40 protein-coding genes and 1 pseudogene are annotated in these 43,156 nt (G+C 44.7%); 25 read left to right on the top strand and 16 right to left on the bottom strand.

Annotated features, from left to right (window positions below):
• Window positions 1-258 (top strand): RNA-guided endonuclease TnpB family protein (locus KNP00_RS03405; RefSeq protein WP_215142233.1); only part of this gene is annotated, 258 nt, incomplete at its 5' end.
• A gap of 85 nt (window positions 259-343) precedes the next feature.
• Here the strand turns inward: KNP00_RS03405 and KNP00_RS03400 are convergent.
• Window positions 344-919, bottom strand: a complete 576-nt coding sequence (locus KNP00_RS03400) for a hypothetical protein (protein ID WP_215142231.1) — start codon at window positions 917-919, stop codon at window positions 344-346.
• 320 nt (window positions 920-1,239) lie between these two features.
• Here KNP00_RS03400 and KNP00_RS03395 point away from each other — a divergent pair, with 320 nt between their 5' ends.
• The gene (locus KNP00_RS03395; RefSeq protein WP_215142229.1) at window positions 1,240-2,334 is read left to right on the top strand and encodes an MBL fold metallo-hydrolase; all 1,095 of its coding nucleotides are present in this window, start codon (window positions 1,240-1,242) and stop codon (window positions 2,332-2,334) included.
• Between the two features lie 168 nt (window positions 2,335-2,502).
• Here KNP00_RS03395 and KNP00_RS03390 read toward each other — a convergent pair whose 3' ends face one another.
• The 3 genes from KNP00_RS03390 to tnpA form a co-directional block, all read right to left on the bottom strand.
• The gene (locus KNP00_RS03390) at window positions 2,503-2,775 is read right to left on the bottom strand and encodes a helix-turn-helix domain-containing protein (RefSeq protein ID WP_235189258.1); all 273 of its coding nucleotides are present in this window, start codon (window positions 2,773-2,775) and stop codon (window positions 2,503-2,505) included.
• 360 nt (window positions 2,776-3,135) lie between these two features.
• Entirely contained in the window at window positions 3,136-4,212 is a 1,077-nt protein-coding gene (locus KNP00_RS03385; RefSeq protein WP_215142227.1) for an RNA-guided endonuclease InsQ/TnpB family protein, read from the bottom strand.
• Between the two features lie 4 nt (window positions 4,213-4,216).
• Entirely contained in the window at window positions 4,217-4,618 is a 402-nt protein-coding gene (tnpA, locus tag KNP00_RS03380) for an IS200/IS605 family transposase (protein WP_215142225.1), read from the bottom strand.
• 379 nt (window positions 4,619-4,997) lie between these two features.
• Between tnpA and KNP00_RS03375 the strand changes: the two are divergent.
• Window positions 4,998-5,105 (top strand): annotated as a pseudogene (locus KNP00_RS03375) (IS30 family transposase); the annotation flags it as partial.
• Window positions 5,106-5,154: 49 nt separating this feature from the next.
• On the opposite strand, the gene KNP00_RS03370 reads toward KNP00_RS03375, so the two are convergent.
• The 3 genes from KNP00_RS03370 to trhA form a co-directional block, all read right to left on the bottom strand.
• Window positions 5,155-6,372, bottom strand: coding sequence for an MFS transporter (locus KNP00_RS03370; RefSeq protein ID WP_215142223.1), 1,218 nt, complete (start codon window positions 6,370-6,372; stop codon window positions 5,155-5,157).
• Window positions 6,373-6,469: 97 nt separating this feature from the next.
• Complete coding sequence (locus KNP00_RS03365) at window positions 6,470-7,165, bottom strand: DsbA family oxidoreductase (RefSeq protein WP_215142221.1); 696 nt, start codon at window positions 7,163-7,165, stop codon at window positions 6,470-6,472.
• Window positions 7,166-7,251: 86 nt separating this feature from the next.
• Window positions 7,252-7,896 (bottom strand): PAQR family membrane homeostasis protein TrhA, encoded by a 645-nt coding sequence (trhA, locus tag KNP00_RS03360; RefSeq protein ID WP_215142219.1) that lies wholly within the window; start codon window positions 7,894-7,896, stop codon window positions 7,252-7,254.
• A gap of 126 nt (window positions 7,897-8,022) precedes the next feature.
• Here trhA and KNP00_RS03355 point away from each other — a divergent pair, with 126 nt between their 5' ends.
• Window positions 8,023-8,532 (top strand): DUF1836 domain-containing protein, encoded by a 510-nt coding sequence (locus tag KNP00_RS03355; protein WP_215142217.1) that lies wholly within the window; start codon window positions 8,023-8,025, stop codon window positions 8,530-8,532.
• 41 nt (window positions 8,533-8,573) lie between these two features.
• Here KNP00_RS03355 and KNP00_RS03350 read toward each other — a convergent pair whose 3' ends face one another.
• The 3 genes from KNP00_RS03350 to KNP00_RS03340 are packed head-to-tail and all read right to left on the bottom strand — an operon-like array spanning window position 8,574 to window position 11,000.
• Entirely contained in the window at window positions 8,574-9,188 is a 615-nt protein-coding gene (locus tag KNP00_RS03350) for a PH domain-containing protein (protein ID WP_215142215.1), read from the bottom strand.
• Between the two features lie 12 nt (window positions 9,189-9,200).
• Window positions 9,201-10,034 carry an aldo/keto reductase gene (locus tag KNP00_RS03345; protein ID WP_215142213.1) on the bottom strand — a complete coding sequence of 278 codons (834 nt, stop codon included), beginning with the start codon at window positions 10,032-10,034 and terminating at the stop codon, window positions 9,201-9,203.
• Window positions 10,035-10,094: 60 nt separating this feature from the next.
• Window positions 10,095-11,000, bottom strand: a complete 906-nt coding sequence (locus tag KNP00_RS03340; RefSeq protein WP_240542664.1) for an MBL fold metallo-hydrolase — start codon at window positions 10,998-11,000, stop codon at window positions 10,095-10,097.
• A 369-nt stretch (window positions 11,001-11,369) separates the two neighbouring features.
• On the opposite strand from KNP00_RS03340, the gene abc-f reads away from it, so the two are divergent.
• The 3 genes from abc-f (at window position 11,370) to KNP00_RS03325 (ending at window position 14,849) form a co-directional block, all read left to right on the top strand.
• A complete protein-coding gene (gene abc-f, locus KNP00_RS03335; RefSeq protein WP_215142209.1) occupies window positions 11,370-13,067 on the top strand; it encodes a ribosomal protection-like ABC-F family protein in 1,698 nt (565 codons plus the stop codon).
• 11 nt (window positions 13,068-13,078) lie between these two features.
• On the top strand, window positions 13,079-13,837 hold the full coding sequence (locus KNP00_RS03330; RefSeq protein ID WP_215142207.1) for a hypothetical protein: 759 nt from the start codon (window positions 13,079-13,081) through the stop codon (window positions 13,835-13,837).
• Window positions 13,838-13,946: 109 nt separating this feature from the next.
• The gene (locus KNP00_RS03325; protein ID WP_215142205.1) at window positions 13,947-14,849 is read left to right on the top strand and encodes a cation diffusion facilitator family transporter; all 903 of its coding nucleotides are present in this window, start codon (window positions 13,947-13,949) and stop codon (window positions 14,847-14,849) included.
• Window positions 14,850-14,878: 29 nt separating this feature from the next.
• On the opposite strand, the gene KNP00_RS03320 is transcribed toward KNP00_RS03325, so the two are convergent.
• Window positions 14,879-15,721: a metallophosphoesterase gene (locus KNP00_RS03320; RefSeq protein ID WP_215142202.1), complete on the bottom strand. Its 843-nt coding sequence runs from the start codon at window positions 15,719-15,721 to the stop codon at window positions 14,879-14,881.
• Between the two features lie 95 nt (window positions 15,722-15,816).
• Window positions 15,817-16,230, bottom strand: a complete 414-nt coding sequence (locus KNP00_RS03315) for an organic hydroperoxide resistance protein (protein ID WP_215142200.1) — start codon at window positions 16,228-16,230, stop codon at window positions 15,817-15,819.
• A 117-nt stretch (window positions 16,231-16,347) separates the two neighbouring features.
• Between KNP00_RS03315 and KNP00_RS03310 the strand changes: the two genes are divergently transcribed.
• Both KNP00_RS03310 and KNP00_RS03305 read left to right on the top strand, forming a co-directional pair.
• A complete protein-coding gene (locus tag KNP00_RS03310; RefSeq protein ID WP_215142198.1) occupies window positions 16,348-16,800 on the top strand; it encodes a MarR family winged helix-turn-helix transcriptional regulator in 453 nt (150 codons plus the stop codon).
• 13 nt (window positions 16,801-16,813) lie between these two features.
• On the top strand, window positions 16,814-17,728 hold the full coding sequence (locus KNP00_RS03305) for a CAP domain-containing protein (RefSeq protein ID WP_215142196.1): 915 nt from the start codon (window positions 16,814-16,816) through the stop codon (window positions 17,726-17,728).
• A 32-nt stretch (window positions 17,729-17,760) separates the two neighbouring features.
• On the opposite strand, the gene KNP00_RS03300 is transcribed toward KNP00_RS03305, so the two are convergent.
• Window positions 17,761-18,234 carry a glutathione peroxidase gene (locus KNP00_RS03300; protein WP_215142194.1) on the bottom strand — a complete coding sequence of 158 codons (474 nt, stop codon included), beginning with the start codon at window positions 18,232-18,234 and terminating at the stop codon, window positions 17,761-17,763.
• Between the two features lie 159 nt (window positions 18,235-18,393).
• Here KNP00_RS03300 and KNP00_RS03295 point away from each other — a divergent pair, with 159 nt between their 5' ends.
• A complete protein-coding gene (locus KNP00_RS03295; protein WP_215142192.1) occupies window positions 18,394-18,912 on the top strand; it encodes a VanZ family protein in 519 nt (172 codons plus the stop codon).
• 294 nt (window positions 18,913-19,206) lie between these two features.
• Window positions 19,207-20,508 carry a murein hydrolase activator EnvC family protein gene (locus KNP00_RS03290; protein ID WP_215142190.1) on the top strand — a complete coding sequence of 434 codons (1,302 nt, stop codon included), beginning with the start codon at window positions 19,207-19,209 and terminating at the stop codon, window positions 20,506-20,508.
• Between the two features lie 31 nt (window positions 20,509-20,539).
• Here KNP00_RS03290 and KNP00_RS03285 read toward each other — a convergent pair whose 3' ends face one another.
• From KNP00_RS03285 to KNP00_RS03275, 3 genes are all read right to left on the bottom strand, one after another.
• On the bottom strand, window positions 20,540-20,710 hold the full coding sequence (locus tag KNP00_RS03285; RefSeq protein WP_215142188.1) for a hypothetical protein: 171 nt from the start codon (window positions 20,708-20,710) through the stop codon (window positions 20,540-20,542).
• Between the two features lie 43 nt (window positions 20,711-20,753).
• Window positions 20,754-21,599, bottom strand: coding sequence for a GNAT family N-acetyltransferase (locus KNP00_RS03280; protein ID WP_215142186.1), 846 nt, complete (start codon window positions 21,597-21,599; stop codon window positions 20,754-20,756).
• A 72-nt stretch (window positions 21,600-21,671) separates the two neighbouring features.
• A complete protein-coding gene (locus KNP00_RS03275) occupies window positions 21,672-22,880 on the bottom strand; it encodes a dicarboxylate/amino acid:cation symporter (protein WP_240542663.1) in 1,209 nt (402 codons plus the stop codon).
• Between the two features lie 217 nt (window positions 22,881-23,097).
• On the opposite strand from KNP00_RS03275, the gene zapA reads away from it, so the two are divergent.
• The 14 genes from zapA to KNP00_RS03205 all read left to right on the top strand — a co-directional run bounded on the left by zapA (window position 23,098) and on the right by KNP00_RS03205 (window position 42,440).
• The gene (gene zapA, locus KNP00_RS03270) at window positions 23,098-23,319 is read left to right on the top strand and encodes a cell division protein ZapA (RefSeq protein WP_215142182.1); all 222 of its coding nucleotides are present in this window, start codon (window positions 23,098-23,100) and stop codon (window positions 23,317-23,319) included.
• An 8-nt stretch (window positions 23,320-23,327) separates the two neighbouring features.
• The gene (locus tag KNP00_RS03265; protein WP_215142180.1) at window positions 23,328-23,864 is read left to right on the top strand and encodes a CvpA family protein; all 537 of its coding nucleotides are present in this window, start codon (window positions 23,328-23,330) and stop codon (window positions 23,862-23,864) included.
• 67 nt (window positions 23,865-23,931) lie between these two features.
• Window positions 23,932-25,626, top strand: a complete 1,695-nt coding sequence (gene polX / locus KNP00_RS03260; protein WP_215142178.1) for a DNA polymerase/3'-5' exonuclease PolX — start codon at window positions 23,932-23,934, stop codon at window positions 25,624-25,626.
• A gap of 15 nt (window positions 25,627-25,641) precedes the next feature.
• On the top strand, window positions 25,642-27,996 hold the full coding sequence (locus KNP00_RS03255) for an endonuclease MutS2 (protein WP_215142176.1): 2,355 nt from the start codon (window positions 25,642-25,644) through the stop codon (window positions 27,994-27,996).
• A gap of 12 nt (window positions 27,997-28,008) precedes the next feature.
• The gene (locus KNP00_RS03250) at window positions 28,009-28,419 is read left to right on the top strand and encodes a DUF350 domain-containing protein (RefSeq protein ID WP_215142174.1); all 411 of its coding nucleotides are present in this window, start codon (window positions 28,009-28,011) and stop codon (window positions 28,417-28,419) included.
• Window positions 28,420-28,675: 256 nt separating this feature from the next.
• Window positions 28,676-29,509, top strand: coding sequence for an EcsC family protein (locus KNP00_RS03245; protein WP_215142172.1), 834 nt, complete (start codon window positions 28,676-28,678; stop codon window positions 29,507-29,509).
• 33 nt (window positions 29,510-29,542) lie between these two features.
• A complete protein-coding gene (locus KNP00_RS03240; protein ID WP_215142170.1) occupies window positions 29,543-30,013 on the top strand; it encodes a hypothetical protein in 471 nt (156 codons plus the stop codon).
• 30 nt (window positions 30,014-30,043) lie between these two features.
• Complete coding sequence (locus KNP00_RS03235) at window positions 30,044-30,247, top strand: hypothetical protein (RefSeq protein WP_215142168.1); 204 nt, start codon at window positions 30,044-30,046, stop codon at window positions 30,245-30,247.
• A gap of 230 nt (window positions 30,248-30,477) precedes the next feature.
• Window positions 30,478-33,720 (top strand): helicase-related protein, encoded by a 3,243-nt coding sequence (locus tag KNP00_RS03230; protein WP_215142166.1) that lies wholly within the window; start codon window positions 30,478-30,480, stop codon window positions 33,718-33,720.
• A gap of 8 nt (window positions 33,721-33,728) precedes the next feature.
• Window positions 33,729-34,511 (top strand): DUF4391 domain-containing protein, encoded by a 783-nt coding sequence (locus KNP00_RS03225; RefSeq protein WP_215142164.1) that lies wholly within the window; start codon window positions 33,729-33,731, stop codon window positions 34,509-34,511.
• A gap of 23 nt (window positions 34,512-34,534) precedes the next feature.
• Entirely contained in the window at window positions 34,535-35,383 is an 849-nt protein-coding gene (locus KNP00_RS03220) for a hypothetical protein (protein ID WP_215142162.1), read from the top strand.
• Window positions 35,384-35,385: 2 nt separating this feature from the next.
• Window positions 35,386-37,230, top strand: coding sequence for a site-specific DNA-methyltransferase (locus KNP00_RS03215; protein WP_215142160.1), 1,845 nt, complete (start codon window positions 35,386-35,388; stop codon window positions 37,228-37,230).
• Window positions 37,231-37,242: 12 nt separating this feature from the next.
• Window positions 37,243-40,230: a type III restriction-modification system endonuclease gene (locus KNP00_RS03210; RefSeq protein WP_215142158.1), complete on the top strand. Its 2,988-nt coding sequence runs from the start codon at window positions 37,243-37,245 to the stop codon at window positions 40,228-40,230.
• Between the two features lie 503 nt (window positions 40,231-40,733).
• A complete protein-coding gene (locus tag KNP00_RS03205; protein WP_215142156.1) occupies window positions 40,734-42,440 on the top strand; it encodes a DUF6119 family protein in 1,707 nt (568 codons plus the stop codon).
• The last annotated feature ends 716 nt before the right edge of the window (window positions 42,441-43,156 follow it).

The following is a 43,156-nucleotide window of genomic DNA, read 5'->3' as shown; positions in this document are numbered from 1 at the left end:
CAAAACCATAAGCTCGCCAAGTCCATCGGGGATGTCAGTTGGTACGAGTTCGTCCGGCAACTCGAATACAAATCAAACTTCTACGGACGAACACTCATCAAGGCAGACCCTTGGTACGCATCCACGCAGATCTGTTCCACTTGCGGCATAAAAGGCGAGAAGAAGGCGATGGATGTCCGTGAATGGACGTGTGCCTGTGGCGCGCATCATGACCGTGACATCAACGCGAGCATCAACCTGTTGAGGTTGGCCGACTGACAATTCTTCAGGGCAGGGACTGCCCGACGAGCTTGGTCCATAACCGTGGCTGGTAGGAGCACGGTCTTCCCAAGAAGCTTCCACTTCAATTTGCGAAGCAAGTAAGTGGCAAGTAGTTCACTGTGTTTTGTTGAACTGAAATAATTAAGTTTTTATAGCTAATAATCATTAGGTCAGACTTATTTGAAATTTTTTGATTGAGTTCATTATAGCCTGAGTTTATTTGATATTGGACCATGTCGTTGCCTATATAGTTTTCTGTATACGCGAAATGGATAGACAACTGAGTTGTTTGATCCTTGTCTTCGAAGTATAGTGTTTCTTGCGTTGATTTTAGGTTTGTACCATCCATGGTCCCATCTACTGTTAACCACTCTCTTTTATTAAAGCTTAACTTTTTATCAATTGCTGTAACATCATCTCCTAAGGTACTTGCTTTCAATTTAAAATTTTGAATCTTCAGGTTTGAATTCATATGATTGAATAGGTTTTCAAATTGTCGGTGATTCAAAACAGGCCGATCTTGAGTCTCGGTTGTTTCTTGCTCACTACTAGTAGTTTCTACAATTTTTAAATTTTGTTTAGGTGTTATGGAGTTATCGCTACAACCTCCGATAAAAAAAGTACACAAAAAAACAACTAATATGTTTTTCAACTTCATCTAATTTCCCCCTACTATTAAATGATGAATGAATTATAAAATGAAGTGCAACACCAAAACGTGAATAAAAAAGCTCATGACGCTTTCCTTGTGTAGAATGAAGTCACCACAACGCACCTTCATCTTATCACAGCGAAACGCGTGAAAATAGAAACCTATCTGGAACTCGGAGCGTGCAAAGTGGCGCTACGAGAGGGCGAAGACCCACGCCTGAACTGGAAAATCACACAGGAGGTCTTCACCGCAGAAGTGTTGCACTTTATTTGATAAACCATCTATTGAAAAAAATGAATAAAACAGATTGTAAAGGAGATTTGATGATGAAAAAGATGTTCCTAGTCTCATTTGTCGGAATGGCAGCCATTGCGGGGACGATTCTGACACAGTACAAACCGCTCGGACGAAAGCCGAAATCGCTTCAATCCCCGAACCAGATCAATGGAAAGTTTCGTAATCAGTATGAGACACCGATGAACTTTTCCGCGGAGGACATGGTATCGATGGCGCGCGACTATCGTGACGTGACGTCATTGCGTAAGCCGACTGAGCGTTTACCGATCGTGCCCATCGATTTCGAAGAGAAGACGGGTTCAAGTTTCACGAGAATCTATTGGCTCGGCCATTCTGCCCTCATGGTGCAAATGGACGGGAAGACGATGCTCGTCGACCCGATGTTCGGCCGCAGCCCATCGCCACTTCCGTTCGCAAAAAACGAACGCTTCAGTGAGGACTTGCCGTTCGACCTTAAGGATTTGCCTGAAATCGATGTCGTCTTACTGACGCATGACCATTACGACCATCTCGATTATGGAACGATTCTTGCCATCAAAGACAAGGTCGCCATGTTCATCGTACCGCTCGGGGTAGGGAGTCATTTGAAACGATGGGGTGTCGGGGCAGAACGAATCGTAGAACGGGATTGGGGCGAGTCGTATGCGTTCGGGTCGTGGACATTCGTCTGTACGCCGGCGCGTCACTTCTCCGGTCGCTCGTTGACGGACCGCAACAGCACACTCTGGGCATCATGGGTCGTCCTCGGTGAGACGGACCGACTCTTCTTCAGTGGGGATAGTGGCTACGCTCCGCATTTCAAGATGATTGGCGAACAGTACGGGCCGTTTGATTTTGCCGCACTTGAATGCGGGCAATATGACGTGCGCTGGCCAGACGTCCATATGCAACCGGAAGAGACCGCGCAAGCGTTTCACGATTTACGGGCCGACCAAATGATGCCGATCCATTGGGGGGCGTTCACGCTGTCGTTCCACGATTGGTTCGACCCAGCGGAACAGATGTCGTCTCTCTTACCAAAAGAAGTCGTCCTCACTCCGAAGATCGGGGAGCGCATCACGCTCGATGGTCGGAATAATACGACAACGTGGTGGCGAGAGCTCGAAGATGCAAACAAGCGATGACCGATGTCACCGCTTCAGACTGTTGATGAACCAGGTTGCAAAATGAGATCCGGTGTGTTTTTTATGAGATGAATTATAATGTTAAGTGTAACACCTAAATGTGAATACAAAAAAACCAAATGAGAACGTATCAGTGCATTCTCATTTGGCTTTTTTTATTATAAGAAGTCATACTTTCGAATAGTTTTGATTGGTTCCATCAATGATAAGTGGGATATTTAAAGCTTTCGATAGTGAATACAGTGTATCAGCGCGAGGAATGGTAAGACCAGCTTCAATTCGACCTATAGTTGATTTAGGCTTTCCAATTCGATTAGCTAATTCTTGTTGTGAAATATTTAGTTGGCGACGTTGTTTTTTAATTTGAGCAGCGATGTATCCTTGTTGCTGAAGCTTTTCTACGTGATCATTACCAACTATTTCAGCGTATTTTTTAAACATATCACTCAATGTACTCAGTCCTTTCTTGGAAAGAATCAGTAGGGTGGATCGGAAACACAATAATCTTCGTAGTGTGCTTCTGCTGGTTGAATGTCTTTAAGTTTTATAACGCCATTGTATTGTTTATCAAAGTGGTGCAGAAGGACAACTTTATGATAATTATGAATCGCAAATATAATTCTATGATTCCCAGTCCTAGTTCTAGGTACTCTTGACACTCCCACGACTAAAGCCGCAAGCTCACCCTTCGGGATGAGTGGGATTCTGAAGTGCTTGTGCGAGCGCAGTCCATTTCTGTTTTGCCCAAACCTCCAGATGAGGGTGTGCCATCACCCCTCCTGAGACAGATCATATAGATTCTCAGGCTGATTGACTTTTACCATCAACCACAGGTGCGTATCGGATATTCATCGCACCGACTACATCTCGATGTTTATTAAATCCGCAAGAACACGAATAGGTACGGTCTTTCGCTTTATTCCGACTCCCGCAAGAAGGGCATGTTTGAGATGTGTGTGCCGGGTCGACATGCTCGACCTTGATCCCTTCTAGTTTCGCCTTGTACTCGATGAATGTTCCCAAGCGATAGAACGACCATGTATGCAGATTCTTATTGTGTTTACGGCTTGTTCTTGCCGTCTGCCGGATGTTCGCTAGCTTCTCTAGGCGAATGACAGAAATGTTGTTCTCTTTTGCGAAGTCGACGATCTCACGGCTCACCTTGTGATCCTTGTCTTTCATCCAACGCTGTTCCTTGTTGTCCAGTTTCTTGATCGCGTTCAGCTTCTTCTTTTGACCGAGTTCTTTCCGTTTCGCCCGGAACTTGCGTTTCATGTACTTGTTTTCACGACCGTTCCCAAAGAACCTCACCTTATCGCAATCAGTCGATGCGACCGCCGGGACTTTCAAGCCTAAATCCACACCAAGAATCCTTGAGCCCGTCTTTTCGATTGTGAGGATTGTAACGGCGATTTGGGCAATCCATTTATTAGACTTTTTCGTAATGCGCACCGCACCCAACTTGTTATTAAGAAGCGAGAAGTTGCGATTGTGTTTGTCGACCATTTCTGCTCTAATTGGTGTTTTCTTTGCTTTTCCATCTACCATGATAGGAAGAGAGATTGACTCAAAGTCAAACGAATAGTTCTGATTGTTCCATGTGCAGTAAGGTTTCTTTAGAATTGGGACTATTTCATATTTCGATTTCTTCGCTTTTTTAAATACGCTTTGGGCGTCTTTAATTATCTGATTCTTGACGGCACTAGGCAAATGAGCGCAAACACTTTTACTTGTCAATTTGAGCATCGCTTTAGCATCCACCATATCAGAGATAAGTTGATTGACCGTCTCGATATATGTTTCTGCCATGCTTTTTAAAACAACTTCCTGTTCTTTTGTCGGCTTCAGTTTAATGTTGACTGTCAGCGTCTGAGACACGGTGTCACCCTCTTGTTTTTTGTTGTTCAACATAACGTTTAATCGTTTCGCTCGATACATTTCCAGCGGTGGAGACGAAATAGGATCGTGTCCAGAGACTCGGCAAATGTTGAAGATGAGGAAATTCCTCTCTTAACTTTTTAGATGTTACTCCCTTTATTTTTGCCATGATGTCAGCAGGACTCAGTGTTGGAGGGGCGTTGAGGAACATATGCGTATAATTTTTATCACATTCCAAGGCTATCATTTTGATATTCAGTCCTTCGCATATTTCGGACATCAAACCTTTGAAACGTATTTCTACATCGTTACGAAGGAATATCTTTCTTCTGTATCGAGGACAGAAGACGAAGTGATAATGGATTAGAGAAACAGTAGTATGAGTTCTTCTATAGTTGGTTTCCATATCAATATCGTGTCAGTTTAACCAACAAACTGCAACAAGAAAATTTCCAGATACTTGAAGCGCCAAAACCTTCGGATTCTTTACTGACACTCCGCATCCTGCCGAGCTTTCATCCCACCCCTAAAGGAGTGGGATGAAAGCTCGGAAATTCTGTAAATAATGTCATAGGACATAAACTTCAACCTTTACTCAATATGATTACCTTTATGATAGCATGAATGCCATCGATATGAAAGATTTGTATAGGGTGAATTATAAAATTAAGTGCAACACCCAAAAGTGAACACAAAAAAGCCCATGAACCCGGCTACGAGTAGGGACGTGCACAGATGCGCTATATGAGAAGGCGAAATCCTGTTGTGGCGCTAAGACGAAACTCGCCGACACATACTCTTCTTGGCAACGGGGGAACAAAGAGAATGCCAACGGACTCCTCCGTAAGTTCTTCCCGAAAAGAACAGACTTCGCAAAGGTCAACGTACGGTCGAGGAATTGTTGTGCTTAATTTGATAAACAATCATCGCTTGTTTTTTTTATTAAGAGGATATCTTCTCAGCAGCGTCTTCTTCGATATGCAGTTTATGTTTACGCGTATAGACGAGGAACGAAGCCGTCATCGCAATCGAACTGATTCCGAACAAGACGACCATGAGCTGAAGTCCAATCAAATCGAGGAAGAACCCTGTCACGAGAAGGACGATTTGGAAAATGATCCGGTCGAGCATGTTACGAAACGAGAAGAAGCGGCCGTGATAATCTTTTGGCATCCGTGTCTGGAAAATCGTGACCGCCGTTGGGAAGAAACATCCGACCGAGAAGCCGAACAACACGAATGCGGCAATGGACATGAACGGGATGTCCGCGAAATAAAGCATGAGTTGTGCGACCCCAATCAAGAAGGAGAAAGCGAACAAGATCGAGAACGCCGAGAACTTTTCACCGATCCGTTTGATCATGAACGCGCCCGTCATGAAGGCGACTCCTTCCGCCGTATAGATCCATCCTTTGATTGCGGTCGAGTCCTGCAGTTCACTGATGTTGATGACGAGCAAGTTGAAGCCCCCGATAAAAAGGAGCGGGATGAGCGTCATGACAAGGGTCATGAAGATGACCGGAATCGATTTGATGATTGGGAAGACGTCTTTGAAACCGCTCGATACGTTCGCATCGACTTTTTTCGCGGACGGCGTCTTCGTTTCATCTAACTTCAAGAAGAGCGTCGCGACCGCAAGCAACAAGTAGGCGACGAGTGAGAGGGCATAGACGTTACGTAGCGAGATGAGTGTCAATAGGACACCGGCAATCGCCGTCCCGATGACGCGCGATAATGTCGAGACGTTCATATGGACACCGTTCAAGGCGAGTAGCTCCCGTTCCTTTACGATGAGCGGGATCGCTGCTTGTAGGGCAGGGAAGTAAAAAGCAGCCGACCCTTGCAAGATGATCAAGAAAACGACCATCCACACGACCGAGTTCGTCTCGATGGCGACGAACATGAAGAGGACGCTAAGCGCCCGAACGATGCTCGAGATGAGCATGATGTTTTTCTTTGAACCTTGATCGGTCAAACGACCCGCGAGCGGACCGATGGCGACCCCGGCGAGTAGGCCGATGGCGAGAATGACGGCTTTCACGAAGTCAGACGGGACCCGGTCCTGCATGAACTCCAAGTTCCCGATGATGCCGAGCCATAGACCGAGACCGGCGACGAACTCGCCCGTCAAGATGATCCAGACGTTCCGATTTTTCCACATAGTTGTAGTCCTCGATTCTTATATGTTAATCACTATTATCAAGTAGTGAGATGAAGAATACCACAAAAAAGAAGCCGAGCGTCGGCTTCTTCATGAATCAAACATCACAGTTGTCATCCGTGCACGTCGCACCGTTCGACAGGACTTGAATCGTCGGATTGTTCTCTGACCAGACTTTTTCGAGCACTTGCGTGAACGCTTCCGTCGGTTGCGCACCGGATACCCCGTATTTGTTGTCGAATACGAAGAACGGGACGCCCGTGATGCCGAGGTCGCTGGCGCGTTTTTCTTCGGCACGGACGTCTTCCGTATACACGTCAGTCGTCAAGACGTCACGTACCGCGTCTTGGTCGAGACCGACGCTCGTCGCGATTTCAAGAAGGACATCGTGGTTCCCGATATGTTTCGCGTCCACAAAGTAAGCCTGTAGCAACGCCTCAGACAGTTCTTTTTCTTTCCCGACCGTCTTCGCATAGTGCGTCAAACGGTGCGAGTCGAGCGTTCCTGTGACGACCATGTTCTCAAAATCATAGTCGAGACCGACTTCACGGGCTTGAGCGGCAACTTGTGCCGTCGTGCCTTTTGCTTGCTCGATCGGCATACGATATTTTGTCGCGAGTGCCTCATAGATAGTACGTGAATCGTTCGTCGGCGCGTTCGGGTCGAGTTCGAAACTCTTGAATTCGACTTCCACTTGGTCCGCCTGTGGGAACTGTTCGAGCGCCTCTTCTAAGCGACGCTTCCCGATATAACAAAACGGGCAGACATAATCTGACCATACTTCAATTTTCATAGTGAATCCCTCCTATCCTTAGTGTAGGAAATCTTGAAATCAAAGTACAGGAAACGGCTCACAAAAAAGCCCTCCACGAGGAGGACTTAAAAGACGTACCAGAACACACAAACGAAGTGGGCAAAGCTTCCGAACAAGATGAACAAATGGAACACTTCATGGAATCCCCAACCTCGCCAGTTGACGAACTTCGGCTTGAACCCGTAAATAAGACCACCGATCGTATACATGACGCCCCCGAGGACGAGCCAAAAGATGCCGGCATTGCCGATCACGTCATGGAGCGGTCCGATAAAGAAGACGGACAACCAGCCCATCCCGATGTAGAGCGCGGTCGATAAGAAACGCGGGGCATGGAACCAGACGAGTTTGAAGACGATGCCGAACAAGGCGAGTGCATGTACCGTACCGAAGAGAACCCAACGTGTCGGTCCCTCGAGCGCGAGTAGCGTGAGCGGCGCGTATGTACCCGCGATCAACGCATAAATCATCGCATGGTCGATTCTCCGGAAGAAAGCGATGACGTTCGGCGAGGCGATGATGCTATGGTATAGACCTGACGACAAATAGAGAAAGACGAGACTAATCCCAAATAGAATCGCAGCCATGATCGCGAGCGGCGAGCCGAGAAGAGACGCCTTGACGACCATCGCGATGAGTGCGATGAAAGCGAGAAGCGCACCGGCGAGATGCGTCAGCGCGTTGATTGGTTCACGGAAAATCGAATGCATGAAAAACACTCCTTATCACATCATGTAGTATTGATAACTACATGATATACTGAAGAGGAAAAAACAGCAAGGTATACCTTTCGACAAATGGAAGTTATCTTTATACTTAAAGACGAGGTGAGGCGGATGAAAGCGAAGAACATTACTGAAACGGAAGGAACGCTCCCGCGGGACGTGTTGCCGACGATTGATTTATACATGGACCAGGTCATCCAGTTGTTCGAGCAACATTATGGGAAGATGAAGCGGGACGAGGATGAGACGATTTTGACGAAGACGATGATTAACAATTACGCCAAAGGCAAGCTGTTCCATCCCGTCAAAAATAAAAAGTATACGAACGAACATCTGATGTTACTTAGTTTGATTTATGAGATGAAAGGTCTGTTGTCGATAAACGATATTAAGGAGACGCTCCGGCCGTTAAACGAGTCGGATGAGACGTTCTCGCTTGAGGACTTTTATGAGGCGTACCAAGTGCAGAAAGTGAAAAACTTAGAAGCGTTCGAAGTTCAGGCGGAGACGCTTTTGAATAAGGAAACGAACGACGTACAACGTGCGCTCGCTATCGCATCTGCCGTTCATATGAGCCACTTGTATCAGCGGTTGGCCCAAAAGTTGATTGACGAAACGTAAAAGAGCTCCTCATCAGGAAATCTTCCTGAGAGGAGCTCTTTTCAATTATTGATGTATTTCTCGTACACCGAACCGAAGTCTTTTCGATTCGACTCACGGTAGTGTCGTTGTAGCCAATCGAACGATTGCTCGTTCAATTCTTTGAACGTGTTCGGCACGTTCATGTCACCTTCACGGAGTCCGCTCAAGATGGAGACCGAGTGCGTGAGCGACGTGTTCGCATACTCCATCATGCGACGTCCGTCTCGTTGAATCTCTTCGATAGCAAGTAGTGCCTTGTACAAGTCTTTCACGTGTTCGATTTGCTTCTTGTTAATATCGATTGAATACGCTTTGTCGCCAATCGAGAATTTGACTTCAACATCGAGGTCGACCGTACCCGCCGTCTCGAACATGACGTGCTTAATCGGATAATGGGCATACGGATAACGATAGAGGACGCGCTTCGAACTGATGGCGCTCGTTCCATCGAGGTGGATCATCGACAAGTTGGTGAAACAATACTCATCTGATTTTGACTTGATCAAGAAATAAATTTTCTCATCGTCCTCGTGAAGGACGTAATCATCCGCATCCGCCTTATCGAAGTCGGACGGGTCAATCACCTCACCGATATCACTGAAGCCGGTCAAATCAGAAGCTAGTTTTTTGAACATGTCATTCACTCCTCAATAGTGGATTTTATGCATCTCTTTCGGATCGGAGCCGGTCCGCTCATCACGGTTGAGCGCATCGATGGCTGCCATCTCTTCATTCGTCAACGTGAAGTCGAATACCTGTATATTCTCTTGAATTCGACTCGGCGTCACCGATTTTGGAATGACCCCGACACCGTTCTGTAAGTGCCAGCGCAAGATGACTTGGGCCGGTGACTTGCCGTGAGCATTCGCGATCTCGACAATCGTGTCATCTTCGAGCGCTTCACGACCTTTCATGAGTGGGCTCCACGCCTGAATTTGGATGTCATATCGTTTGCAGAAAGCAATCAGTTCCTTCTGAGACAAATATGGATGGATCTCTACCTGGTTCACCGCCGGGACGATTGAGCATGATTGGATGATTTGTTCCAAATGTTCGACTTCAAAATTTGAGACACCAATCGCCCGGACGCGTCCTTCCTCGTACAGCTGTTCGAGCGCCTTGTACGTTTCGACGAACTTGCCGAAACGTGGCATCGGCCAGTGGATGAGGAATAAGTCGACGTACTCGAGACCGAGTCGGTCAAGACTATCTTGAAACGCTTGGAGCGCTTCATCAAATCCGTGAAACTCATTCCAAAGTTTCGTCGTGACAAACACGTCCTCTCGTCGGACGTCTGCTTCACGTAGCGCCTGTCCGACACTTTCTTCGTTTTGATAAATGGCGGCCGTATCGATCAAGCGATAGTCCGCAGCGAGCGCGGCTTTGACCGTATCGACCGTCACCGCACCGTCTTCGACCTTATAGACACCGAGTCCGAGCATCGGCATCTTGACGTCATTATTCAACGTCGTCCATTCCATAATAATCCCTCCCTCTCGTCTCTAACGTTACCGAAATTTTGGATGAAGGGAAAGTAAAAACTATAGACGGATGCTTTCCCCGTGCGCCTTGATCACAATTTGGTCACGGTCCAGTTTTGCGGCCGCGACGAGACGGTGATACGGTTCCTCGACCGGTTCATAAGAAAGGACGAACGTGTCCCAATGCATCGGGAAGAAGCGCTTCGCCCCGCTCTCTTTGTACATCATCCAAGCCTGTTCTGGGGTGCAGTGCGCCTCCTGGAACGAGTCCGGTTGATAGGCGCCGATTGGGAAGAAGGCGAGGTCGATCGGTTCACGGTCGGCAAGTCCTTTAAAGGAGTCGGTATACGCCGTGTCTCCCGCGAACAGCATACGAATCCCTTTATATTTAAGTAGATATCCGTTATACCCCATATGCTTGTCCCACGGGAATCGGTTGCCCCAATGCTTGACGGGGATGGCGCGGACGTCGAGCCCGTTCGCGAGCGTCACTTTGTCATGCGGATGCAACTCGAGCGTCTGCAGGCTCGGGTACCGGCGAAGTAGGCGACTCGTCCCCGGAGCGGAGACGACGATCGTCTCTCGTGTGATGAGCCGTTTCAAACTTTTATGGTCAAAGTGATCCATATGGGCATGGCTAAGTAGAATGACGTCGACCGAGCCGACATCCTCGATCGAGAGGGCGGGAGCGGTGTGACGTTTCATTCCGATTGTCAGTGGACCGAGGTTCACACCGATTCGTTTAGAGAAGACCGGGTCCGTCAAAATCTTGAGCCCATACCAATGAATGAGGACCGTCGAATGCCCGATCCACGTCGCTTGCACGTGCGTCTCATCAATGGTTGTCAGTTCTGGACGTTTCGGCCATTTAAAGCGAGGGCGGGGGAGCCGTCGTTTAAATCGTGTATAGAGAAACGTTCCGACGCTCGCCAAGACGGCACTCGGAACGAGGATGCGTCGACGCATCATGCATCACCTCACTGTTCGAATATACTGTCATCATAACGCGGACAAGAGTGCATCGCATCCGCCTAAAGGAGTAGAAAAAATGGGAGATTGTGGGGTGGGATGGTTGCGAATGCGCTTTCAATTTGATAAGGTGACAGTAACTTAGGAAAGAGAGGTACACCGTGCGATGAAAAAAACACGTTCACTCCAACGATGAGACGAATCATCACTGTTCGCTTGAACAGTCACGGGTGAAGTGTGTCCATTTTTCAAGTGCGGGGAGCGCTCGTTTTTCCTCTTTGAACGGATTCCTTCACGCCACCGCTTTGAAGCGGATGGTGTTTTTTTGTTTCATCGCGTATCGGATTAATAAGCGAGGTGAAACAGATGTTATCAATCAAACAAGTCCGGTTCGACTATGACCGGAAACCATTATTTGAAGCGGTCGCCTTCGACGTCGCGGCAGGAGAGCGTGCCGTATTATTCGGATTGAACGGAAGCGGGAAGACGACGCTCTTCCGACTCGTGACAGGAGAGTTGTCCCCGCAAGCCGGGACGGTTGAATGTCAAGGCGAGGTCGGGCTCGTCCGGCAGACGATTGAATCGTCGGACATGTCCGTGCTCGAATGGGCGATGCGGAGCGACCCTGAACGTTATGCGCTGTACGAGGACGTTTATTCTGGTGACGAGGTGCGTGTCATGCGCTCTTATGAACAAGCACTCGCGCTCGATGTATATAGCTTAGAGCAAGAGGCGATAAGAGCGTTGACTCGACTCGGGTTAGAGGAACATCTCGACCGGAATATTAATGAGTTGAGCGGGGGCGAGAAGACGCGGGCCCAGCTATCGACATTGACGATGAGACAAGTGGACCTCGTCCTACTCGACGAACCGACGAACCATTTGGATCTCGAGTCGATTGACTGGCTCACGAAGTGGTTGGACCGGTTCAAGGGGACGGTGCTCATCATCTCACACGACCGTCAACTGATGGACGACATCGCGACCGTCATTCTTGAACTGTCGGACGGACAAGTCACGCGATATTTGGGAAACTATACAGCGTATAAGCATCAAAAAGAAGAAGAACGTCTACGCGACGAGCGAGCCCACGCCCGTTACGTGAGCCGAAAAGCAGAACTTCTCGAGATGATTGCCCAGTACAAAGGGTGGCACTTGAAGGCGAAAGCGACAGCGAGCGTCCGTAGCCCGGGAGCGCAAAAAGGAGCGGCCAATCTTGCCGTTAAAATGAAAGCAAGGGAGCAAAAGTTAAGGCAGCTTGAAGAGAATCGCCCACAAAAACCGAAAGAAGAGAAGACCATCTCCGCCCGCTTCACTGCGGATGACCTCGAAGCGAAGACGTGGCTGACGTGTGAGGAGATGGCGTTTGGGTATGACAAGCCGTTCTATTCGCCCATTTCCTTCTCAATTCAAAAAGGGGGCCGCATCTCAATTGTCGGACCGAACGGAAGTGGTAAGACGACGTTATTGAACGTATTGATTGGTGAGACTGCGCCTTACTCGGGTATCGTCAAACGACATCCTCGTCTGAAGATCGGGTATTTCTCACAAACGCTCGAACGTCTGCCGAAAACAGGGACGCTTCTCGAGGTGTTGCTTGCCCATGGTCAGATTGGAGAGACGGAGGCCCGGACGTTACTCGCCCACTTCCTGTTCCGACGAGATGATGTATACCGACCGATTGCTGAGGCGAGCATGGGGGAAAAATGTCGGATTGCGTTCCTGATCTTGTATTTCTCCGATGCGCATCTGTTGGCACTCGACGAACCGACGAACTATTTGGACGTGGCGACACGTGAGCAGATCGAGGCGGCGTTGTCCGTTTATCCGGGCGGACTGTTGCTGATCTCTCACGACCGGTACTTCCACCGTCTGACTGCACGCACGATTGAACTAGGTGAACAGATTCATGTTTACGAGAACGATCGGACCGATGAACCAGTCGATGTCGAACAGACGATGCAAACGATGGACGATTTGACAAAATATGCTCAAAATCTTTTTGATGAGGCAGGAAACCTCCTACCGATTGACGAAACGAGTGAAATGAATCGAAACGAGTAGGAGTGAAGGACATGAATGGAGGAAGATTGTCGCGCGCGACGACGCGTAGACGTAAGCGGGTATTCCGAATGACGACGGCATTGGCATTACTGTTCGCCTTGGTCGGAATCATCGCGTTCGCGGCATTGATTGACAAGAAGCAGGACTCAGCTTTACCGGAGACTGACGAGATTGCCACGGAAATGGTTGACTCCGAAACGGACCAATCGGCTGACACCGAAACTGAATCGGCGGATACGATTTACATCGCACGGCCATATACGAAAGTATATGCAGACGATCGAGTCGCGGTCGTCTATGAAGCCGACCTAGGCGACCGCTTTGAACGATTGGAAACGGTCAGTGGGTTCGTGAAAGTTCAGTTGAACGAGCGAATGACAGGTTGGGTCACGGAAGAGAGCGTGACACCGGACGCGACGACATTGTCAGATGACGAGGTGATCGCCGCCTGGCAACAAGTCGTGCCGAACGCCTCGGAGACCGTCCTCGATTGGATCGGGAAAGACATCGAGACTGTCCGTGCGGAACTTGGTAGTCCTACTGTCATACAGCGTGACCAAGTGAATGAGTACCATTTCTACGATGGTTTCTTCTTGATGGTACGAGACCAAAAAGTACGTGCCGTCGATTGGGACAAACAAGCGATCGCGACACCAGACGTTCAACCGACGAGCGAACAAACCGCTGGCGTCTGGTTCGAGGGAGAAACGGTTCAGTTAAAACTGTTCCCCTACAGTGGCGTGATGCGTGTACGGCTAGAGCAAAAGTGATTCGAGACGGGAGATGTGCTCTCCCGTTTTTTTATCTATTTCATTCAAACAAACGTTTGAATGTTTTCGTGGAATGGAATAATATAAGAGACAGAAGGAGGGATCCGTTATGGGACATCATCATGAACATGGTCACCAACATCATCATTCTACGAATCAGCGTGCGCTGTTCCTCGCTTTTCTATTGATTGCGACGTTCATGGTCGTCGAAGTCATTGGGGGACTATGGACGAACAGTTTGGCGTTGTTGTCGGATGCGGGTCATATGCTCGGAGACGCGGCGGCCTTAGGGCTCAGCTTCCTAGCCATCCGATTCGGAGCGAAGGCGGCGACACCGAGACGGACGTTCGGGTATCGACGTTTTGAGATTTTAGCGGCATTCATTAACGGGCTGACGCTACTCGTCATCTCGGTCTATATTCTCGTAGAGGCGTATCAGCGAATCAGCGCACCCCCGGAAATTTTAAGTGGAGGGATGCTCGGTGTCGCCATCATCGGTCTACTCGTCAACATCCTTGCTGCCTGGATATTAATGCGCGGAGAAAGGGACAACCTGAACGTAAAAAGTGCGTTGCTTCACGTGTTCGGAGACTTGCTCGGATCGGTTGGGGCCATCACGGCAGCAATCCTGATCATGTCGTTCGGTTGGACGTGGGCGGACCCGGTCGCAAGTGCTCTTGTTGCGATTTTGATTTTAATCAGCGGTTACCGAGTGACGCGTGACGCGATTCATATCTTGATGGAAGGGTCGCCGGAACAGATTGACGTTCGGGCGATGCAAGAAGAGATTGCTCGGATCGATGGGGTGAAAGAAGTGCACGACCTGCATGTCTGGTCCATCTCATCGAGTGAGCACGCGGCGACATGTCACGTATTGATCGGGGAAGAGGCGGATGATCAGAACGTGTTGCGGATTGTGACGGAGCGGATTCGGAAATACGGGACGTTCGAACGTTCGACGGTACAGGTCGAACGGGAACGGCAATGTTGTGAAGAGCGAATCATCTGGTAAGGAAAACGGACACTCATCTCGAGTGTCCGTTATTTTCCGTCCACATCAATCACGACGATCTCTGGTGGATTATAGATGCGTGGGAGGTTGAAACTGTAATTGAATCCTCGGCTGATCACATGGGTGAACGTCTCATGCTCATAGAGTCCCCCTGCGTATTCAGGGAAGAACCCTTGGTCAGGGGCGAACAATCCGTTCATCACATACGGGATTCTCACTTGCCCGCCGTGGGAATGACCGGACAAGACGAGGTCAAATGGAAGCTTGGCATACGTATCGACTTGTTCGGCGCGATGAGAGAGCAGGATCTTAAATGTATCGTCCTGGACAATGTCCTGCATCGCAGCCGTCGACTCCGCGTCCCAGTCCGTGTAGATGTTTTCTCTGAATCCTCGGAGCGGGTCTTCTAGCCCGCCGATGACGAGTTCGATCCCGTTGATGGTGACCGTTTCCCATTCGTCTTCTAGCACGGTGACGCCATATGAACGAAAAACTTCCTTCACATCGTGACGGACATAGTCATCCGATCCATCGATTTCATGGTTACCGGTCACAAAATACATGGGAGCGATGCCCTCGAGTCCTTCGATTAGTTCGAAGGCTGATTCGGGGGAGCGGTACCGGTCGATCAAATCACCAGATAAGGCGATGAGGTCCGGTTTTTGGGAACGGACTTGATCGATCAAAATCGATTGCTTATAGCCGTAGGTGGAGCTATGCAAGTCGGAGAGGAGTATGATGCGAAGCGATTCATTTGTTGCCAATTTTTCTGAGGTCACGTCATACGTCCGGACGGTCAACCCGTTGTATGTCGCCGTGAACAACAAAATGCCAAGTACAACAAACAGTAGAGTCGATTTATGCTTCTTCATCAGTGCTCCCTCCTTTCCTAATCGTGTCTTTAATCTTACTTCGATAGGCAGAGTTAAGCAAAAAAAATCCCGCTCCTTATGAGCGGGATGAAAGATTACGCTGCTTTTGCTGTCAATTTGACGTCGACGTTGCCGCGTGTCGCTTTTGAATATGGGCATACTTGATGCGCTTCTTCTACGAGGCGTTCCGCTGTCGCTTGGTCGACTCCTTTGATTTCGACTTCGAGTTCGACCGAAATGAAGAACCCTTCATCGTTTTGGTTCAATGTGACGTGACCTGTGACACTTGAGCCGTCTGTCTTCACACTTTCTTTTCCGATGATCAAGTTGAGGGCACTACCGAAGCAAGCCGCATATCCCGCTGCGAAAAGTTGTTCCGGGTTTGTCGCACCGTCGACGTGTTTTGCGCCAGGCATCGAGACGTTCATGTCGATGACACCGTCAGTTGATTTCACATGACCTTCGCGGCCACCGATTGCTGTTGCTGATGCTGTGAATAGTGATTTCATGATTGAATTCCTCCATTTCGTTTTTAACAATTAAGTTGTGCACAATTTAAATTATAGAGCAGTCAAAAAGTTTCGCAAATGATATGCTTGGCTAAAGAAGAGTACGGAGGGTTACGTATGGAACGTTCATTAAGATTAGAGCATCAAATCTGTTTTCAGTTATACACCGCTTCAAAAGAGCTTACCCGTTTATATCGCCCAATTTTAGCTCCGCTAAACCTCACATACAGTCAATATCTCGTCATGCTCGTATTATGGGAAGAGGATGGGATTGATTTGCGTCGACTCGGATCACGGCTGACGCTCGACTCGGGGACGTTGTCGCCACTTATCAAACGATTGATTCAAATCGGTTATGTAGAAAAAAGTCGGGCGATCGACGATGAACGAAAAATCGTCGTCTATTTGACCGAACGAGGGAACACGCTTCGTGAGCAGGCATCGGATGTGCCCCTACAAGTAAGTGGTATGCTAAATATAGATGAGGCGACGTACGTCGCCTATATGGAGATGCTCACCGATATCAAGACGAGATTACATGATTTTGGGGAGCGTCAGCGCGAGCAGTAAGAAAGGAGGAGCCATGTTTCGAAAAGTGATCATCTTATTGATGGCGATCGGACTGTATATGGCATGGCAATACGAGATGCCGAACGTCTCTGCCCCGACGAGCATCCAAGTTCAATCAGAAGTGGCGAACGAACTGGAGACGGACGCACCGCGTTATGCGAGTCAATATGCAGGTCATGACTGGTATTTGGTCGAGCGTGGCGGTGAGCGTGGACTCGAATTGATTAGCGAAGACGGTGCGAAAAAAGGGTTTTATCAGTTCGAGACAGGAAGTACGTATCGAAGTCTCGTCCTCAATGAAACGACGCGTCAACAAGTCGATGAGATTGGGTTTAAGGCCGTTACGTCTTATAACAAAGGATTGAATCGCTATCTCATTCCCGACGACCCATCGTTTTCGGTGTTTGCAATCGATGGGCAGTACGTCACTTTCTTTTTCGATCAGCATGACGAGGATCGCCTGAAAGGTATTTTATCGATCGACCGTCGTGTGGAGGAGGCGAGTGAAGGATATTACGGTGACCTGTCGGAAGCGGCAACCGTCGCCAATGAGCAGTTGATGCGTATCCTCATGAACTGGGACCGCGAGAAGTTTGATTTGAACGCGCTGGCCGACTACGAACCGCTCTATCCGGTCGTCCGGGCCCACAGTCAAAACATGGCGGAAAACGACTTCTTTAGTCATACAGACCCGGAAGGTCGTGACCCGTTCGATCGGATGGATGAGGCGGGGCTCTCATATTCATTGGCAGGAGAAAACTTGGCGATGGGTCAGATGAGCGTGTTTCATGCGCACTGGGGGCTCATGAACTCGAAAGGGCATCGAGAGAACATCATGCAGCCGCGATTCACGCATGCTGCCGTCGGACTCGCTCACAATGAAGAGGACAGTCCGTTCTACACGATCAACTTCATCACACCACACTAAAAGGATGACTCCGCGGAGCCATCCTTTTAGTGTTAGATCAGTTTCTTCACCGCATCCTCAATCTCAGCCGGTGTCGTCTGTGGAGAGAAGCGTTCGATGACGTTTCCGTCACGGTCGACTAAAAACTTCGTGAAGTTCCATTTGATCGCCTTTGACCCGAGGAGTCCTGGTGCCTCTTTTGAGAGGTATGTGAAGAGTGGGTGCGCATTCTGGCCATTCACATCGACTTTTGCGAACATCGGGAACGATACCCCGTAATTGAGTTGGCAAAATTCTTGAATCTCTTCGTTCGAGCCCGGGTCCTGATGACCGAACTGGTTGCACGGGAATCCTAAAATATGTAGGCCCTGTCCTTTATACGTGTTATAAAGTGACTCGAGACCTTCTAGTTGCGGCGTGAACCCACACTTGCTCGCCGTGTTGACGATGAGTAAGACGTCACCTTTATATGTAGCCAATGGTTGGAGCTGACCTTTCATGTCCAATGCTTCAAAATCATAAATCATGTTGCTTCCCCCTTTTCTGTAGTATACCAAGAGAAATGGGAAAGTCTCGACTTCGAGTGTTGCGTGCAATCAAATTGTTATGAAATCATGATGTCGCTGTTACATCTTTCACTTGTAAGAATCCGTATAATGAAAACCGTTGTAGAAAGGAAAGGTGTTATGCGACTTTTAAAAAATGAATTTATATGGATTGCACTCATCTTGATCGGATTATTCTTCTCGAGTGCGACGCCCTACTCAGATCAATCCATCGTTTCGCCACTCGAGCGATTCAACTGGAGCTGGGCCGAACCGACGCTCGCAAACGTCCAGTTCGACTACGCAGGGAAGGAAATCTCGCTTGACGCGTTAGGGACGGCAGGATTAATTGAGTTCTTCATGCGAAAGGCGGCACATGTCGTCACATTCCTCGTGCTCGGAGCATTATTCGTGAAGGCGATCTCGAGAACGAACATTCATGCCGGATTGAACTTATTGTTCGCCTGGTCACTCGCAAACACAGTGGCCATCTTCGATGAATATCATCAGAGCGTGACTCCCGAGCGGACCGCATTACTCCAAGATGTCCTGTTGGATAGCGTTGGTGCCGCCGTAGGGGTCGTCTTGGTTGGTGGGTTCATCTTATGGCGCTTGAGACGTAAACATGCGAAAAAGTCTGGTTATGTGGCACTAAGGTGAGAAAAAAATGGCATAGGTTATTATGTGAAAAGCGCTTTCAACAAGTGCTTTTTTTGATGATAAAAACGATTATGTGACAATATACCAAACAAAATATTGTCTATACCCACGTTTTTAAAACAATAAAACCTAAAATAGGTCAATGTCATATGAATGAAATATAAGTGTAAAATAACTTTTGGTTTAGATTGCTATAATGAATCACAGAGCGATTGAAACGTCGCGATATCATTTAATAAATAATACTTGAACGATTATAGATAAAATACACGGAAATCAGCGGAGGGAAGCACATTGGGTAACTTGAAGAAATTTGCAGCAACCGTCACTCTAGGCGCACTCTTGATCGGCGGAACGTCACCGACTTATGCAGCCTCACTTACAGAGAAGCAGAAGAAAGTACAAGAACAACGACAAAAGAATAGCAGTGAACAGTCGAAAGCAAACTCTTCGATTCAAACACGTGAGCAAGCGATCAGCAAAGAGCAACAAGAAATCAATAAGTTAGATGCTGAACTCCAAGACGTCATCAACGATGTCGCTCAGAAAAAAGCTGAGATCCGTGCAACCGAAGAAAAAATCAAAAAGCTTGAAGAACAAATTAAAAAATACGAAGCGAAAATGAAAGCGCAAGAAAAGCTTATGAAAGACCGTATGGCGACAATGCAAAAGAACGGTGGCTCATCAGTCAACTGGGCGGAATTCATCTTCGGTTCAAAAAACTTCAGTGATTTGATTACTCGTATGATCACGGCAGGTACGATTCAAGAGAACGACCAACAAATCTTCGAAGAATATGAAGCGACAAAAGAAAAACTTGCAAAAGCACAAGCCGAACTGAAAGCAGAACGCGATTCACTCGTGAAGCAAAAAGAAGCGCTTGAAAAACGCCAAAAAGAGCTCGACCAAAAAATGAAAGAGCGTGCAGCGAAAATCAAGAAGCTTGAAGCTGAAAAAGTGAAGTTCGAATCGAAACTTATGAGCTTAAAAGAGATGGAAGATACACTCAAAGCGCAAGAGAAGGCGATTCAATCAGAAATCGAAGCACAACGTCGTGCTGAAGAAGCGGCACGTCGCGCAGCGGCAGAAGCTGCGGCTGCGAAGAAACAACAAAACTCAAGCTCGAACAGTAGCGGATCTAGCGCTTCGACGTCAACTCCAGTTACATCTGCACCGGCGACAGGCGGCATGTTCCAACGCCCGGCAAGCGGACGACTCACGCAAGGTTGGGGTCCGGCAAGTGGGATCCATGGCTACACGTTCCACAACGGCCTTGACATCGCTGCACCAGTCGGAACACCGATTTATGCATCAGCGACAGGTACGGTCATCCGTGCTGGATGGGGTGGCGCATACGGTAACCACGTCATGGTCACACACGTTATCAACGGACAAGTGTGGACAACAGTGTACGCACACTTGAGCTCAGTGTCAGTCAAGGCGGGTCAACGTGTATCACAAGGTCAACACCTTGGCGGCATGGGTAGCACAGGGAACTCGACTGGTTCACACCTTCACTTCGAGATTCACCGCGGTGGATACTCATGGTCTTCATCAAGTGCAGGCAACACAGTCAACCCAGCATCATTCTTCTAAACACAAATAGAGTGATCGACGAACGCGTCGATCACTTTTTTGTTGCCTGATACACGATAAACGTCAAGAGCGCGGCACCGATCACACTGAGCCAAAGCGTGTCGATGTTCGGGTCATCGAGGACGCTTTGGCCACCGACAATTAACATATATAATAGTAAAGCTACAGCGAACGCGCGCAACACGAAACGGAATCTAGTCATGAATCATCGCCTCCACCTATTAGTATAGGGGAGGCGATTCGTTTCAGCTAGTGAGCCTGATCCAGGCGGATTCCATCACTTGTTCATAACCGACCTCCTGATAGATTTTGTTTGATGTCGGATTCGTCAAATCCGTGTAAAGGACGCAAAACGACTTCGTCTCGAGTAACTTACGGCTGAGGACGGCGACGAGGCTTCGCGCATATCCTCTCCCACGTGCGTCAGGTGACGTATACACGAACGAGACGGTGATGCCGTTCTCGGTCGGTCGTGCACGTTTCGCACAGGATACGACCTGCCCGTCGACCTCCCAAAAGACGGCTTCCTCTCTCTCGAGCATCAATTGTACGGCCTTTGTCACCTTTTCTGGTGAAGATGATCGGAGACCTGATTCGGCTTCAAAGGCGCTGTACCAGGCCTCGAGTTGCCCTTGGTCGGCTGGGGTCGCCTCTCGCATACGACCGTTCGCCATATCGACGTCTTCCACACCGTCGAGGCGATAGAGCGCTTGGGACATGTTGATCTCACTCGTCCCAGACGTCAACTCCTGCCACGTCTTCCCGAATCGCTCGGCTTGTGCACGTTCCGAGATGACCTCGGTGAACGGCGCCTCTTCATCGAGAAGGTGTCGGATGATGAAGGACGGGAGGGTGTCCGAACGTTCCCGCTTCACGACGATATAGTGAAGTGGATGGGGCGGTGTCGCTTGGAGGATGGCGAGGAGCTCCCCGTCCTCTTCTACCGTGAACTGATGAAACGTTTCATAGATTCCTTGTTTGACGTTATTCAAGACGCCGATCATGAGGCTGTTCTTCGCTTCCTCTTTTAGCAATGATGCCATGACCCGGTCGGAGAAGCGTGCGGGGTCCTTCCATTCAATCCATTCCATATGTATCTCTCCTTTATTATATGTAGACAAAAACGGACAAACCTGATGGCTTGCCCGTTTATGAGTCGTTCGTTATGCGATGTCTTCTTGTTTCGACGACGTGTTGTCGAGAAGTTTCGTGTTGTGCTTGAAGTAATGGACGATCTTCGCGATGGCACCGTCACCCGTGACGTTAGTCGCTGTCCCGAAGCTATCTTGCGCCAAGTAGAGCGCGATGACGAGGCTTTGCATCGTCGCGTCGAATCCGAGGATCGAACCGAACAGTCCAAGCGATGCCATCACGGCCCCACCCGGTACGCCAGGTGCCGCAATCATCGTCACACCGAGTGCGAGGATGAATGGAAGGACGATCGCGTAAGACATCGGCATGCCGTTCAAGTACATGAGGGCGACACCGACCGACGTAAGTGTGATCGTCGACCCGGACAAGTGAATCGTTGCCGAGAGCGGGATGACGAAGTTGGCGACCCCTTCGTCCGTGTTGTTCAACTTCGCTTGGCGAAGCGTGACCGGGATCGTCGCGGCCGATGATTGCGTCCCGATGGCTGTGAAGTAAGCCGGCATCATCGTCTTGAGCAACTTGAACGGATTCTCTTTGTTGAGACCGCCCGCAATCGAATACTGAATCATGAGCATCGTCATGTGTAGGACGATAATCGTGACGAATACGAGCGAGAACACAGAAAGGATTTCTGCGACCTGTCCGGCGTATGTCATGTTCATGAATATTCCGGCGATGTGGATTGGAAGTAATGGAATAATGACTTTACTGATTAAGAGCTCGATGATATCTCGGAAATCCATAGCGAGGTCGAGCGATCGCTTGCTCTCGATCGCGGCAATGCCGATCCCGATGACGAAAGCCAAGACGAGGGCGGTCATGACACCGAATACAGGTGGAATCTCAAACTCCATGAATCCTTTAAGCAAGGCTTCTTCTGGGTTCTCGGCCCCTACTGTCGAACGTGACAGAATTTGCGGGAACAAGTTACTCGTTGCAAAGTAGGCGAGCGTTCCTGCGACGACCGTCGAGGCATAGGCGATGAGTGCTGTGAGCCCGACTAATTTTCCTGCTCCTTTTCCAAGTTCCCCGATTCCTGGGATGATGAAGGCAAGAATGATCAGCGGGATGGCGAAGCCTAAAAACTGCCCGAAGACCGTGTTGAACGTCACAAACGTCCGAACGATCCAGTTTTGGCTTTCTGGTACGATGCTCCCGAGCAAAATACCGAAAGCGATCGCGATGATGATGCGGCCTAAGAGGCCAATGCGTAGTTTCAAATCAATCACCCTTTCTTTTTGTTTGAATAGTTGATATTTTCGCACATTTTACAGGATGTTGCCACTATCTCTTTTCATTTTTTTGAAGAAAGACGTTTGACAACCATAAAGAAGGGTAATAGAAAATGTTGTACATATCAAGGGAAGGGGCTTCTCCTTTTCCTAATATAAAAACGATGTTATGATTGATTCTGACAGACGTAAAGGAGGGGTGCGCGTGCAGTTACAACGAACAACGATTCACATTGCGGGTCAAGACTATACGATCGTAAGCGAAGAACCCGCCGATCATGTGAGGGAAGTAGGCTTTTTGGTCGACAGCAAGATCCGCGAGATTCGTGAACAATCCCCTCATCTAGATGCTCGTCAGGCGGCGGTCTTGGCCGCGATTCAAATCGCGAGCGACCACGTCAAAACTAAACGAAGTACAGGAGAATAATTCAATCCATGGTTACGCTACTTATACTGTTTTTCTTGTTTATCGGAATCGTCAACGGCTTCCGTCGTGGCGCGATTCTCCAGCTCGGCCATTGGGTCGCGCTCGTCATCAGTTTTCTCGTCGCCAACACGTACTATAAAGACCTGGCAGAAGCGTTCAAGCTGTGGATCCCGTATCCATCTCAGCTCGACGGTGCACTTCCAGGTGGCGTATTAGACCTCAACTCCCTTTCGGGGATTGAGATGACGTTTTACCACATCTTTTGGTTCGTGGTGCTGTTCCTCATGACGAAACTCGTCTTGCATCTCATCTTGGCGATGCTCGACTTCTTGACGGACTTGCCGATCTTGCGCCAATTGAAGGGATTGATCGGGGCGGTCCTCGGATTTTTCGAGGCGTATGTCATCACGTTCTTCATCCTTTGGGTGATTGCGTTCATTCCGATGGCCGGTGTTCAGAACGCCGTCGACAACTCGTCGCTTGCGACATATATCATTCAAGACACGCCATATCTATCCGATTGGTTTTCAAATAAGATGTTGTGACACGACAGGCCGGAATGCAAGCTAGTGCTTGTGTATCGGCCTTTTCTGTGTGAAGAGGGGGAGACTTATGAATAAAGTGGAAGCGATGATGTTGCTCGAGAAGATCGCGCAATATATGGAGATCAAAGGGGAGAACCCGTTTAAAATCAATGCGTTCCGTAAGGCCGCGACGGCGCTCGAGAACACGGACGTCGAACTCGAGGACATCGACGACTTGACGTCCATCTCAGGCATCGGCAAAGGAACGGCGGTCGTCCTTGAGGAGTATCGGGACACAGGACGTAGTGAAGTGCTCGATGCGCTTCAAGAAGAGATCCCGTTCGGTCTGATGAAGCTCTTGAAGATTCAAGGGCTCGGCGGGAAGAAACTCGCCAAACTTCGGGAAGTCGGCGTCGTCGACTTGGAGTCGCTCATCCGTGTGCTTGAAGACGGGACAGCGGCCGCGCTACCGGGATTCGGGGCGAAGAGTGTCGAGAAGCTACTCGCCGCAGCGAAGAACCTAGAGTCGCGTCCGGAACGACTCGCTTACGCGGTCATGCGACCGATTGTCGAGGAGATCGATGACGTGTTAGAAAAGGAGACGCTCGTCTTGCGTCACTCGGTCGGGGGGAGCTTCCGCCGTGCCGAAGAGACGTGTAAAGACCTCGACTTCATCATCGCGACCGAGGAACCGATTGCGCTCCGGGAGAAACTGCTCGCCCTTCCGTTCATCAACGAGGTGATCGCGGCAGGCGAGACGAAGGTGTCTCTCGTCTTAGAACGCGAAGAGATGGTGTCGGTCGACTTTCGTATGGTCGAGCCGGGCGCGTTCGCCGCGACGCTTCATCATTTCACAGGTTCAAAGGACCACAACGTCCGCATGCGCCAACTCGCCAAGGCGAAAGGAGAGTCCATCTCTGAATATGGGGTCGAGACGGCAGATGGACTATGGCAACCGGAGACAGAGGAAGAACTGTTCGAACGTTATAATCTCCCGTTCATCCCGCCCGAACTTCGGGAAGGGCATGCCGAGTTCGAGCACGACTTATCGAAGCTCGTCACGCTCGAGGATATCAAGGCGGACGCCCACATGCACACGGTCTGGTCGGACGGAAAGTTGACCGTCGACGAGATCGTTGTGGCGATGAAGGGGCGCGGCTATGAGTGGATGGCGATCACCGACCACGGGAAGTACTTGACGTTCGTCAATGGCTTGACGGAGGAACGGCTCGAGGCACAAGGGGAAGAGATCCGCGAGGCTGCGAAGACGCACGACATGAACGTGTTGCGAGGCGTCGAGATGGACATCCGTCCTGACGGGACGCTCGACTATGAACCCGAATTTTTAGAGACGCTCGACTATGTCGTCGCCTCAATCCATTCGAAGATGGACCAATCCGTCGACGAGATCATGGCACGTCTCGAGAACGCCTGTCGGTCCCCATACGTCAACGTGATCGCCCATCCGACGGGTCGACTCATCGGCCGTCGGGACGGCTATCCGATTGACGAGGACAAGTTGATCGCACTCGCCAAGGAGACGGGGACGGCGCTCGAGTTGAACGCCAACCCGAACCGCCTCGACCTGACTGCCGCAACGCTCAAGAAAGCGAAGGCGGCGGGCGTCAAAGTGATGATCAACACCGATACGCACCACCCGGATATGATGGAAGACATGGCACTCGGCGTGTTACACGCACGGAAAGCCTATCTCGAACCATCGGACATTATAAACTGTTTCACGTTTGAGGACGCCAAGGCGTTCTTTGCGGCGAAGCGATAGAAAGGAACATGATAGATGGATCACGCGTTACGCGTATTAGAATATGAAAAATTGCGTCAACAGCTTGCCGGTCACGCGGCGAGCTCGCTCGGGAAAGAGTTGGCGCTCCACATGCAACCGGATTACTCATACGACCGGGTACTCTCGAATTTAAATGTGACGAAAGAGGCGACCGAGGTCGTTCGCCTTCGTGACCGCCTCCCGCTCGGTGGGCTCACCGACGTCCGGGCGGAAGTGAAACGGGCCGCCATCGGCTCGGTCCTCTCGACGAGCGAGTTGCTCGCCGTCGCTGCCGTCATGTATGGCGGTCGCCAAGTGAAGAACTTCTTCGAAAAGTTTCACGAAGACAATGAGGAGACTCGCATCCCGCGCCTCGATGAATATGCGGACAAGTTGACGAAACTCATCGAAGTCGAACAGTCGATTCGCCATGCGATCGATGACCAAGGGACGGTCCAGGATTCGGCGAGCTCACAGCTCCGAGGGCTCCGTACGCAGCTCCGAAGCTTTGAGGGGAGTGTCCGCTCACGCATTGACAACATTCTCCGTAATAACGCGAAGATGCTCTCAGACGCCATCGTCACGATTCGGAACGACCGTTATGTCGTGCCGGTCAAGCAAGAGTACCGTCAGGCGTTCGGTGGGATCGTCCACGACCAGTCGGCTTCCGGTCAGACGCTCTTCATCGAACCACAAGCGATCGTCTCGATCAACAACGAGATTCAAGAAGTTCGTCTGAAAGAACGCGCTGAGATCGAGCGGATTTTGAGTGCCCTCTCGAACGAGGTCGGTGGGGTCCATGATGCCATCATGATAAACCTCGACGTGTTGGCCGAACTCGACTTCATCTTCGCAAAAGTCGCCTACGGGCAAGAGATGAAGGCGACCGAGCCGAAGCTGAACGACAATCGAGAGATCAAGTTGAAACAGGCACGTCACCCGTTCATCCCGAAAGATGAGGTCGTCCCGATCACGGTCGAGCTCGGGGAAGATTATACGTCCCTCGTCATCACCGGACCGAACACCGGCGGGAAGACGGTCACACTGAAGACGATCGGACTCCTTCAGTTGATGGTACAGTCTGGTCTATACGTCCCGGCAGAGTTTGGGACAGAGCTTTCCGTGTTTGACGCGGTCTATGCCGATATCGGGGACGAGCAATCGATTGAACAGAGTCTCTCGACGTTCAGCTCGCATATGACGAACATCGTCGGCATGCTCGACAAGATCGACTTCATGTCCCTCGTCCTCTTCGATGAGCTTGGGGCCGGGACGGACCCGCAAGAAGGGGCCGCCCTCGCCATCGCGATTCTAGACGAAGTGAAACGGCGCGGGGCGCGCGTGGCGGCGACGACGCACTACTCGGAGCTGAAGGCGTATGCGTATAACCGTGAAGGCGTCATGAACGCCTCGATGGAGTTCGATATCGAATCGCTCAGCCCGACGTACCGCCTCTTGATCGGCGTACCGGGTCGCTCGAACGCCTTCGAGATCAGTCGTCGACTCGGACTGTCCGAACAGGTCATCGACAAGGCGCGTAGTCATGTCGGTAGTGACGCGGAGTCGGTCGAGTCGATGATCAACGAACTAGAGGCGGCGAAACAGCGCGCCGAGCAACTCGAACAAGAACTCATCGTCAAGCGTCATGACTTCGAAGAAGAACAGGCGACGTTCGAGGCGAAGATGACCGAGTTCGAGCGCGAGCGCGACAACTTGTATAGCGCGGCCGAGGCGAAAGCCGAGAAGGCCGTCGAACAAGCGAAGCGTCAGGCGAACGAAGTCATCGACCGCTTGAAGAAACTCCGGGAACAGGGCATCGTCAAAGAGCACGAGATTATCGCGGCGAAGAAAGAGCTCGAGTCGGCAAAACCGACACTCCAAGAGAAAAAGATCCAAAAAGTGAAACAAAAAGCCCAGCAGAAACGTACGTTCAGTAAAGGCGAAGAAGTGAAAGTGACGACGTTCAACCAAAAAGGCTACATCGTGAAACAAATCAATGACAATGAGTACAACGTTCAAGTCGGCATCATGAAAGTGAATGTCAAAGCGGACGACCTTCAGAAGATCGGTCCATCGAAAGAGAAGCCGCTTCAGTCGAAAGGGAGCTCACTCAAACGTCAGAGCTCGACGAAGTCCGAGCTTGACCTACGTGGGGTCCGTGTCGAAGAGGGGCTCATGCGTCTCGATAAATATATCGATGAAGCACTCGTGTCAGGCTATGACAACGTCCGCATCATCCACGGGTTAGGTACCGGGGCGATGCGTCAGGCGACACAAGAATTTTTAAAAGGACATCGTCACGTGAAGAGCCAACGCCCGGGTGGAATGGGCGAAGGTGGACTCGGTGTCACGGTCGTCGAACTGAAGTAAGGGGAGTCGAGAATGGGCACGTTAACGTTTGTGGTCATGCTGGAGTCGTTCGGTCTCTATTCGATGGCAGGGCTGATGATTATCGTCGGTCTTGCCATCTTCGAGATGACGACGCCATACAGCAACTGGCGCGAGATTCAAAAAGGAAACATCGCCGTCGCCCTCGCGACGGGTGGGAAGATTGTCGGTCTCGCCAACATCTTCCGTGTCGTCGAGAGCTATTATGAGAGCACGGTCGACATCTTCGTCGGGGGCGGGTTCGGATTTATTCTGCTCCTCGTGACATATTGGTTGTTCGAATTTTTGACACCGACATTGAAGGTGAACGACGAGATTCAAAAAGGAAATATCGCCGTCGGGTTGTTGGCATTCTTGCTGTCGATCGGGGTCTCCCTCGTCGTCGGCGCGGCATTGGTGAGGTGAAGACATGGTATACGAACGATTGGCAAAAATCTTGTTCATCGGGGCCGGGCTGTTCTTAGTGGCAGCGGCACTATGGTATATCTTTTATTGAAGAAAGTGGGAGGGTCCGTTCGGATGCTCCCTTTTTTTAGTTTCAATGACCTTGAATATAAATTACATCGGTATTAGGAGAGTATTTTACATTTCATGTGAGGAACCGTATATACTGAAACTAGATTATGGAACAAGATACATATGAAAAATAGAGGTGTAGGTCATGGCGAACGGGTCAGAAATGTTTGAAGTATTAATGACGAATGCAGTGAAACTACCTGGGGTGAAAGTAGACCGGAAAGAGTTTCTAGCCCAAAGTTTCAGTAAGTACGTGCCGGCGAGTCAGCTGGCAGAGGTTGTAGAGAAGGGACCGCTTGAGGCGAACGTCCCTCTTTCAGTCATCAAAAAGGTGGCGAAACGGAACATTGCCAATCAGACGATGAAGAGTTCGAGCGCATCGTTTGCGGCCGGTCTACCTGGTGGCATCGGCCTCGCCGCTACGATACCAGCCGATACCGCACAATTCTTCGGGTTTGCCCTCCGTTTAGCGCAAGAAATCGGGTATTTATATGGATACGATGACTTTTGGGAAGACGGGGAACTAGATGTCGAACGGGTGAATGGAGAGTTAATCCTCTTTCTAGGTGTCATGTTCGGAGTAGGCGGTGCGACGGCAACGATCAAAGCATTGTCCGCACAACTATCGAAAGAGGCGTTAAAAAAGATTCCGAACAAAGCGTTGATGAAAACGGTGTACTATCCAATCATCAAAAAAATGTCGGCGATGATCGGGGTGAAGATGACGAAAGACACATTCGCCAAAGGGATCTCGAAGATGATCCCACTCGCAGGTGGTGTCATTTCAGGAGGAATCACGTACTCATCGATGACGAAGATGGGCAATCGTCTCATGCATGCGCTTGAAGAAGGAGTCAACATGACGGAAGCAGAGTTTATTGAAAGTGTGGAAGCAGTCAAGCGTGAAAATCTTGAAATCATCGAAGCAGAATTTGTAGAAATTGATGAGGGATCACGTAATGACGGGGAAGTCATATAAGGAGATATTGTATGTTCCAGGAGGGGATCATTCATGAATCTAGACTTACACTACTTGATGTCGACCGAGCGCTACGTACTCGACATGGAATCGTTTCAAATGAAGAATGAGGCATACTACCCGTTAGAGTGGACGTTTTATGGAGCGGCGAATCCGACGATGCTCCTTACATGGGACGCTAATCGCGACCGCATCCGAATTCGCTTCGAACAGTACGCCGTCTTTTTAGGGACACAAGAAGAGCACGGAATGAAAGAAGATGGGTTATGGAACGAGCATCCGATTGTAAAACTTTCCGCATCACGCCTGATGTCATTCGCCAGTGAACGGATGGCGATTCATAAGGTGAACCGTAACCGTGGCGCGCTCGCGCATTATGTCATCCGTACGATCGAGCAGGAGTTTCATGTGTTGGCGTATGAAGACCCGACCGTAGAAAACCTAGGAAAAGTCGGGGATACGGGAGTTATTGTGACGGAAGTGTCGGGTGTGCCAGAAGAATAAGAAAATCGATAAAGAAGGGGTGAGGATAGGATGAAATCATACGAAATCGAGTTCCATTTGGTCAATGGAGAAGAACTGACTTATATGATAGAGGCAGATTCGCGGCATGGGGCACTGGAATCCATTTACCAAGCATTTCGACATGCGAGTGACGGATTCGTACAATTTGAGGATGAGTTGATTGTGATGTTGGATCATGTGGCGTATGTGAAGGCGTTTGAGGTGGTGGAATAATATTAAAAAATGTAAGATACTTTTTACAAAGTTTCATCATTTGAGGTTCAATTCAATTTGTAAAATATGAGTTTATTGTTCTTTCAGTTATAGCGAGTCATTTCAATTATAAATATTTGAATCCAAAAAAATAATAGATTACTTTTTTTGTAAAACCATTTTAATCTTGTTTGAAATTTTTGTAGAATGTAAGTAGTGAAATAGTTGATTTTTGTTTATGGGGTGTATAAATGATAGGAAAAATGTTAGATAATAAAAAATCTGGTATTGTTGGAGATGCATTAAAACCATACTTAAAAAAGAATGCGAAGGTTTCAATTATGTCATCCTACTTTACTATATACGCGTTCGAGGCTTTAAAGAAAGAGTTAATGAAGGTGGATGAGGTACGTTTTTTATTTATCGAGCCTACTTTTACTTCAAAAAAATATACACAAGGTACTACTGACATAGATAAGTCAAATCGAGAGAGATGGTTATCAGGTTCAGAACTTGAGATTAAGATGAGGAATGAACTTGTACAGGTGAAAGTCGCTAAAGAATGTGCAGATTGGATAAGTTCAAAAGTGAAGATGAAGTCTTTGACGTCACCATTAACACAGAACCGTTTATTCCATATTGAAAATAACGATGGTTCATCAATGGCTATTCAAGGAAGCTCAGATTTTACTAGCAGCGGATTAGGCTATACATACTCGCCGAGTCTCCATATGAATTCACTTATGGATGAACCTCTTTTAACAAAACAATATGTACAGTGGTTCAATGAAGTATGGAAGAATGACGCTATTGTTGAAGTGGTTAAAGATGAAGTTCTGGAGCGAATCAAAGTAATTTATGAAAATCACTCTCCAGAGTTTCTTTATTATGTCACTCTACATAATGTTTTCAGTGACTATTTAGAAGAATTTGATGAAGATGCGATAGTGAAGTCAAAGACAGGCTTTAAAGACACTACAATTTGGAATAAACTATATAAATTCCAAAAAGATGGTGTTCTTGGTGCTATCGATAAATTGGAAAAGCATAACGGTTGTATCATTGCCGATAGTGTTGGTTTGGGAAAAACATTCGAAGCCCTAGCTGTTATTAAATACTACGAATTAAGAAATGATCGAGTCCTAGTCTTGTGCCCCAAAAAATTAAAAGAAAACTGGCTGATTTACACTCAAAATGACAAGAGGAATGTCCTCTCTACGGATCGCTTCAACTACGATGTGTTAAATCATACCGACTTGAGTCGTACAGGTGGTTTATCTGGAGATATTAATCTATCAACTGTGAACTGGGGTAACTACGATTTGATTGTTATTGATGAGTCGCATAACTTTAGGAATAACGAGGCTAGAAATGACAGAGAAACCCGTTATTCCAGGTTGATGAATCAAATTATCAAAGCTGGGGTTAGAACGAAAGTCTTAATGCTTTCAGCGACGCCAGTAAATAATAAAATGAATGATTTGAAAAATCAAGTTGCTTTTATCACGGAAGGTAAAGATGAAGCTTTAGAATCAGCAGGTATTGAAAGTATTGAACAAACGCTAAGAAGAGCACAGCTTTCTTTTAATAAATGGCTCAAGTTAGATGAAGAAGAGCGGAAATCAGATAATCTTCTGGAAATGTTGAACTTTGATTATTTCAAACTGCTCGATGCAGTTACAATTGCTCGTTCACGAAAGCATATCGAAAAATATTACAATATGGATGAAATAGGAAAATTCCCACAACGATTGAAGCCAAATAATGTATATTCAGATATTGATGAGTACAATGAATTTCCTGAAATAAAGGAAGTTAATAAGCTTATTAACAGATTAAATTTAAGTGCTTACTCACCACTGAAGTATGTAATGCCTGAAAAGCAAGAAGAGTATAGTCGTAAATATGATAAGAAAGTAAAAGGAGGCTCAGTATTTAAGCAAATTGACCGTGAACGTAGCTTAGTTCATTTAATGAGGGTTAACTTACTCAAAAGGATGGAAAGCTCTATTCATTCATTTGGTATGACAGTAGCTTCTCTATTAAGGAAAATTGATGATCTGTTACTAAAGCTTGATAATATTCAGCAATACTCCAATGCCGATATTAATATTAATGAAATCGATATTGATGATGATGATGTGGAAAACATGCTAATAGGATCGAAAGTAAAAGTACTCCTTCAAGATATCGACCGTATTAAATGGAAGCAAGATTTACATGATGATAAAGAGAAGCTTGAGCAATTACTTATTGAATCAGCAAAAGTTCAAGCTCCGCGTGATGCCAAATTAAATAAGATTAAATCGATGATTGACCGCAAGCTCTTTCATCCTATAAACAGCGAAAATAAGAAAATCATTATCTTTACAGCTTTTGCTGACACAGCCAACTATTTATATGATGAATTATCAGAATGGGTTTCAAAAAAACATGGAGTAAATACCGCCCTTGTGACAGGTTCTGGAGGTAATCAAACCACACTTAAGGGAGTCCAGAAAGATTTAAATGCAATCTTAACCCATTTTTCACCTGTATCTAAAGAGAGAAGTAAAATAGATTCTAATATTCAGGATGAGATTGATATATTGATTGCTACAGATTGTATTTCTGAAGGTCAGAATCTGCAAGACTGTGATTATCTAATCAATTATGACATTCACTGGAACCCAGTAAGAATAATACAACGATTTGGTCGAATCGATCGTTTAGGATCTAAAAATGATGTCATTCAACTGGTAAACTTCTGGCCGAATATGGATCTTGATGAATACATTAATTTAGAAGCACGCGTTAGTGGGAGAATGGTACTTCTTGATATTTCAGCAACAGGTGAAGAGAACGTAATAGAGTACGATGAAAAGAAGCAGATGAATGATTTGGAATATCGTAAAAAGCAACTGAAACAGCTACAAGAAGAGGTTGTTGATTTGGAAGACATTTCTGGGGGAATCTCTATCACAGACTTGACCTTGAATGACTTTAAAATGGATTTGCTTGATTATATGGATACTAATAAAAAGAAAATTGAGACTGCTCCCTTGGGATTACATGCAGTTACATCGCTTCAGTTGGCTCCCTCTTTTGATACGGAACCAGGGGTAATATTCTGCATCAAGCAACGCAATGCAGCAACACCAGTAAAAGAAACAAGCGCACTTTATCCATATTATCTGGTTTATATGAATATGAATGGAGAAGTTCGACTAGGACATTTAAAGACAAAGCAGATACTGGATCTCTTCCGTAAAGTTGCTAATGGTCAAGGGGATGTGTTCAACGAGTTGATTCACCAGTTTGCTAAAGAAACAGAGGATATGAACGACATGTCTACTTACAAGTATCTACTAGACAAGGCAGTTGAATTTGCTCTCGGTATTGTAGAAGAGCAAGGAATGGAATCATTGTTTAGTCTCGGAAATTCTAGTCTTTTACAGGACACAGCTACGACCTCAGAAGATTTTGAATTAATCTCATTTTTAGTGATAAAGTAGGTGATAAAATGAAGGAATGGTTGATTCATCGTTTGCAGATTCCACAACGTGCTGTGCTAAATCGTAAAATACCAAAGAAAGCATTTTTTACACAAGCGAACCTTTCGAAATCTGAGAAAGAAATGTTCACATCTCAGATAGAGAGTATTTACCTTTTAAGTGTTATGAATGAGCAGAGTATGAATATCCCAGTCTACCAAGTTGATGAATTCAATTACTCAGAAGTGGTTTGGATATATGTAGAACTCAGAGATATGAAAAATATAAACCGGATCATTGGAACTATTCATAAAGCTATTTTTAATCCAGTAGTATTAGTCTTGTCATCACCAGAAGGTCATTTTCTTATGAGTACAAGTCATAAAAGGCTTAATAAAAATGACAAGACAAAAGTTGTGGTTGATCAACCTACTAAAACCGACTGGTTTAATCCACAAGAAGATGATACGCCTTACACCAAATTAATGAATTCATTGTTCGTTTCGAATTTATCTTTTGAAAGCCTATATAGCATTTACGAGGATATTCAACAATGGATAAAATGCGAAGAGGTAATTCGGCTAGTAGGGAAACTCCCTTCCTGCAAAGATAAGCGTGATCAAGTGATTAATTTACTTAATATTGTACAAGAGTGTAGTAGAGAAATTGCACGATTACATCAGGTACTTGAAGATCAAATTAATTTTGGTAGAAAAATAGAAATTCACATGAAAATAAAAAATATGGAAAAATCAAAATGTGTTAAGCTAAATGAAATTATCACAATAATTGATGTAAGAGATGAAAAATAAACTGTTTAATCAGGAGGTAAACAATGATTCTATTAGAGAATGGAGTATATGTAGTTAATAGTCCATTAAAAGATAACTATATTAAAGAAGCTCAAATGATAAGCGAATATACTGTGAATACTTGGCAAAAAAACAGATCGTTAATTGAAAAAAAATTAAACACTCAAAATGGTAAAAGAGCTGAGCATGCACTTGAATGCGTTTTAGAACACAATGGAGTAGCTTATATACCTTACGATAACTTCAGAACTGACATGTTTAAAAAACACGCACCCTTTGATGGATTGATTTATAGTAAATCCCAAGACATACATTTATTTTTAAATAAGATAAATAGTGAAATAGAAAATGGTGATTACGGAAAAATTTCGATTCAAACTTTAAATGAATTAGTTGAATCTAAAGTATTTCCTGTAGAAATAAAATCTACTCAAGTAGCTAAAAGACATCTGCCTAATTATGCTATAGAAAATTACATGGATAGGGACTTTCTTTGTAAAATCTCTAAAGAAATTCAAAGAAAGGACGATTTTTTAACATATCCATTTTTTTGTAGGTATTCGAACGATAAAGTTGATTTAAATTGGTATTTCGATAAAGCAAGAAATATAGAGACTAATTTTAAAACTCTTGAAGAACTCCTCCAGTTTGAAAAACAGAATCAAGCATTCTTTCATATAAGAGTTTATCAGAAAAACAATATATTTTTTGTATTAAAGTTTATTGATAGAAATGAGTTCTTTGAGAAAAGTGGTTTGAAAGTAAAAAAAATGTACCAGCCTAATAAAAGTGAAAATGCTGTTTACTTTTCAAAAAAAATGACTAAAGGCTATACAATTGATAATATTAAAAATTATTTTAACGAGGTGTAATCATGGAGAAAATGAATGGTAAGACATTTGATTCAGTTAATTATAAGTATGAGAAACTTAAAGAGCTTTTTCCAAGTGCATTTGTTGAAAGTAAAGTTGATTTAGATAAGCTACGAGAAGAAATAGGACTCTTTGTTAATAGAGAAAATCAAGAATACGAATTAAAGTGGCCCGGAAAGAGTGAAGCAATAAAATTAGCTCAGAAGCAAACAACTGCAACTTTGAGGCCTTCAAAATACGAAAGCAAAGACTGGGATCAAACAAAAAACATATATATTGAAGGAGATAATTTAGAAGTATTAAGAGTTCTCCAGAGTTCATATAATAATAAAGTTGATTTTATATATATTGATCCTCCTTATAATACTGGTAAAGATTTTATTTATAAAGATAATTACAGAGATAACGTTACAAGTTACATGAATAGATTAGAGAACTCGTTAAAATCAAATACAATTTTAGAAGGAAGATTTCATTCGAATTGGTTAAACTTCATGTATCCGCGTTTAAAAATCGCTAGAAATCTATTAAATGAATCAGGATATATTTTTATATCAATTGGTGACGACGAATATTCTAACTTAAAGAAAATCTGTGATGAAATTTTCGGAGAATTTAATTTTATTTCAACTACAATATGGAATTGCTCCACTGGTGGGGGAATACGACCGAAATTTTTCACCTCTACTCATGAATATGGTTTAGTTTATGCGAAAAATATTAAAAATGTTCAACAGTTAAATGCACCCTTGTCCAAAGAAGCAATAAAACTATACACGAAAAAAGATGAAGAGGGATTATATAGAGAAAAAGATTTTGTATTTAGAAACGATTCAACAAATGATAATCAAAAATATTTTATTGAATGTCCAGACGGTACAAAGGTAAAACCTAAAGAAGGATACATCTATCGTTTTATTAAAGAAACTTTTGATAAAGCTTTAAATGAAAACAAAGTTGTTTTTAAAAAGACGAATAAAGGTCCTCTGGTTACTGATGAGGGTGATCAGGCAAAATGGAATATATATATTAAAAAGCATTTAGGTGACGCAACTGGTGCACCAACATCAATTATTCCTAGAGATCAAGTTGGTATATATAACAATGGTACAAGAGTTGTGCAGGATTTGTTTGATGGTTATCGTGTGTTTCAAAACCCTAAACCTATTGAATATTTAAAGTACCTATTAAGTATTTTTGCAAAAAAAGAAGGTATAGTTATGGATTTCTTTTCGGGATCCGCATCGTTCGGACATGCTGTTATGGAGCATAATTTAGAAATGGGCTATGAAAATCAATTTATTCTTGTACAGCTTCCAGAAAAAATTAATGATGAGTCAGATGCTGGTAAAATGGGATTTAAATCGATTTGTGATGTGGGAAAGGAGAGATTAAATAGATCCGGAAAAGAAATCATTCAAAGAGTAGGCAATGAAGTTCAGTTAGATACTGGATATAGAGTATTTAAATTAGACGAGACCAATCTCAAGTTATGGAATGAAGAAACTTTTGATATAGAAAAAAGTTTGCTTGATTTTATAGAACCATTAAAAGATGGACGTGCTCAGGAAGACGTAGTTTATGAAATTATAATCAAATTTGGGATTGATTTAGCTATTCCAGTCGAAGAAAAGTTAATTGAGGGGAAGAGGATTTACTCTATTGGTATGGGGTACTTACTAATATGCTTAGAACGGGACTTGACTTTAGAACATATTGAAAAATTAGCAAAACAACAACCTGCACGCATTGTTTTTTATGATGAAGGATTCAAAGACGACACTGTTCGTACAAATGCCCAGCAAATCCTGAAAAAATATGGTGTAGAAGATATTCGAGTGATATAAAGGAGTGATGACATGAAGATTAAATTTGATGAACAACAATACCAGCTTGATGCCATTCATTCCATTACAGATATTTTTGAAGGCCAAACAGTGAAAGTATCTAACTTCACCGTTAGTATGGGCGATATTGTCGGACAAGAGAATACGGAGCTAGGTATCGGAAACAAGCTGGAGTTGTCTGAAACGGAAGTTCTTGAAAATGTTCAAAAAGTACAGGTGAGAAATCATCTTAAAAAAAGTACAAGTATTCAAGACTGGAACTTTACAGTCGAAATGGAAACTGGTACGGGAAAAACATATGTATATACCAGAAGTATATTTGAGTTGAATAAAAGATATGGTTTTTCAAAATTCATTATTGTTGTACCTAGCGTTGCTATTCGTGAAGGGGTATATAAATCGTTTCAGATGACAGAAGAGCATTTTGCAAATGAGTACCCTGGGCAGCATTGTCACTACTTCAAATATGATTCATCGAAACTAGAACAAGTCCGTGAATATGCAACTAGCACCAACATTGAAGTAATGATAATTAATATCGATGCCTTTAAGAAAAGCTTCGATGATCCAGAAAAAGAGAACAAGGCCAACCTTATCCACCGTGAAAGAGACACAATGAACGGGAAAAAGCCAATTCAATATATTCAAGAAACAAACCCTATCGTTATTATTGATGAGCCGCAAAGTGTTGATAACACGGACAAAGCAAAGGAAGCCATTGCTTCATTGAATCCACTTTGTAAATTGCGATATTCTGCAACCCATAGGGATACGTACAATCTAATGTACAAGCTGGATCCTGTAGATGCCTATGAGAAGAAGCTTGTTAAGAAAATTGAAGTACTATCCATCAATTCCGATGAAGATTTTAACGATCCGTATATTAAGCTTATTAACGTTTCTAATAAAAACGGATATAAAGCTACTGTCGAAATAGATGAAAAAAAGAAAAATGGTACTGTCACTAGAGTCAAAAAGGAAATAAATCCCAATAATAAGAACAACTTGTACCTATTATCTGGCGAACGGGAACTTTACCGCGGTTATATTGTTGAAGGAATTGACTGCTATCCTGGAAACGAAATGATTGAATTTGAAAATGGAAAAGCGTTGAAACTTGGAGAATCGATTGGTGGAATTGATGATGACCTACTCAAGAGATATCAAATAAGAGAAGCAATACGGACTCATTTAGACAAGGAAAAAAGACTTGTACACCAAGGAATTAAAGTGCTTACTCTTTTCTTTCTAGACAAAGTAGAGAACTACCGAGTTTATCCAAAGGGACAACCTTGGCAGAAAGGAAAGTATGCAGAGATTTTTGAAGAAGAGTATGCTTCCCTTATTCAGCTACCTAAGTATCGATCGCTCTTTGAAGAAGACCAGTACATTTCTAATCAGAGCGCAAATGAAGTTCATGACGGATATTTTTCACAAGATAAGAGCGGAAACTTTAAGGATAGTAAATTTGCGAAAGATGGAAGCCTGCGTTCAAATAAAGATGATGAGTCAGCATTTGAGCTTATTATGAAGGAAAAAGAAAAATTACTAAGTTTTGAGACGCCGTTAAGATTTATCTTTTCCCACTCTGCTTTAAAAGAAGGCTGGGATAACCCGAACGTCTTTCAAATATGTACTTTAGTTGAAACCAAGGATCCTTTCACTAAACGGCAAAAAATTGGACGTGGTTTGCGTTTAGCCGTGAATCAGGATGGACAAAGACAATATGATGAAAATATGAATGTCCTTACGGTAATCGCAAATGAATCATACCAACAATTTGCTGAGTCACTTCAGAAGGAAATGGAAGATGAGACAGGTCTTAAGTTTGGATACCTTGAAGAGCAATCTTTTTCCACAATTACTATGACAGATGAGATGACTGGAGAATCTAAAGAAATCGGCTATGAATATTCTGCCAAAGTGTATTCCTTCCTTCTTAAAGAAAAGTTTCTTGATAAAAAAGGAAAAGTTGAAAACAAGCTAAAGGAAGCAATCGCATCTGAAACTTTCGATGTTCCAGATGAATTTAAGGAAATTAAGCAAGATATTGAAAGTGTCATAAGAAGTTCTATTAAGAAGCTGCCTATTTTCAATAAGAAAGAAGAAGTAGAGATTATGCTGAATAAAGAAGTTCTTCTAAGCGACGAGTTTAATCAACTATGGAACCAGATAAAATACAAGACGACTTATTCAGTGGATTTGGACTCCGATACACTTAAGAGCAAATGTATAGATGCGATACAGAAGCTGGGCGCGTTCAAGTCTAGGAAAATTAAAAGAGAAAATGCAATATTGAAGGTGGACCAATCAGGGGTATCTGGAGAAGGTCAGACAATGCGTGTATATGAAGCGCTAGAAGAGAAACGACGTCTCCCAGACATTTTGCGTTATTTACAGGAACAGACCAACCTTAAAAGACGTACACTTGTTGACATCTTAATTGGCTCCAAACGCTTGAAAGACTTTGAGAAAAATCCACAAGCATTCATGGAAGCCGTGATGAAAATCATTAACAGAGAAAAGAAGAAGTTAATTGTTGATGGCATTAAATATGAACGTATAGGTGAACATGCCTTTTATCAGCAATCATTATTTGAGCATCAAGAGCTCGTGGGCTATATGAAGGCTAATGCAATTGAAGTATCTAATGATAAATCTGTCTATAATTATATTCGATATGATTCAAATGTGGAGCGGACGTTTGCTGAAAAGCTCAATAATGATGAGGATGTTAAATTATTTGTGAAACTTCCTTCATCGTTCGTAATCGATACTCCACTAGGCAATTATAACCCTGACTGGGCTGTACTTGTCGAAAAAGAAGAGGTAGAAACCTTATTCTTTGTTGTAGAAACAAAGGGAAGTACCGATCAAGAAGATCTTCGAATGAATGAGAATGGAAAAATCGCCTGCGGTCGAAAGCACTTTGCTGCACTAGATAACAAGGTCAATTATAAAATTGCTAACAGCTATGAACAGTTTAAATTAAATATATAGTATATCTTTTTCATTTTTATTACCTATGCCTTTTATAGCTTTCTCGAATTGTCATAATGTGATAATAGAATTCTATATATATGATTTGACTAAAAAGTAAAGACAATATGAACTGTGATTAAAAACCATTCCGTTTAGGATGTTTTATTGAATTTAGTTCAAAACTTTCGGTATGAAATTTGAAATTAAGCATAAATTACATTAATGTACTAAAAATTAAAAAAATGGTATCAGAGAATCCAACTCGATACAATTACTTAAAGTTGTGCCACATCAGAACTTACTTTGAGTCTTGATGTGGCATAAATCGTGTGATGACTGCAAGAAGGAATCTATATTTAAAAAGGAGGAATAAAGTCGATACAATAAATTGTTGAAACAAAGCGAAAATCCTTATCGTTGTTTTTTCTGAGCAAAGATTACGATATTTAAATTTTCGCTTTTTTTGCTATTTATCATTCGTGAATATGATTAGCTATTAATATTATTTAGGGGTTGAATTAATGGAGTTTAGTATATATAAACAAATACTTACTAAAGAAAGTTTAATTAGAGAAATGAAAGAAAAAGGAATGACAAGGATAGGAGAATCACAAGTTCACGAAAGTAAAATAATGATTGGAGATAAAATAATATCTGAAAAAATCCATGTTGATTTCTTCTTTAAGTTAGACAGAGAAGAAGCAGCAGAAATTAAGTGGTCAAATTATTGGGGGAAATATTTTGGAGATAGTTCAATACAAAGAAAAATAGTGGAGTCAGCTTTTGGAATTATTGTTACGGAGTTAAAGGGAAATTTATATGTTATATCGCTTGGCCGGGGCCATAGCTATGTCAATACTACAGCTGATTTAGATTTCGGTTTTGATATCGCCGAGAGAGTTTATGATGATAATTCAGTAGAAGTGAAGTCAGCTAGATTTTTGAATCAATCGAAAAGTAGAGCGCTTACTCAATATCACGCAGATGCATTCGTTTCTTCAGAAGTTGGGGAAAGTCATGAGTTAGTAGTAAGTAAAATTAAACTTAAGGATAAGTACTCTAAATTTTTACTGTTTAAGTATTCCGATAATATGAAATTTGGAACATCAGTAAGACTGAGTGTTAATTCATATGAACCAACTGAAATATTAGATATTATTCATGAATTAGATTATTTACTACGTAATGAAAGCGCGGTAGGTGGATTATCACGAATGCTTCTTATTAAAGAAAATGAAGATAGTTTACCGCTGATTTCAGATTTAAATCGATATTTATTAAATTCAATATTGAATAAAGAAACGAATGTTTCATTATCATATTTTATGGAGGATAATGGTGAGGTTTTTATTAACCCGGCAAGTGATGATATCATCGAAATAGTATATAAGAAAAGTTGTGAGTTGGAGACTTTTACAATCGATTCCGTAGCAGCTGCTTTAAAGGCACTGGAGTGTGAAGATATTTCGAAAGTATCTATAAGGTTAAACAGAGAAAAAACAACGAAAGTTTTTCTAATGAAATTAATTGATTATAGTATCGACTTTCGCGGAAAAAACTTTTGTCTTTATAAAGGGAAGTGGGCAAGCTATAACAAATCATATATGGATTTTATCAACAGAGAAATCTTAAAAGTCAATGATTATATTATTTGCGATGAGAAATTTAATTTAGATGAATCGGTATTAAAAAAAGGAAGAAAAATTCAAAAAACAAGTCCGAAAACTTATGATCAAGTAAAATATGCTGAATATCCATATAATATATATTTAGTAAATGAATTTGGTTATGAGTTACTGGATAGAAAGAATGACCACTCAAGTTTCAAGAGTGTTGAATTTGCAGATTTATACAATAGAGACGAAAAAGATTTAATACATGTGAAAATTGGAGATACAGCAGAAATGCGTTATTGTATTAAACAGTCACTGCACAGCACTGACATTTATAACATGGATAGGGAAGTGCTGTCAGAGTATGATATTTCCAATGTTAGTAATATTTCAATGTTATTTGTTACAAAATTACAAAATATTATTCGGCACGATGGAACGATAGATATATCAAAAAATAAATCTATATACTTTAAAATTGAAATTATTGAGTGGTTAACTAAAATCAAGTCTTTAAATTATAATCCAAAAATTATTATTGCACAAGATTTAAGAGAGGATTTGAATAGCAAATCAAATAAAAAATTGAAGCGCAACACTTCTTCGACCGTCTGATGATTTTGGCGAGCGTATCCGTGAGCTCGCCATGCCCCATCTTCGAGAAGTATGTTTTCTTCGGAAAAAACTCGCAGTGGAGCTTGTTGTAATCCTAGTGGCTCCCCCATTGTTACTATGAGTACGAGTCGGCGAAATACATAGGCAGCTGAATGCAATAGTGATGGCTGAACTCCTTACCTCGGTCCGCCGTGGTAGTCCAGAAAGGCATTATGCACCGAATAGATTGCCCCTCAATTGAGCCAAAGTACGGTAAGTGATCGGCAGTTCAAGATAGAACCAAATCTTCGCTCAATGATCGTCTCGACAGGTTTTATTAGATGTGTTCCCTTTTGTCAGAGTTCGGTCACGATCGTGTCGATTTGTCTCGCATAAATTAGATTGTCGAGATGGCAATTCTGTCATTGGCGTGGCGACTGACTATCTGTTTCAGGGACCAGGTCGTACAAAGCTTCTCGGTGATTGCTCGGCGTATCACGTCGCCAAGCTTCGTCTTGGCGTCACAGTTAGTCTTCATCTTCAAATAGAGTTTTTATGCACGTTCCGACTCGTATCTGGGATTTCGTCTAAATGTGTGTTGTTGTGACTTCATTCTACACGAAGAAACCGTCATGGGTTTCTGTGTTCACGTTTATATTTTCTTGATTAAATTTATTATTCATCATAAATAGGTTAAAGCAACTTGATATTATAAATTCATTATTTAAGGAATTTAT

Source organism: Exiguobacterium qingdaonense (assembly GCF_018617855.1).
GTDB classification, from domain to species: domain Bacteria; phylum Bacillota; class Bacilli; order Exiguobacteriales; family Exiguobacteriaceae; genus Exiguobacterium; species Exiguobacterium qingdaonense.
The sequence above is the reverse complement of the archived record's forward strand: the minus strand, read 5'-3'. Positions and strand labels throughout refer to the sequence as shown.

Bases quoted from the DNA above. Each gene is read 5' to 3' on its own strand.
- KNP00_RS03350 (WP_215142215.1), bottom strand. From the start codon at position 9,188: ATGTTCAAAAAACTAGCTTCTGATTTGACCGGCTTCAGTGATATCGGT.
- KNP00_RS03210 (WP_215142158.1), top strand. From the start codon at position 37,243: ATGAAGATTAAATTTGATGAACAACAATACCAGCTTGATGCCATTCAT.
- trhA (WP_215142219.1), bottom strand. From the start codon at position 7,896: ATGCATTCGATTTTCCGTGAACCAATCAACGCGCTGACGCATCTCGCC.
- abc-f (WP_215142209.1), top strand. From the start codon at position 11,370: ATGTTATCAATCAAACAAGTCCGGTTCGACTATGACCGGAAACCATTA.
- KNP00_RS03300 (WP_215142194.1), bottom strand. From the start codon at position 18,234: ATGATTTATGATTTTGAAGCATTGGACATGAAAGGTCAGCTCCAACCA.
- KNP00_RS03400 (WP_215142231.1), bottom strand. From the start codon at position 919: ATGAAGTTGAAAAACATATTAGTTGTTTTTTTGTGTACTTTTTTTATC.
- KNP00_RS03355 (WP_215142217.1), top strand. From the start codon at position 8,023: ATGAAAGCGAAGAACATTACTGAAACGGAAGGAACGCTCCCGCGGGAC.
- KNP00_RS03305 (WP_215142196.1), top strand. From the start codon at position 16,814: ATGTTTCGAAAAGTGATCATCTTATTGATGGCGATCGGACTGTATATG.
- KNP00_RS03370 (WP_215142223.1), bottom strand. From the start codon at position 6,372: ATGTGGAAAAATCGGAACGTCTGGATCATCTTGACGGGCGAGTTCGTC.
- KNP00_RS03345 (WP_215142213.1), bottom strand. From the start codon at position 10,034: ATGGAATGGACGACGTTGAATAATGACGTCAAGATGCCGATGCTCGGA.
- KNP00_RS03330 (WP_215142207.1), top strand. From the start codon at position 13,079: ATGAATGGAGGAAGATTGTCGCGCGCGACGACGCGTAGACGTAAGCGG.
- tnpA (WP_215142225.1), bottom strand. From the start codon at position 4,618: ATGGAAACCAACTATAGAAGAACTCATACTACTGTTTCTCTAATCCAT.
- KNP00_RS03245 (WP_215142172.1), top strand. From the start codon at position 28,676: ATGGCGAACGGGTCAGAAATGTTTGAAGTATTAATGACGAATGCAGTG.
- KNP00_RS03220 (WP_215142162.1), top strand. From the start codon at position 34,535: ATGATTCTATTAGAGAATGGAGTATATGTAGTTAATAGTCCATTAAAA.
- KNP00_RS03255 (WP_215142176.1), top strand. From the start codon at position 25,642: ATGGATCACGCGTTACGCGTATTAGAATATGAAAAATTGCGTCAACAG.
- polX (WP_215142178.1), top strand. From the start codon at position 23,932: ATGAATAAAGTGGAAGCGATGATGTTGCTCGAGAAGATCGCGCAATAT.
- KNP00_RS03365 (WP_215142221.1), bottom strand. From the start codon at position 7,165: ATGAAAATTGAAGTATGGTCAGATTATGTCTGCCCGTTTTGTTATATC.
- KNP00_RS03235 (WP_215142168.1), top strand. From the start codon at position 30,044: ATGAAATCATACGAAATCGAGTTCCATTTGGTCAATGGAGAAGAACTG.
- KNP00_RS03250 (WP_215142174.1), top strand. From the start codon at position 28,009: ATGGGCACGTTAACGTTTGTGGTCATGCTGGAGTCGTTCGGTCTCTAT.
- KNP00_RS03320 (WP_215142202.1), bottom strand. From the start codon at position 15,721: ATGAAGAAGCATAAATCGACTCTACTGTTTGTTGTACTTGGCATTTTG.
- KNP00_RS03265 (WP_215142180.1), top strand. From the start codon at position 23,328: ATGGTTACGCTACTTATACTGTTTTTCTTGTTTATCGGAATCGTCAAC.
- KNP00_RS03390 (WP_235189258.1), bottom strand. From the start codon at position 2,775: ATGTTTAAAAAATACGCTGAAATAGTTGGTAATGATCACGTAGAAAAG.
- KNP00_RS03395 (WP_215142229.1), top strand. From the start codon at position 1,240: ATGAAAAAGATGTTCCTAGTCTCATTTGTCGGAATGGCAGCCATTGCG.
- KNP00_RS03225 (WP_215142164.1), top strand. From the start codon at position 33,729: ATGAAGGAATGGTTGATTCATCGTTTGCAGATTCCACAACGTGCTGTG.
- KNP00_RS03310 (WP_215142198.1), top strand. From the start codon at position 16,348: ATGGAACGTTCATTAAGATTAGAGCATCAAATCTGTTTTCAGTTATAC.
- KNP00_RS03295 (WP_215142192.1), top strand. From the start codon at position 18,394: ATGCGACTTTTAAAAAATGAATTTATATGGATTGCACTCATCTTGATC.
- KNP00_RS03285 (WP_215142188.1), bottom strand. From the start codon at position 20,710: ATGACTAGATTCCGTTTCGTGTTGCGCGCGTTCGCTGTAGCTTTACTA.
- KNP00_RS03215 (WP_215142160.1), top strand. From the start codon at position 35,386: ATGGAGAAAATGAATGGTAAGACATTTGATTCAGTTAATTATAAGTAT.
- KNP00_RS03230 (WP_215142166.1), top strand. From the start codon at position 30,478: ATGATAGGAAAAATGTTAGATAATAAAAAATCTGGTATTGTTGGAGAT.
- KNP00_RS03240 (WP_215142170.1), top strand. From the start codon at position 29,543: ATGAATCTAGACTTACACTACTTGATGTCGACCGAGCGCTACGTACTC.
- KNP00_RS03325 (WP_215142205.1), top strand. From the start codon at position 13,947: ATGGGACATCATCATGAACATGGTCACCAACATCATCATTCTACGAAT.
- KNP00_RS03280 (WP_215142186.1), bottom strand. From the start codon at position 21,599: ATGGAATGGATTGAATGGAAGGACCCCGCACGCTTCTCCGACCGGGTC.
- KNP00_RS03315 (WP_215142200.1), bottom strand. From the start codon at position 16,230: ATGAAATCACTATTCACAGCATCAGCAACAGCAATCGGTGGCCGCGAA.
- KNP00_RS03205 (WP_215142156.1), top strand. From the start codon at position 40,734: ATGGAGTTTAGTATATATAAACAAATACTTACTAAAGAAAGTTTAATT.
- KNP00_RS03340 (WP_240542664.1), bottom strand. From the start codon at position 11,000: ATGCGTCGACGCATCCTCGTTCCGAGTGCCGTCTTGGCGAGCGTCGGA.